56 protein-coding genes (1 of these 56 only partly in view) are annotated in these 57,671 nt (G+C 40.0%); 8 read left to right on the top strand and 48 right to left on the bottom strand.

What is annotated here, in order from left to right; translation table 11 throughout:
• On the top strand, nucleotides 1–661 hold the 3' portion of the coding sequence (locus J2S11_RS07230; protein WP_307392817.1) for an SDR family oxidoreductase. Its footprint begins 254 nt before the window's first position; only the last 661 of its 915 coding nucleotides appear in the window; its start codon lies off the left edge, out of view; its stop codon occupies nucleotides 659–661.
• A gap of 107 nt (nucleotides 662–768) precedes the next feature.
• Here the strand turns inward: J2S11_RS07230 and J2S11_RS07225 are convergent, their stop codons facing one another.
• The 30 genes from J2S11_RS07225 to J2S11_RS07080 all read right to left on the bottom strand — a co-directional run bounded on the left by J2S11_RS07225 (nucleotide 769) and on the right by J2S11_RS07080 (nucleotide 31,124).
• A complete protein-coding gene (locus J2S11_RS07225) occupies nucleotides 769–1,230 on the bottom strand; it encodes a DUF4267 domain-containing protein (protein ID WP_307392816.1) in 462 nt (153 codons plus the stop codon).
• Complete coding sequence (locus tag J2S11_RS07220; protein ID WP_307392815.1) at nucleotides 1,230–1,829, bottom strand: TetR/AcrR family transcriptional regulator; 600 nt, start codon at nucleotides 1,827–1,829, stop codon at nucleotides 1,230–1,232. The genes J2S11_RS07225 and J2S11_RS07220 overlap by 1 nt, the downstream gene beginning before the upstream one ends.
• 287 nt (nucleotides 1,830–2,116) lie before the next feature.
• Nucleotides 2,117–2,929 carry a hydroxyethylthiazole kinase gene (thiM, locus tag J2S11_RS07215; RefSeq protein ID WP_307392814.1) on the bottom strand — a complete coding sequence of 271 codons (813 nt, stop codon included), beginning with the start codon at nucleotides 2,927–2,929 and terminating at the stop codon, nucleotides 2,117–2,119.
• A gap of 250 nt (nucleotides 2,930–3,179) precedes the next feature.
• Nucleotides 3,180–3,800, bottom strand: a complete 621-nt coding sequence (gene pyrE / locus J2S11_RS07210; protein ID WP_307392812.1) for an orotate phosphoribosyltransferase — start codon at nucleotides 3,798–3,800, stop codon at nucleotides 3,180–3,182.
• Between the two features lie 127 nt (nucleotides 3,801–3,927).
• Nucleotides 3,928–4,710, bottom strand: coding sequence for an orotidine-5'-phosphate decarboxylase (gene pyrF, locus J2S11_RS07205; RefSeq protein WP_307392809.1), 783 nt, complete (start codon nucleotides 4,708–4,710; stop codon nucleotides 3,928–3,930).
• Complete coding sequence (locus tag J2S11_RS07200) at nucleotides 4,707–5,648, bottom strand: dihydroorotate dehydrogenase (protein ID WP_307392807.1); 942 nt, start codon at nucleotides 5,646–5,648, stop codon at nucleotides 4,707–4,709. The genes pyrF and J2S11_RS07200 overlap by 4 nt, the downstream gene beginning before the upstream one ends.
• The gene (locus J2S11_RS07195; protein WP_370875486.1) at nucleotides 5,645–6,361 is read right to left on the bottom strand and encodes a dihydroorotate dehydrogenase electron transfer subunit; all 717 of its coding nucleotides are present in this window, start codon (nucleotides 6,359–6,361) and stop codon (nucleotides 5,645–5,647) included. Before J2S11_RS07195 ends, J2S11_RS07200 begins: the two co-directional genes overlap by 4 nt.
• A 75-nt stretch (nucleotides 6,362–6,436) precedes the next feature.
• Nucleotides 6,437–9,649 (bottom strand): carbamoyl-phosphate synthase large subunit, encoded by a 3,213-nt coding sequence (gene carB, locus J2S11_RS07190; RefSeq protein WP_307392803.1) that lies wholly within the window; start codon nucleotides 9,647–9,649, stop codon nucleotides 6,437–6,439.
• Complete coding sequence (locus J2S11_RS07185; protein ID WP_307392801.1) at nucleotides 9,642–10,775, bottom strand: carbamoyl phosphate synthase small subunit; 1,134 nt, start codon at nucleotides 10,773–10,775, stop codon at nucleotides 9,642–9,644. The genes carB and J2S11_RS07185 overlap by 8 nt, the downstream gene beginning before the upstream one ends.
• Before the next feature lie 13 nt (nucleotides 10,776–10,788).
• Nucleotides 10,789–12,084, bottom strand: a complete 1,296-nt coding sequence (locus J2S11_RS07180; protein ID WP_370875476.1) for a dihydroorotase — start codon at nucleotides 12,082–12,084, stop codon at nucleotides 10,789–10,791.
• A gap of 46 nt (nucleotides 12,085–12,130) precedes the next feature.
• The gene (locus tag J2S11_RS07175; RefSeq protein ID WP_307392799.1) at nucleotides 12,131–13,087 is read right to left on the bottom strand and encodes an aspartate carbamoyltransferase catalytic subunit; all 957 of its coding nucleotides are present in this window, start codon (nucleotides 13,085–13,087) and stop codon (nucleotides 12,131–12,133) included.
• Between the two features lie 302 nt (nucleotides 13,088–13,389).
• Nucleotides 13,390–14,691: a solute carrier family 23 protein gene (locus J2S11_RS07170; RefSeq protein WP_307393268.1), complete on the bottom strand. Its 1,302-nt coding sequence runs from the start codon at nucleotides 14,689–14,691 to the stop codon at nucleotides 13,390–13,392.
• Nucleotides 14,692–14,764: 73 nt separating this feature from the next.
• Nucleotides 14,765–15,310: a bifunctional pyr operon transcriptional regulator/uracil phosphoribosyltransferase PyrR gene (pyrR, locus tag J2S11_RS07165; protein WP_307392798.1), complete on the bottom strand. Its 546-nt coding sequence runs from the start codon at nucleotides 15,308–15,310 to the stop codon at nucleotides 14,765–14,767.
• Nucleotides 15,311–15,725: 415 nt separating this feature from the next.
• Nucleotides 15,726–16,430, bottom strand: coding sequence for a DUF421 domain-containing protein (locus J2S11_RS07160; protein WP_307392796.1), 705 nt, complete (start codon nucleotides 16,428–16,430; stop codon nucleotides 15,726–15,728).
• A 59-nt stretch (nucleotides 16,431–16,489) separates the two neighbouring features.
• On the bottom strand, nucleotides 16,490–16,846 hold the full coding sequence (gene spoVAE, locus J2S11_RS07155) for a stage V sporulation protein AE (RefSeq protein WP_307392795.1): 357 nt from the start codon (nucleotides 16,844–16,846) through the stop codon (nucleotides 16,490–16,492).
• Between the two features lie 164 nt (nucleotides 16,847–17,010).
• A complete protein-coding gene (spoVAD, locus tag J2S11_RS07150) occupies nucleotides 17,011–18,048 on the bottom strand; it encodes a stage V sporulation protein AD (protein ID WP_307392794.1) in 1,038 nt (345 codons plus the stop codon).
• A gap of 5 nt (nucleotides 18,049–18,053) precedes the next feature.
• Entirely contained in the window at nucleotides 18,054–18,530 is a 477-nt protein-coding gene (gene spoVAC / locus J2S11_RS07145) for a stage V sporulation protein AC (protein WP_307392792.1), read from the bottom strand.
• Nucleotides 18,531–18,542: 12 nt separating this feature from the next.
• A complete protein-coding gene (locus J2S11_RS07140) occupies nucleotides 18,543–19,403 on the bottom strand; it encodes a DUF421 domain-containing protein (protein WP_307392790.1) in 861 nt (286 codons plus the stop codon).
• A gap of 19 nt (nucleotides 19,404–19,422) precedes the next feature.
• On the bottom strand, nucleotides 19,423–19,629 hold the full coding sequence (locus J2S11_RS07135; protein ID WP_307392788.1) for a DUF1657 domain-containing protein: 207 nt from the start codon (nucleotides 19,627–19,629) through the stop codon (nucleotides 19,423–19,425).
• Between the two features lie 152 nt (nucleotides 19,630–19,781).
• Entirely contained in the window at nucleotides 19,782–20,066 is a 285-nt protein-coding gene (locus J2S11_RS07130) for a DUF1657 domain-containing protein (protein ID WP_370875474.1), read from the bottom strand.
• A 123-nt stretch (nucleotides 20,067–20,189) separates the two neighbouring features.
• The gene (locus tag J2S11_RS07125) at nucleotides 20,190–22,022 is read right to left on the bottom strand and encodes an ABC transporter ATP-binding protein (RefSeq protein WP_307392786.1); all 1,833 of its coding nucleotides are present in this window, start codon (nucleotides 22,020–22,022) and stop codon (nucleotides 20,190–20,192) included.
• On the bottom strand, nucleotides 22,019–23,776 hold the full coding sequence (locus J2S11_RS07120; RefSeq protein WP_307392784.1) for an ABC transporter transmembrane domain-containing protein: 1,758 nt from the start codon (nucleotides 23,774–23,776) through the stop codon (nucleotides 22,019–22,021). Before J2S11_RS07120 ends, J2S11_RS07125 begins: the two co-directional genes overlap by 4 nt.
• A 144-nt stretch (nucleotides 23,777–23,920) precedes the next feature.
• Nucleotides 23,921–24,184 (bottom strand): hypothetical protein, encoded by a 264-nt coding sequence (locus J2S11_RS07115; RefSeq protein WP_307392782.1) that lies wholly within the window; start codon nucleotides 24,182–24,184, stop codon nucleotides 23,921–23,923.
• 217 nt (nucleotides 24,185–24,401) lie between these two features.
• On the bottom strand, nucleotides 24,402–25,559 hold the full coding sequence (locus tag J2S11_RS07110; RefSeq protein WP_307392780.1) for a Ger(x)C family spore germination protein: 1,158 nt from the start codon (nucleotides 25,557–25,559) through the stop codon (nucleotides 24,402–24,404).
• Nucleotides 25,543–26,652: a GerAB/ArcD/ProY family transporter gene (locus J2S11_RS07105; RefSeq protein WP_307392778.1), complete on the bottom strand. Its 1,110-nt coding sequence runs from the start codon at nucleotides 26,650–26,652 to the stop codon at nucleotides 25,543–25,545. Before J2S11_RS07105 ends, J2S11_RS07110 begins: the two co-directional genes overlap by 17 nt.
• Before the next feature lie 11 nt (nucleotides 26,653–26,663).
• Entirely contained in the window at nucleotides 26,664–28,157 is a 1,494-nt protein-coding gene (locus J2S11_RS07100) for a spore germination protein (protein ID WP_307392776.1), read from the bottom strand.
• A gap of 262 nt (nucleotides 28,158–28,419) precedes the next feature.
• Nucleotides 28,420–29,118 carry a hypothetical protein gene (locus tag J2S11_RS07095; protein WP_307392775.1) on the bottom strand — a complete coding sequence of 233 codons (699 nt, stop codon included), beginning with the start codon at nucleotides 29,116–29,118 and terminating at the stop codon, nucleotides 28,420–28,422.
• Nucleotides 29,115–29,864, bottom strand: a complete 750-nt coding sequence (locus J2S11_RS07090; protein WP_307392773.1) for a hypothetical protein — start codon at nucleotides 29,862–29,864, stop codon at nucleotides 29,115–29,117. The genes J2S11_RS07095 and J2S11_RS07090 overlap by 4 nt, the downstream gene beginning before the upstream one ends.
• Entirely contained in the window at nucleotides 29,842–30,744 is a 903-nt protein-coding gene (locus tag J2S11_RS07085; RefSeq protein ID WP_307392771.1) for an ABC transporter ATP-binding protein, read from the bottom strand. The genes J2S11_RS07090 and J2S11_RS07085 overlap by 23 nt, the downstream gene beginning before the upstream one ends.
• On the bottom strand, nucleotides 30,744–31,124 hold the full coding sequence (locus J2S11_RS07080) for a GntR family transcriptional regulator (protein WP_307392769.1): 381 nt from the start codon (nucleotides 31,122–31,124) through the stop codon (nucleotides 30,744–30,746). Before J2S11_RS07080 ends, J2S11_RS07085 begins: the two co-directional genes overlap by 1 nt.
• Nucleotides 31,125–31,330: 206 nt before the next feature.
• On the opposite strand from J2S11_RS07080, the gene J2S11_RS07075 reads away from it, so the two are divergent.
• A complete protein-coding gene (locus J2S11_RS07075) occupies nucleotides 31,331–31,606 on the top strand; it encodes an autorepressor SdpR family transcription factor (RefSeq protein ID WP_307393266.1) in 276 nt (91 codons plus the stop codon).
• A complete protein-coding gene (locus tag J2S11_RS07070) occupies nucleotides 31,603–32,226 on the top strand; it encodes a hypothetical protein (RefSeq protein WP_307392768.1) in 624 nt (207 codons plus the stop codon). The genes J2S11_RS07075 and J2S11_RS07070 overlap by 4 nt, the downstream gene beginning before the upstream one ends.
• A gap of 118 nt (nucleotides 32,227–32,344) precedes the next feature.
• Here the strand turns inward: J2S11_RS07070 and J2S11_RS07065 are convergent, their stop codons facing one another.
• The 11 genes from J2S11_RS07065 to J2S11_RS07015 form a co-directional block, all read right to left on the bottom strand.
• Nucleotides 32,345–33,169 carry an ABC transporter ATP-binding protein gene (locus J2S11_RS07065; RefSeq protein WP_307392766.1) on the bottom strand — a complete coding sequence of 275 codons (825 nt, stop codon included), beginning with the start codon at nucleotides 33,167–33,169 and terminating at the stop codon, nucleotides 32,345–32,347.
• 268 nt (nucleotides 33,170–33,437) lie between these two features.
• Complete coding sequence (parC, locus tag J2S11_RS07060; RefSeq protein WP_307392764.1) at nucleotides 33,438–35,750, bottom strand: DNA topoisomerase IV subunit A; 2,313 nt, start codon at nucleotides 35,748–35,750, stop codon at nucleotides 33,438–33,440.
• Nucleotides 35,751–35,935: 185 nt separating this feature from the next.
• Entirely contained in the window at nucleotides 35,936–37,888 is a 1,953-nt protein-coding gene (gene parE / locus J2S11_RS07055; RefSeq protein WP_307392761.1) for a DNA topoisomerase IV subunit B, read from the bottom strand.
• Nucleotides 37,889–38,077: 189 nt separating this feature from the next.
• Nucleotides 38,078–38,944, bottom strand: a complete 867-nt coding sequence (locus J2S11_RS07050; protein ID WP_307392759.1) for a DegV family protein — start codon at nucleotides 38,942–38,944, stop codon at nucleotides 38,078–38,080.
• A gap of 309 nt (nucleotides 38,945–39,253) precedes the next feature.
• On the bottom strand, nucleotides 39,254–40,411 hold the full coding sequence (locus J2S11_RS07045; protein ID WP_307392757.1) for an iron-containing alcohol dehydrogenase: 1,158 nt from the start codon (nucleotides 40,409–40,411) through the stop codon (nucleotides 39,254–39,256).
• A 174-nt stretch (nucleotides 40,412–40,585) separates the two neighbouring features.
• Complete coding sequence (mgtE, locus tag J2S11_RS07040) at nucleotides 40,586–41,944, bottom strand: magnesium transporter (RefSeq protein WP_307392755.1); 1,359 nt, start codon at nucleotides 41,942–41,944, stop codon at nucleotides 40,586–40,588.
• 388 nt (nucleotides 41,945–42,332) lie between these two features.
• Nucleotides 42,333–43,259 (bottom strand): S-adenosylmethionine:tRNA ribosyltransferase-isomerase, encoded by a 927-nt coding sequence (locus J2S11_RS07035; RefSeq protein ID WP_307392753.1) that lies wholly within the window; start codon nucleotides 43,257–43,259, stop codon nucleotides 42,333–42,335.
• Complete coding sequence (locus tag J2S11_RS07030; protein ID WP_307392751.1) at nucleotides 43,234–43,425, bottom strand: SDR family NAD(P)-dependent oxidoreductase; 192 nt, start codon at nucleotides 43,423–43,425, stop codon at nucleotides 43,234–43,236. The genes J2S11_RS07035 and J2S11_RS07030 overlap by 26 nt, the downstream gene beginning before the upstream one ends.
• Before the next feature lie 208 nt (nucleotides 43,426–43,633).
• Nucleotides 43,634–44,041 (bottom strand): ClpX C4-type zinc finger protein, encoded by a 408-nt coding sequence (locus J2S11_RS07025; protein ID WP_307392749.1) that lies wholly within the window; start codon nucleotides 44,039–44,041, stop codon nucleotides 43,634–43,636.
• A gap of 159 nt (nucleotides 44,042–44,200) precedes the next feature.
• The gene (locus J2S11_RS07020; protein WP_307392747.1) at nucleotides 44,201–45,286 is read right to left on the bottom strand and encodes a copper resistance D family protein; all 1,086 of its coding nucleotides are present in this window, start codon (nucleotides 45,284–45,286) and stop codon (nucleotides 44,201–44,203) included.
• A complete protein-coding gene (locus J2S11_RS07015; RefSeq protein ID WP_307392745.1) occupies nucleotides 45,286–45,897 on the bottom strand; it encodes a copper resistance CopC family protein in 612 nt (203 codons plus the stop codon). The genes J2S11_RS07020 and J2S11_RS07015 overlap by 1 nt, the downstream gene beginning before the upstream one ends.
• A gap of 279 nt (nucleotides 45,898–46,176) precedes the next feature.
• On the opposite strand from J2S11_RS07015, the gene J2S11_RS07010 reads away from it, so the two are divergent.
• Complete coding sequence (locus J2S11_RS07010) at nucleotides 46,177–46,335, top strand: hypothetical protein (protein WP_307392744.1); 159 nt, start codon at nucleotides 46,177–46,179, stop codon at nucleotides 46,333–46,335.
• 134 nt (nucleotides 46,336–46,469) lie between these two features.
• Here J2S11_RS07010 and J2S11_RS07005 read toward each other — a convergent pair whose 3' ends face one another.
• The 4 genes from J2S11_RS07005 to J2S11_RS06990 all read right to left on the bottom strand — a co-directional run bounded on the left by J2S11_RS07005 (nucleotide 46,470) and on the right by J2S11_RS06990 (nucleotide 50,116).
• A complete protein-coding gene (locus tag J2S11_RS07005) occupies nucleotides 46,470–47,357 on the bottom strand; it encodes an EamA family transporter (RefSeq protein WP_307392742.1) in 888 nt (295 codons plus the stop codon).
• Between the two features lie 52 nt (nucleotides 47,358–47,409).
• Nucleotides 47,410–47,799: a DUF5412 family protein gene (locus tag J2S11_RS07000; RefSeq protein WP_307392740.1), complete on the bottom strand. Its 390-nt coding sequence runs from the start codon at nucleotides 47,797–47,799 to the stop codon at nucleotides 47,410–47,412.
• A 215-nt stretch (nucleotides 47,800–48,014) separates the two neighbouring features.
• The gene (locus J2S11_RS06995) at nucleotides 48,015–49,487 is read right to left on the bottom strand and encodes a flotillin family protein (RefSeq protein ID WP_307392738.1); all 1,473 of its coding nucleotides are present in this window, start codon (nucleotides 49,485–49,487) and stop codon (nucleotides 48,015–48,017) included.
• Between the two features lie 116 nt (nucleotides 49,488–49,603).
• The gene (locus tag J2S11_RS06990) at nucleotides 49,604–50,116 is read right to left on the bottom strand and encodes an NfeD family protein (RefSeq protein ID WP_307392736.1); all 513 of its coding nucleotides are present in this window, start codon (nucleotides 50,114–50,116) and stop codon (nucleotides 49,604–49,606) included.
• 339 nt (nucleotides 50,117–50,455) lie between these two features.
• Here J2S11_RS06990 and ispG point away from each other — a divergent pair, with 339 nt between their 5' ends.
• The 3 genes from ispG (at nucleotide 50,456) to J2S11_RS06975 (ending at nucleotide 53,636) form a co-directional block, all read left to right on the top strand.
• Nucleotides 50,456–51,562: a flavodoxin-dependent (E)-4-hydroxy-3-methylbut-2-enyl-diphosphate synthase gene (gene ispG / locus J2S11_RS06985; RefSeq protein WP_307392734.1), complete on the top strand. Its 1,107-nt coding sequence runs from the start codon at nucleotides 50,456–50,458 to the stop codon at nucleotides 51,560–51,562.
• Nucleotides 51,563–51,778: 216 nt separating this feature from the next.
• Complete coding sequence (locus J2S11_RS06980) at nucleotides 51,779–52,174, top strand: hypothetical protein (RefSeq protein WP_307392732.1); 396 nt, start codon at nucleotides 51,779–51,781, stop codon at nucleotides 52,172–52,174.
• 109 nt (nucleotides 52,175–52,283) lie between these two features.
• On the top strand, nucleotides 52,284–53,636 hold the full coding sequence (locus J2S11_RS06975) for an MATE family efflux transporter (protein WP_307392730.1): 1,353 nt from the start codon (nucleotides 52,284–52,286) through the stop codon (nucleotides 53,634–53,636).
• Nucleotides 53,637–53,795: 159 nt separating this feature from the next.
• Here the strand turns inward: J2S11_RS06975 and J2S11_RS06970 are convergent, their stop codons facing one another.
• Genes J2S11_RS06970 through J2S11_RS06960 form a run of 3 tightly spaced genes read right to left on the bottom strand, consistent with a single transcriptional unit; the run spans nucleotide 53,796 to nucleotide 56,994 of the window.
• A complete protein-coding gene (locus tag J2S11_RS06970; RefSeq protein ID WP_307392729.1) occupies nucleotides 53,796–54,926 on the bottom strand; it encodes an NADH:flavin oxidoreductase in 1,131 nt (376 codons plus the stop codon).
• 54 nt (nucleotides 54,927–54,980) lie between these two features.
• Complete coding sequence (locus J2S11_RS06965) at nucleotides 54,981–55,364, bottom strand: hypothetical protein (RefSeq protein WP_307392727.1); 384 nt, start codon at nucleotides 55,362–55,364, stop codon at nucleotides 54,981–54,983.
• A gap of 19 nt (nucleotides 55,365–55,383) precedes the next feature.
• Complete coding sequence (locus J2S11_RS06960; RefSeq protein ID WP_307392726.1) at nucleotides 55,384–56,994, bottom strand: FAD-dependent oxidoreductase; 1,611 nt, start codon at nucleotides 56,992–56,994, stop codon at nucleotides 55,384–55,386.
• A gap of 165 nt (nucleotides 56,995–57,159) precedes the next feature.
• On the opposite strand from J2S11_RS06960, the gene J2S11_RS06955 reads away from it, so the two are divergent.
• Nucleotides 57,160–57,642 carry a MarR family winged helix-turn-helix transcriptional regulator gene (locus tag J2S11_RS06955; protein ID WP_307392724.1) on the top strand — a complete coding sequence of 161 codons (483 nt, stop codon included), beginning with the start codon at nucleotides 57,160–57,162 and terminating at the stop codon, nucleotides 57,640–57,642.
• Nucleotides 57,643–57,671: the final 29 nt, after the last annotated feature.

Raw genomic sequence — 57,671 nt, 5'->3', positions numbered from 1 at the left:
TGAGAAAATTGAAAATGAGCAAGGTCGGCTAGATGTGCTCGTTAACGATATCTGGGGAGCGGAATACTTAGCTGAATGGAACATACCTATCTGGGAGCATTCCTTAGACACTGGTTTTCGAATGCTAAGATTGGCTATCGATACTCATATTATTACTAGTCACTATGCATTGCCATTATTAATGAAAAATAAAGGTGGGCTAGTCGTAGAAATGACAGACGGTACATCCGAATATAACGCTAAAAACTATCGCCTATCTGTGTTTTATGATTTAGCAAAAACCTCCGTTACTCGTTTGGCTTGGTCACAGGCACAAGAGCTTAAAGATTACGGTTGTACAGCAGTGGCTTTAACTCCGGGCTGGATGAGATCAGAAATTATGCTTGAGGAATTCGGTGTTAAAGAAGATAATTGGAGAGATGCTACCGTTAAAGAGCCACATTTCATTATTTCAGAAACCCCTCGTTTTGTTGGACGTGCTGTTGCTGCACTAGCTACTGATCCCGATGTGGAAAAATGGAATGCCCAATCCCTTTCAAGCGGACAATTAGGTAAGCATTATCAATTTTACGACCTTGATGGATCTCAGCCAGATTGCTGGAGGTATATTACAGAGGTGCAGGACGCAGGTAAACCAGCAGACGCTACGGGATATCGATAATCTGATTTTAAAACACCACACACTTTTTAAGTGTGTGGTGAAACATGATCAAATAATTGCTATAATGCACGACAAAATCTTGCGCTGCTTCCACCCAAGGTGATATTTTATGCTGTTCCAACCGCTTTTTTCTTTAAATCCTCTACAGATGAATCCATACCTTTTTCTTTCCACAATAAAAACGATATGAATAATACGCCAAGCATTGTAATAAAATGCTGCCAGCTATCCTTTAACTCACCACCATATTGTGTAAGCACCAAGATCCCGTCAATAAATGGAATGATAGCCGATACAAGAGAAAATGCTATTAATACCTTTTTTATTCTCATAAATACAAGAACAATAATACTTATCCCTAATACTAAATCTCGTGCTGCCTTCGCTCTTACATATCCACTATCTAGAGGACTCACGATTTCTAAGCCAAATGCTCTGGAAGCAGCTAATGGTTGAATAAAACCATTAATACCCAGCGCTATTAAGCCAAATGCACACACCATAATGAGCCAAAAGGATAACGATTTTGGTCCCCATTTCTTTCTTTTATTCTCAACTTTCTCCTTCATTAACTTTCACTCTCTCTTCCACTTTTAGTCATATTTAAAACAGCTTTTAAAGCAAGCTCCTCTGCTTGCTCTCTTGTGCCATATAATCTACCAGACATAAATAAGGACGATATGCCATGCAACGTTCCCCATGAAGCGTAAACATAATGATCAACTTCTTCGTCCGTACAATGCGGCAAAAAAGAGGAGAGCACATTCTTGCTGATCTCACCTATACGCATCCCTTCCTGCCAGGTTTGTTCAACTCCAAACGGGACTCCGTCCATTCCAAACATGATCCGATAATAAGCTCCATGATCCCATGCGAAAGCACAGTACGCTCTTGTTAAAGCAATCGCTTTTTCCTCAGGATCTGAATAAGCACCTACTGCCTCTTCAAGCTTTGTAGCCAGCAATGTAAATCCTTTACGTAGTAACTCAAGCACAATGTGATCCTTGTTCTCAAAAAGCTCATACACCTTGGTCGTACTGTATTCAATTTTATGCGCAATCCCCCTAATACTTACAGCAGCCCATCCCTCCGACTGAGCAATATGTAAGGCAGCATTGAGAATTTCCTCTCTTAATCGGATTTGTTCTCTTTCAAATCTACTCTTCATAAATTCACTCCTTTTATTAATCGTCTTACTTAACTGCTTTTTTAGAAGAAGACAGAACTACATTAATATATATAAATCAATTAAATAACGATGTTTTTTTATATAATATAGTTATATAATAAAACAGCGTTATTAGTTTGTAAAGAAAAAGAATCCAATTTTTCGGTTAATCGGATTCCATGACTAAAATACTGGAATGAATTTCCTTTTTAGCGAACAAACAAAATTCATATTATAATCATCCTCGGGGTTAGTTGAAAGCGTTCATTACAATAATAGTTCCATGGCTATACGTTCTTATATTCAATATTTAATTTCTCAAGAATGTCCTTTTCAGTAAGAGCATTTAACTGGTTTAGAAATTCGATCTGAAAGCTCCCCGGCAGTGATTGCTTTGCGCCGGCAAGCTCAGCAGCTATACCGTAACTAGCTACAGCAGAAACAGAAGCAAAAACCAGGTCTTCTTCAATTGCACAAAAGGCACCAACCACTGAGCTCAACAGACAGCCAGATCCTGTTACCTTAGTAGAAAGCACATGACCGTTCCCTGTAACAATACTCTCATTCCCATTTGAAACAACATCATCTTTGCCAGTTATTACTACGGTACATCCTAGCTGTTTCGCGGCTGCATGACATAGGGCTACAGTATCCCCTGCTACTTCTCCTGCATCAACACCTTTAATTTCCCACTCTTCTCCCATTACATTAGCCACCTCAGCCGCATTCCCTCTTAAAACAGAAACCTGGACCTCACGCAGTATTTTTCTTGCAGTTTCCGTACGATATAAGGTAGCCCCTGCCCCTACTGGATCTAGTATAACAGGAACACCATGTTTGTTAGCCGATTTTCCTGCAAGGAGCATCGCCTCTACTTGAGCCTCCGTTAATGTTCCAATGTTTAACACCACAGCACCAGCGATCTTTGCCATATCTTCTACTTCTTCATGTGCTACCGCCATAACTGGTGAAGCCCCTAGAGCCAACAGACCATTTGCCGTATAATTAGTCACGACGTCATTCGTTATGTTATGGACTAATGGATTCTTTTCTCTAACCTTTCTTAACAGTGTGGATACTTCTTCTCCATTCCAATTCATTACTCATCATCCTTTTCTTCAGCATTAACATGATATTACTATCACTCTTTTATATCTTCTTTTCTTCTTTTCTTCTATTGCTTCTCTCCCTTTTTTCTTTGCATCCATAATCTAATTATCCAAAATTACATATCTTATCTAAATTATTTATACCCTATCCTAGCATAGATTATCGAAAATAACTGTGATACCAATCATAGGTCTTTTGACTGTGCCTTCCTGTGCTTTCAATGAGAAAAATCCCTCTAACTTAATCGTTAAAGGGATTCCAAGCTTTTAGCTTATTCATTTCTTCTTCAGAAAACTGTCCTAAATCATCTGCAATCGAAACTAACGTTTGATAGTTAGTTAACGTATGATACGGTACTTCGGCTCCAGCTAATTTTTCATCAGCCTGCTTAAATCCATAAGTAAAGATTGCTACAATTCCTAGTACATTTGCTCCGGCTTCACGTAGGGCTTCAACAGCAGCCACAGAGCTTTTTCCAGTGGAAATTAAGTCTTCAATGACGACAACTCTTTCACCTTGTTCAAGCTTTCCTTCGATTAGATTCTTCTTACCATGTCCTTTAGCACTTGATCGTACGTAGGTCATAGGTAGGTTCATCCGATCTGCAACCCAAGCTGCATGTGGAATACCAGCTGTTGCTGTTCCTGATACACTTTGTACATCTTTAAAGTTCTTTTCGATGATTTGAGCTAAACCCTGGGCAATCTCCTGGCGCACATGAGGATATGACATCGTTAAACGATTGTCGCAATAGATAGGTGATTCAATTCCAGATGTCCAGATAAACGGCTCATTTGGACGCAAGGCAACGGCTCCAATTTGCAATAAATGCTTTACCACTGATTCTTGTAATCTACTCATTCCTCTTCCTCCTGATAACCTATCTTTTTTATTTTATTCCATTTTCAATTATTCTCTCTTCTCATTCATGGTCTAGTTCAATTTAATTCCAAATTCTCAATGATTATCATTTTTGTCATCTAGTCATCTAGCCCAACCCTGATTCTAATTCTTTCATAATTCTCTGGTACATCTCTAAGGGAGCCTCAGCCTGTGTAATCGCTCGTCCTATAACCATATAATCAGTGCCAACCTGCTGGGCTTCTAAATGTGTCATAATTCGTACTTGATCATCCTGACTTTCTTTACTCAATCGTATACCGGGTGTCACTGTAAGAAACTCCATCCCAAGCTTGCTTTTGACAAGTTCTACTTCTCTGGGTGAACATACCACTCCCGACAAACCGCTGTTCTTGGTTAAGGATGCATAATGTAGCACACTGTCCTCAAGCTCCCCTATTATCCTTATCTCTTCATTCATCATTGCTTTACTCGTGCTGGTTAACTGGGTCACACCGATTAAAAGCGGAGTAGCATCAGTTGAGCTAGTAGAGCTAATTGAGCGAGAACTTAGTCCTTTATCAATCCCTTCTAATGCAGCTTCCATCATTCTAGAGCCGCCAGAGCAGTGTACATTAAACATATCTACACCAAGCTGAGTGATGGACTGAGCTGCTCCTTTTACCGTATTTGGAATATCATGCAGCTTTAAATCAAGGAAGACCCGATATCCCTTTTCTTTGATGTCGGTTATAAAGGCTGGACCAGCCGCATAATACAGCTGCATCCCTACTTTTAGCCACGGCTTTACTGTCTTTCTATCCATTCGGCTGATAGAATAGGAGTCCTCTAGATGATTAATGAAGCTCCACGCCAAGTCTGAGTTTTCATAATCTAATGCAATAATAACCTCAGATTTTCTTCCTTTCATCCCTTCCACCCCATTCCTGTTAATTCAGAGATATGCTGTACACCTAGCTTATCTAGCCAGCCCTCTAGCTCTGAAATAATCGTCGGGCATACATACGGATCAACAAAATTTGCCGTTCCAACTCCAACGGCAGACGCACCTGCTAAGAAAAACTCAATGACATCCTCAGCCGTCATGATCCCGCCCATCCCGATAATCGGAATATTTACCTTTTGACTAACCTCGTAAATCATACGAATAGCTACTGGTTTAATAGCAGGACCAGATAATCCTCCAGATTTATTAGCTAGTATAGGTCTTCGTGTTTTTAAATCAATTCTCATTCCTAGCAGCGTATTAATCATACTAAGACCATCTGCACCAGCTTCCTCTACTGCTTGAGCAATCTGAACCACATCCGTTACGTTAGGAGAAAGCTTGACATACAAAGGAAGAGATGAGGCTTGCTTCACCTTTCGTACAAGACTTGCCGCAATAACTGGATCTGTACCAAAGGTAATTCCGCCAAGCTTTACGTTAGGACAAGAAATATTAAGCTCTAACGCTTTAACGTTTGGAGCATGGCTGATCTGTTCCACAACCTGAATATAATCTTCCTCTGTTGTACCGGCAATATTTGCGATAATTGGTACATCATAGCGCTCCAGCCAAGGAAGCTCTTCACTTAATACCTTCTCTAGGCCTGGATTTTGTAATCCTATAGCATTCAACATACCTGCCTTTGTCTCTGCTACCCGAGGAGTAGGGTTTCCGAATCTTGGTTCTACTGTTGTTGCTTTTATCATAATGGCTCCTAGAGCATCTAGCTCGTAGAACTGAGCATATTCCTTCCCAAAGCCAAAGCAGCCTGACGCAGGAATAACTGGGTTCCTAAGTGTCAAGTGATCTCCTAGCTTAACCTCTAAGCGTGAAGTGGCAACTGAATCATTTATGCTCATAGAATAACCTCCCCTACTCGAAACACTGGACCATGCGTACAAATTTTCTTATAGCTCGTATCTGACTCTGGAGTGTGGCATACGCAAGCAAAGCAAGCTCCAATTCCACAACCCATACGCTCTTCCAGTGAAATATAGGCAGCCTCATGCTGCTCAAAGCGTTGAGACAGGGCTCGTAGCATCGGAAGTGGGCCACAAGAATAAAGAGCATTCCATTCCGTTATGTTCCAACGATCAAGGACATCAGTAACTAATCCCTGTTCACCAAACGATCCATCAATCGTTGTGATGTACGTATCTCCAAGCTTAGCGAACTCATCGGCTAGAAAAACAGCTCCAGCATGTGAAAATCCAAGAACGTGTGAAACAATAACTCCCTTACTTTTCAAACGCTTAGATAGGTAGTATAGGGGAGGAACACCAACTCCCCCTCCAACTAAAACGACATGTTCACCTGCTTTTCTCTCCTCAATAGGAAAGCCTTGTCCTAGTGGACCTAAAACATCCACCTGCTCACCAACAGCCTGTTTTGAGAAAGCCACAGTACCCGCTCCCTCAGCACGATATATAATCGTCAGCTGCTGCTTCTCATGATCCACATCACAAATACTAATGGGTCGCCGTAGCAAGTGATCAAAGCCCTGTCCTACACGTAAGTGGACAAACTGGCCAGGCTGATCTAGCTCATTAACAAGCTCACCCTCTAACTTCATCGTAAAGATATGTTCAGCAATTTCTCTATTTTCTACAATGGATAGTAAGCCTTTCTTCTTAAACACGTCCCCACCTCATTTCAATGACAAGCTACTTTTCTTTTCAAAAACTGGCATTGGAGCTGATGAAAATGTGATCGTTTCAAGGACTTTAATCATTGCTTTTGCCGTATCCAAGGAAGTAAAGACAACCACACCATTTTCTACCGCTTCACGCCTAATTCTAAATCCGTCACGAGCTGGCTGCTTGCCTTTCGTTAACGTGTTAATAATAAAGCTCACCTGTCCTGTACGTACCTGATCTAATAAATTTGGAGTTCCTTCAGAAAGTTTTTTCACCTTCGTTACCGGTATTTTAACCTCTTCAAGCCTTGAAGCTGTGCCTGAGGTAGCCACTATATTAAAGCCTAGCTGATGAAATCTTTGGATAACCTCAGTTGCTTCCTCTTTGTCCTTATCTGCCACAGTAACTAAAACAGATCCATGGGTTGGAATGTTCATTCCTGCGGCAATCAGGCCTTTATATAAAGCCTTTTCCAGCTTCACATCTCTCCCCATTACCTCTCCTGTTGATTTCATCTCAGGTCCTAGAGTAATATCTACTCTTCTCAGCTTAGCGAAGGAGAAAACAGGCACCTTTACAGAAACTACGTCTGCTTCTGGGTGATACCCACCTTGATATCCTAATTCCTGTAGAGATTGACCAAGAATCACTTTTGTAGCTAAATTAGCCATAGGTATACCTGTAATTTTACTTAAGAAAGGAACGGTACGCGAAGAACGTGGATTCACTTCAAGTACATACACCTGCTCCTTGTAAATCACAAACTGAATGTTAAGCAGGCCTTTGATTTCTAAGCCTTTGGCTAACTCTGTTGTCATCTCGATGATTTTCTCTTTAATTTCTGGGCTTATCGTTTGCGGTGGATAGACAGCAATTGAATCTCCGGAGTGTACACCAGCTCGTTCAATATGCTCCATTATCCCTGGAATAAGAACCTCATTCCCGTCACAAATCGCATCTACTTCAACCTCTTTACCTAGCAGATAACGATCTATTAGCACTGGATGCTGAGGGTTTACTCGTACAGCATTCTCCATGTATCCGAGCAGCTCTTCTTGGTTATACACAATTTCCATTGCTCTCCCACCCAATACATAAGAAGGTCGAACAAGTACAGGAAATCCTAAACCTTCAGCTGCCGTTACCGCTCCATCAACAGACGTAACTGTCTTACCAGGAGGCTGGGCAATTTGTAGCTGCCCTAATAGCTTTTCAAACTTCTCTCTATCCTCTGCAGCATCAATATGGGCTACATCCGTTCCAATAATCGGGACACCCGCTTTTTCAAGAGCAGCTGTAAGATTGATCGCTGTTTGACCACCAAATTGAACAATGACACCTTCAGGTTTTTCTTGTTCGATAATGTGTAGTACATCCTCAGCAAATAAAGGCTCAAAGTATAGTCGATCTGACGTATTGAAATCGGTCGATACGGTCTCTGGATTGTTATTGATAATAATCGCTTCGTAGCCAGCTTCTTTGATCGCCCATACGGCATGGACGGTTGCATAATCGAACTCAATCCCTTGACCGATTCGGATCGGGCCAGAGCCTAACACAATGATTTTCTTTTTCGAGGAAGGAAGCACCTCGTTTTCTTGCTCATATGTTGAATAATAGTACGGTGTTGTTGACTCAAACTCAGCTGCACACGTATCTACCATTTTATAAACAGGCTCAATTCCTGCTACCTTACGAAACGCTCTAACCTCATCCTCTGTCGTGCTCCACAGCTCAGCAATTTTTACATCCGTAAAGCCTAGACGCTTCGCTTCGTTTAACAGTTCAACATCAAAGGCTTTGCCTTCTAGCTCCTGTTCAAACTGAATCATCATTTGTAGCTTATGCAGGAAAAACAAATCAATCTTCGTCCACTTCCATACTTCCTCGATGGAATAACCACGGCGTAGAGCCTCGGCTACAGCAAAGATTCTCTCATCATCCGCATTGGTGCATTTACTTTGAAGCTTTTCGTCGTCCAAGCCACGGAGCTCAGGAAGCTCAATATGATATACACCTGTTTCTAAAGAGCGGATCGCCTTGAGTAAGGACTCCTCGAAATTACGACCGATCGCCATCACTTCTCCAGTTGCCTTCATCTGAGTACCTAGCTTACGATTCGCGGATTGGAACTTATCGAAGGGCCAGCGAGGTATTTTCGTTACAATGTAGTCTAAAGCTGGCTCGAAGCTTGCATACGTGCGCTGTGTTACTGGATTAATCATTTCATCTAAGCGATACCCAACAGCAATTTTAGCCGCCATTTTCGCAATCGGATATCCTGTTGCTTTTGAAGCCAGAGCAGAAGAACGACTTACACGTGGATTCACTTCGATGACATAATATTGAAAGCTGTCCGGGTCGAGAGCGTATTGGACATTACAGCCCCCTTCTATTTTTAGTGCACGAATAATTCTAAGAGCAGATGAGCGTAGCATTTGGTATTCTCGATCAGAAAGGGTCTGACTCGGCGCTACAACAATACTGTCACCAGTATGAACTCCAACCGGATCTATATTTTCCATGTTACAAACAACAATACAGGAATCGTTAGCGTCACGCATTACCTCATATTCAATCTCTTTGTAGCCAGCAATGCTTTTTTCAATCAAACACTGTGTAACAGGTGAATACTTCAAACCACTCGCTACGATTTCCCTTAGGCTTTCCTCATCCTTAACAATCCCTCCGCCTGTACCTCCAAGCGTATAGGCAGGTCGAATGATCACCGGGTAACCAATTTTATCTACAAAGGCAAGGGCTTCTTCAATCGAATGAATAATATCACTAGTTGGAACAGGTTCACCTAGCTCCTTCATCAGCTCTCTGAAGAGGTCTCTGTCCTCAGCTTTTTTAATCGCAGAAAGCTCTGTCCCTAGTAGCTGAACATTTTCTTCCTCTAGAATACCCGCCTCGGCAAGCTCTACAGCCATGTTTAAGCCTGTTTGTCCCCCTAGAGTCGGAAGGATACCATCTGGCTTCTCTTGACGGATAATTCTAGTTACAAACTCTAATGTAATTGGTTCAATATAAACCTTATCAGCCATATTCGTATCGGTCATAATCGTTGCTGGGTTGGAGTTAATCAGAATAACCTCATAGCCCTCTTCTTTTAAGGCCTGACACGCTTGTGTTCCCGCATAATCGAACTCGGCGGCCTGTCCAATTACAATCGGTCCTGAGCCAATAACGAGAATCTTCTTGAGTTGAGTTGATTTAGGCATACTGATTAGCTCCCTTCTTTTGTTCAGTGATATGAAGCTTGTGTTGATCCATTAGGTTTATAAAACGATCAAATAATTCATTACTGTCGTAAGGTCCTGGTGTTGCCTCCGGATGAAACTGTACAGAAAAGGCTGGATGATCTAAATGCTTAAGACCCTCGACTGTTTTATCATTAACAGCCGTATGAGTTACCTTCAAACGAGTACCAGAAAGAGCTTGTTCATTCACAGCGTAGCCGTGATTTTGTGATGTCATCATCGTCAGATCAGCTTCAATATCTAAAACAGGATGATTTGCCCCCCGGTGACCAAACTTCATTTTGACCGTATCTCCTCCACAAGCTAAAGCAAACAACTGATGACCTAAGCAAATACCGAACAATGGAATCTTTCCAAGGACACCGTTAATCATCGCTAAAGCCTCTGGGACATCCTTTGGATCTCCAGGACCGTTTGAGAGAAGAATACCATCAGGATTTAGCTTAATAATTTCCTCTGCTGTTGTATCATATGGCACGACACGAACATCACAGTGGCGATTTGTTAACTCACGTAAAATTCCAGCTTTACAGCCATAATCCACTAGCACGACTCGGTGCTTTTGTCCTGGACAATGGAACGCATTTTTGGTTGAAACACGAGATACCTGATCCTTTAGATCCTTGGTCACTTTTAATTCCTCTAAAAGCTCCAAAAGCTCAACATCTGATTTCTGTCCAGAGACGATCATTCCCTTCATGGTCCCCTGCTCTCTAATTTTTTTCGTAAGCATACGTGTATCTATATTAGAGATTCCAGGGATGCCATGTCCCTTGAGCCATTGATCTATGCTTCCTTCTGAACGCCAATTGCTAGGATAATCACTATGTTCTCTAACAATGAAGCCAAATGCGTGCGGAATAATGGCTTCATAATCATCCATATTTACACCGTAGTTTCCGATCAAAGGATATGTCATGGTAATAAGCTGTCCACAGTAGGATGGGTCAGTTAAAACCTCTTGATATCCTGTCATTCCGGTGTTAAAAACAACCTCACCTATAGCAGTTTGATCCGAACCAAAGCTTTTCCCTTGAAAAATTGTACCGTCATCGAGGATAAGATATGCCTTTTCTGCCTTGTTCATCTGTGCCACTCCCTTATTTTTCATTCCCTGCACTGAAGCCCTGCTCTTCAGACCAAACTAACTCACCAGCTACAATCGTTTGTACTGGCCAACCTGAGGTTCTCCATCCAGCAAACGGTGTATTTTTTCCTTTTGAAGCAAACTGATTAGGATCAATATCTTGTACTTTATGGAGGTCTACAATTGTAATATCTGCTGGTCCTCCTTCAGTTAAACGTCCCTTATCTAACCCAAAGCGGTCAGCAGGAATAACCGTCATCCAATCCACCAGCTGCTTCAACGTGAAGATTCCCTTTTGCACAAAGTGCGTATACAACAACGGGAACGCCGTCTCAAGACCTACAATCCCAAACGGTGCAAGCTCCATGCTTTTAGCCTTTTCCTCCTCTGTATGTGGGGCATGATCTGTGGCGATAAAATCAATTGTCCCGTCAAGCAAGCCCTCTAACAGTGCCTCACGATCGGCTGCCCCTCTTAATGGTGGATTCATTTTGAAGTTTGTGTTTAAACCAGGGATATCATCCTCACATAAGAGAAGATGGTGTGGACTAACCTCTGCGGTTACCTTGATCCCGTTCTTTTTGCCTTCCCTTACCAAACGAACGGATTCCTTCGTACTAATGTGACAGACATGATAGTGTACACCCGTTTGCTCAGCTAGCAGAATATCTCTCCCTATATGAATCGCTTCACACTCTGAAGGAATACCGCGAAGGTTATATTTCTCTGAAAATGATCCTTCATGCACACAGCCACCTTGAATGAGCGTATCGTCCTCACAGTGAGCAACCACTGGAAGTCCAAGCTCCTGAGCCTTTATCATAGCTTGCTTCATCATCCAGCTAGATTGAACGCCTACTCCATCATCAGAGACCGCCAGAACGCCTTCATGCTGCATGCTTTCAAAATCATTCAGCTCTTCTCCAAGCTGTCTTTTTGTAATCGCTCCAATTGGAAGCACATGTGCGTAACCACTTTTTTTTGTTTGCTCATGAATATAGCGAATTTGCTCAGGTGTGTCTAATACTGGCTTCGTATTTGGCATACACGCTATCGTAGTAAAGCCACCTTTTACAGCCGCCATTGAACCCGTTTCAATCGTTTCCTTCGCTTCAAAGCCTGGCTCCCTTAGATGAACATGTAAATCTACAAAGCCTGGGAAAATCCACTTCCCTTCACATTCTACGGTCTCATGTCCCTCAGCCTGAAGGTTTTTACCTAGCTTCTTAATCCGTCCATTTTCAATAAGAATATCTCTAGTCACCTGATTGCCTACATGATCATACATCGTTCCGTTTTTAAGTAGCATGTTTATTCATCTCCCTATAACGTAGTAAATATCATTTCCTATCCTATTAGTTAGCCATCTTGATTTTACTATTTGTTCCCTGTTCATCTACCGTACTACAAAGCACTCTTTCCATCACAGCCATTCTTATAGCAACACCATTAGTTACTTGCTTAAAAATTCTAGACTTTGGACTTTCAATCAAGCTAGAAGCAATTTCTACATCTCGATTAAAAGGAGCAGGATGCATAATGATGGCTTCCTTTTTCATAAATTTTGAGCGTTGCTCCGTTAGACCATATTTCTGGTGATACTCAGTCTGAGAGATCCCTACAGCCTGCTCCCTATGTCTTTCAAGCTGTATACGTAGCATCATCACAACGTCAGCTTCAACGATAGCGTCATCCATCGGCAGCCATGTGCAGCCACCTAAAATTTCCTGATCCACTGGTTTATATTCCTCTGGACCTGATAAAATCAAACTGGCTCCAAGCTTAGTCAAGCCATAATAATTTGATCGCAGTACTCGGCTATGCTGTAAATCCCCAATTATCGCTACCTTAAGACCTTGTAATGAGCCAAATTCCTGCTTCATTGTTAGCATGTCAAGAAGGGCTTGGGTGGGGTGCTCCTCATTTCCTATCCCTGCATTAACAAGGTTCAAGTTAAGCCCACTCTCAAGCTGCTTAAGAATTCCATTTTGACTATGTCGTATGACCGCCGCTTTAACGCCCATAGACTCAAGAGTTTTTAATGTATCGTATAAGGACTCTCCTTTTTGTGCACTCGATACAGATTCTTGGAAGTTCAAGACATTCAGACCTAAGCGCTTCTGAGCAACCTCAAAGGAAAAGCGTGTTCTTGTACTGTTCTCAAAAAACAAATTAGTTACAAACGTTCCTTTGTGGACAACTACATTCAAGTGACTCTCTTGATCTGAATGCGTAAACTGCTCTGCTCTTTTTAATATGGATAGAAGATCCTCTGCCCCTAAGTCCTTTAAACCTAACAAGTGTTTGTTCATGTTCTGTCTCCTTCCCACTCAATCTGGTTATGTCTTTCTATTAAAACAGCCTGTTAGAAAAACTTGGCTTATCGCCAAGTCCTGGCGAAAGCCTTAGTTTTTCTTATACTATCTACCTCTGAACATATAAATTCTGATAGGTACAAAAAAAGCATCTTACTTTTGAGTAGTAAGATGCTTAACAAGTTACACGGTATGAGAAACAAGAATACAGGCTGATAGCTGCACTCTATAGATTTCCGTGTAAAGCACCTTACCAGTCTCTCAGGACTGTCTGTTAAAGGTGAATCAATGTATGAAGTTTATTCATCTGTGAACATCTCTTTAGTTCCATAAGCCGATTCTTTACCTGGCAGAACTAAATTTAAGAACATACCCACGATTGTAGCTAGTGCCATACCAGCAACCTGAAAATTTTCACCTACTTGGATAAGGGCCCCACCAATTCCGATAACCAAAATAACCGAAGATATCACTAGGTTACGTTTATCGCCGAAGTGAACCTGACTTTCAATAAGCATTCTTAACCCGGCTGAAGCGATAACACCAAATAACAGGATAGCAACTCCACCCATTACACTTGTAGGAATTGAGCCAATAAATTCACTGACCATTGGACTAAAACCAAACAAAATAGCTAGACAAGCTGCACCACCGACAACAAAAACACTAAAGATTCTTGTGATCGTTAAAACACCAATATTCTCACCGTATGTTGTATTAGGCGGTCCACCAACAAATGATGCTATAATGGTCGCTACACCATCCCCAAGGATAGAGCGATGTAAGCCTGGCTTTTTCAGCAGGTTACGATTCATGACCTTACTTAGCACCATTTGGTCTCCAATATGCTCAGCAAGAGTTACAAACGCAACAGGTGCAATAATGAAGGCAGCGAGCCACGATATTTGCGGTGTGTATGTTAGAAATGGAATGTACACTTGGTCGGGCATCCCAAAGAGGGAAGCATTTTGAAGCCCTGAAAAATCTATGATTCCAATGAAAGCTGAGTAAACGTATCCTCCAACAACACCAATTAGAATAGGTATTAGGCCGAAAAAGCCTTTGAAGAATATTGTTGCGATTATCGTAATGGCCAATGTTACAAGAGCAGCTGAAAATAAAGTTAAATCATATTCACCAGTTGCTGGATCATTCATAGCCATACCAATTGCTGTACTAGCTAATCCTAGACCAATGACGATAATAACTGGTCCTACTACGATAGGTGGCAACAATTTCCGAAGCCAGCCTACCCCAAATGACTTAACTAGAAGAGCTACTATTCCGTATACCAAACCTGCTACAAAGCTTCCAAACATTACAGCTTCAGGTCCGTCTACAAGCATAACTGTTTGTATGGGAGCAATAAAAGCGAAAGAGGAGCCTAGGTAGCCTGGGATTTGTCCTTTTGTAATTAATAAGTAAGCAATTGTCCCTAAACCACTAGACATTAAGGCAACTGATGGGTCTAAGCCCACTAATATAGGAACTAATATCGTCGCCCCAAACATAGCGAACAAATGCTGTAAGCTTAATATCAGCCAACTCTGTGGCTTGGGAATATCTTTAACGTCTAAAACTACCTTTTCCTGCTGATCCATATCCAATAACTTCCTCTCCTGCTCTAATCTCTTTAAGAATAAGCTCTATTTATTATTTCATTAACTTCTACTATTATTTATCTGCTTTGATCTGTACATGATCTTGTTCATCCGTCTCGAATAGCTGCACAGCAATTATTTCTTCTTTAGAGGTAGGAACATTTTTTCCTACAAAATCAGGACGAATTGGTAGCTCTCGATGTCCTCGGTCAACCAATACAGCAAGCTGAATGGATTGAGGTCGGCCATGATCAATTAGTGCATCAAGACCTGCTCTTACCGTACGTCCTGTATATAGCACATCATCAACTAAGATCACTGTTTTTCCTGTAATATCAACGGGTAGCTGAGTGCCTTTAATCACAGGATCCTGACTTTCATGCTTAAAGGTTAGATCATCACGATATAATGTAATATCAAGCTCACCAACTGGCACATCAAAGCTTTCAATCTCTTTAATACGTTCAGCTAGGCGCTGGGCAAGATAAATTCCTCTAGTTTTAATTCCCACCAGTACACAATTTGAAATTCCCTTGTTTCGCTCAATAATTTCATGAGCAATCCTTGTCAAAGCTCTACGTATGGCATCCTGATCTAAAATAAGCCTAGATTTGTCCAATGTACAATCCCCTCTCTTAGTATAGTGTCTAACTTCATAAAAAAAGCTTCTTGTCCTTTGGACAAGAAGCTGGATATACCATTAGAAGATAAGTTGAGTGAAAAGTCTTCATTTCATCGAAATCTTCTCTCTATAAGACATACCTATAGAAAATACAATTCTAGAATGAAGCTTGTACAACTTATATTCGCTACCTTGTCAGCCTCTCTGGACTAAATTAAAGATAACTAGCTATTCAGTTAGATAAGTTACAATCAGAAAACTACGTCTTTTCATACCTAATTCATAAGTCTATAAAAGTATGACATTTTTATTGGTTATAGTCAATTATTTATAATTAAATTTTATAATTAAATTTCTAAATGATTTCTAGTAATTAGATTTATTCCTGTAATGAAACTTACTCTCCTCATTTCTAACTCTTTTGGCTAATATATACACCACCAGCATGATCAACGGTCATTAGAAATACTTCATCTACCCGCTTCACACCCCTGTTATTTAATTGCTGCATAAGCCAACCCTGGTTTCCAAACTTCTTTAAATTATGTGAAATGATATGTCCGTCTAATATCAAAACACTTGGATATCCTTTTTTAGGCTTTTTAATTTGCATATCTTGTGGTGTTAGGGCATTACTATGGGTATTTTTAATCACACTGATTTGTCCATTTGACTCAAGCACTGCATAGTCAACTTCATTTAAATCTGCAGCATTCCTTAGGCGTAAATCCATCATTAAAGACTCCACAGTTATTTTTGTCTTCCTCAGTTCTTTCTCCAGTATCTTACCATTCTCAATTAGAATTAAGGGCTCATCCTCCACGATTCTTCGAAAACGAGGAGTTTTAAGTGACAAATAAGATAAGGAAAGATGGAAAAAGCTTATTAATCCCGCAGCCGCTAATGGACCTGCAATAGGTTTATCTCCTGATGTTAGAGGTTCACCTAAAATATCTCCAATAATCACACCAAATAAGAAGTCAAGAGGATGCAGAGTTCCGATGGATCGCTGACCTAAAATTTTTATAATTAGAAACATATACACATAGACCAAAAGTGCACGTACCAAAAAACCGTAAATCGGTAAGTCTTCAGCTCCATACCAAATGGCTCCCATAGCTCCTTCTCCTTCCTATTCTAGTGAAGATGCAATGATTAAGTAAGTTGCCTTTCACATCAACCTTTGGGCCTGAAAACAAGAGCGGCTAAAAAAGAAAAGATAATGGCAGAGGAAATTCCTGCACTAGTAACCTCAAATATCCCTGTGATGATACCAATTAAACCATTCGCTTTAGCTTCAGCCATTGCTCCATGAACTAGAGAGTTACCAAAACTGGTAATGGGAACAGTGGCTCCTGCTCCAGCAAAATCGATCAGACGTTCATAAAAGCCTAATCCATCAAGGATGGCTCCTGAAACGACAAGCGCACTCATCGTATGAGCTGGCGTAAGCTTAAAAACATCCAGCATGACCTGCCCAATAACACATATAATTCCTCCAACAACAAAAGCCCAAAAAAAGCTTGCTAGCATATTGTTCACTCCTTACTGTATGCTCCGTTCGTTCCAATAGACTAATCCAGCTCATACTCAAATTCAAAAATCGCACCTAACCAGTTCCATGCCCTTCCTTGAATTTGCTTGAAAATCCACACAAAAAAATAGATGATCACGCTTACCACGTCCTTAAAGCTTTGTTACTCCGCTTCTAATACCACTCCGTGACAAATACACGGTATAGATTCCTTTTGCTGATAGCTTAATGGTGAGAGGAGTGCTCCTGTAGCAGCAATGAATACCTTTTTTAGCTCCCCTGCTTTCATTTTGTTTAGAATATGTCCGTAGGTTACTGTAGCTGAGCACGCGCATCCACTGCCTCCTGCTAAGACAGTTGGGTTGTCTCCGAAGATCATTTTTCCGCAGTCCTTAAATTTCTCATCTGAGACTTTAATGCCGTGCTTTTTTAGTAGGTCTCGAGCAATCTGGTGACCAACATGCCCTAAATCACCGGTGGCAATTAGATCATAATCCTCAAAGCTACGCTGAAAGTCTCGAAAATGAGCTGTAATCGTATCCACAGCAGCTGGAGCCATAGCTCCTCCCATATTAAAAGGGTCACTAATACCCATATCTATAATCCGTCCAATGGTTGCCCCAGTCACTCTAATACTACGAGTTCCTTCTACCTTGCTCTCTGTTTTGATGTGATCCTCTGCCTGCACAATTGCTGCCGCTCCACCCGTTACCGTCCATTGAGCTGTTGGAGGCTTCTGCCCGCCGTACTCCGTAGGGTAACGAAACTGTTTTTCTGCCGAGGAATTATGGCTGGACGTCCCACACATCACTGTATGAGCATTATTGGCATCCACCATTTGGGCAGCAAGAGCTAAGCCTTCCATTGACGTAGAGCAGGCTCCAAATATCCCTAGAAAGGGAATACCTAATGTTCTAGCAGCAAAATTACTGGAAACAAGCTGAGCTAATAGATCCCCACCTAGAAAAAATTGAACCTGTTCTTTTTCTAGACCAGCCTTCTCAATGGCCAGCTCTGTTGCTTCCTCTAATAGACGTTTTTCTGCCTTTTCCCAGCTCTCCTGACCGATCCAGGTATCACCATGTATCCGGTCAAAATCTAGAGCTAGGGGTCCCTTCCCCTCAAAGGGTCCAACAATAGTGGCAGAGGAGGTCAAAATCGGCCTAGATACGAAATTCCAGCTCTGATGTCCCTGTAGCATTTTTATTAGCCCCCCAGCTTCGCAATTAATTCCTTAATCAATGCAACAAAAAAGGCAGCAACCGTTCCATAAACAATAACTGGTCCAGCAAGCTTGAACATATTAGTCCCCACTCCAAGAACAAACCCCTCACTTTTATGCTCGATAGCAGCCGAAGACATCGCATTGGCAAAGCCTGTTACAGGAACAGCCGTACCTGCCCCAGCCCATTGCGCTAGATGATCATAGACACCAAATCCTGTGAGTAGGATGCCCAGAAAAATCATTGTTGCAACAGTGGGGTTTCCTGCTGTTTTCTCTGTGAAATCAAAGAAGCTCATATAAAAATACGTAAATCCTTGTCCAATAGCACAGATGCTGCCCCCAACTAAAAAGGCAAGAATGCAATTTCTCGCTAAAGGACGCTTAGGCTCTATATCCTTGATAAAAGCTTGGTACTCCTGCTGTGTTGGGGTTAGCTTCTTCTTCTTTTTATCGGACATAATCTCACTCCTCTATGTATCAAGATAGGGTTCCAATCTATTCAATACCTCATGTATCTGCTGAGCATGTTGCTCATACTTTGACTTCCATTCGGGATTTTGTGTCTCAAAGGAAAATTGTCTAAACTGTGCCTCTAGCTTTTTTAATGTAGCCAAGAGCAAAGCTTTGGCAGAGGGCTGTGGAATCTGGATGACATCATCAAAGGTATCGATATAAAGCTCACCCATTGAATCTACCTGAGCCAAAAAAATATTTTCTTCGGCTACCCCGATCTGCTGAAGCTGTTCTAGCAACCAATCTCTGTTCAAACCAATCGTCGTGAGGGGTTCATCTAGAATATTCCCATCTAACATGACGGTCTGTGGCTCCTGATACTCATTTACTTTAACTCTCAAATCATTTGGCGTTACAGGCTGCTTATCTCTTTTGAGCAGAGTAGTAATATCTCCATTCGCTTCAAGCACAGCAAACTCCACATCAGCCATACTGAAAATATCCTTGCGTCTCAATTGAGATAAAAGCTCTTCTCCTGTCATCTTAGCTACATGTAAATTTTCCTCTAGAATTTTCCCATTTTTGATAACAACAATTTCTTTACCAGCGATGTGCTGATGAGCCCATTTAGATTTTTGAATCGCATATTGAAGAGCAAGAATACCACCCGTCCATAGCAGTAATGCAATAAGTCCAAAAGCTAAGTTTTCAATCACATTAAGCGCGATTAAGGCGATCATGCTTCCTGATACAAAAACCAATATAAAATCGAGCATAGTCATAGAGGAAATTGATTTTCTTCCGAAAAGTGGAAAGGCTATTATGACTAAGAAAAATAGAAGGACGGTTCGTAAAACGATAATACCCCATTCAGACATAGAAGCTACTCCTCCCTACTTAAAAGCCCTTAAATTGCGGCTCCTCAAATTCAATTTCTTTGATCCGTTGTTCCATATCTTCAATAATCGACTGTAGATCATGTTTGCTTGTTTGAAAATGTTCTTTTGCCTGCTCATCTGGATGATACCAGCTATATTGTTCAATCTGTGACTGTGCTGTTTTTAATGAGGCAAATGCCTGTTTTACCTTAGAAGCTACGGTCATCCTAACTCACCTTCCTAATCATTTAGCGACTACCATAAAAACTCTTTTGTTTAAAACTTGCTTGAATCAACTTAATCTAGCTAAACTCCTGTCTCAATGATAAAAGGGAAGTCGTGTAACTAATCCAATTCTAGCTACACGACAAAAAACTACTACTGTTTTTTAGATCCCTGTGTTTGATTCTGCATACTGGCTTGCATTTGATTCTGTGCCTGACTGGACGACTGATTTTGGCTTTGATTAAACTGTGGCTCTTCTTGTAGAACCTGTTGGTATCTTCCCTCAAGCTGCGAAACAATAGTTTTTTGCTGTTGGGCAAGCTGTTCAAACATTTGCTTAGCCTGCTGATTTTCTGTTTCCAATGAAAATTGGGTCAAGCTAGCTTCAACACTTTGAGCACTAGCAATACATTGTTGGATTTGTGTTTGTACGGTCATCATCATTCTCCCTTCTGGATAACGTTATAGTTGCCTATAAAAAATAGTTTTATGCAAAAAAATAAGACACAGCTTCTTTGCTGTGCCTCCTATATTTATTCTATAAGCTTTTTAATAAAGTGATTAATGGATCTCCTGCTGCACTACTTCTTTTACTTCCTTGTGTGCCCCTTGCTGGAGAAGATACATTTTATGATAAAGCCCTTCCTGTCCTAAAAGCTCTTGATGAGTCCCTCTCTCCACAATTTCTCCCTGATGTAAAACAAGAATTAAATCTGCATCCTGAATTGTAGATAGACGGTGAGCGATAGCTATTGTTGTTCTTCCTTTTCTCATCTTATCAAGAGCTAGCTGAATCGCTTCCTCCGTTTCTGTATCTACATTAGCGGTGGCCTCATCCAGCACCAAGATTTTAGGCTGCAGTGCCATTGTTCTGGCAAAGGATAGAAGCTGTCGTTGTCCACTAGAGAATGTAGCTCCTCTCTCCCCGACAGGCTCATTATATTTCTGCGGAAGCTTCTGAATAAACGTGTCTGCTTGAACAAACCTCGCTGCTTCTTCAAGCTGCTCATCCGTAATCTCCATATTATGAAGACGAATATTATGCTTGATATCTCCTACAAATAAAAAGGCATCCTGTAAAACTAAACCAACATTCTTTCTTATTTCTTCATTCGTATAGGTTTGTAGTGGCTTACCATCTATCGTAATATGACCTTGTTCTACTGAATAAAAATGCATCAGTAGATTTGTAATTGAGCTCTTCCCACTTCCTGTATGCCCTACAAGAGCAACCGTTTGGCCTGGCTCAGCGGTAAATGAAATATTCTTCAACACATCCGTTTTCCCATCATATGAAAACGTCACATTGTCAAATACAATTCGTCCATCCGTTATTTTAGGTTGATCTTTACCCTGCTTTGAAGGAGCTAAGCGGTCGTCATCCAATAAACCAAATACACGTTCAGCGGACACCATTGCTTGCTGGTATTGAGCTAGCCTTTGCATCATCGTGTTTACAGGCTCGAAAAAACGACCTAGATAATTGACAAAGGCGTACAGGACACCAATTTGGAAGGCTGTTTCCGAATTTGCTTCCAAAGAGAGAATTCCAAAGTACCATAATACAATCATAAGGGTGATTAGATAAACAAAATCAACAGCTGGGCGGAGTAGTAAGCCATTTAGCTTAATCGTGCCCATTCTCGCTTCGTTATGCTCTTCATTAATCTGATCAAAGCTCTTATGCAGCCTTTTCTCCTGGCTGAACACCTGAATAATATTCATACCCTGCAGGGATTCACTTAATTTAGCGTTTAATTGGCTAAGCTTAGCTCTTGAAATATGGTAGACCTTTGCTGAAAGAGCACGATACGCCCACATAATCATAAAAATAACCGGTAAAATAACTAAGCAGAACAAAGCCAGTTGAACATCCAAGAAGAACATAGCTACAAATATTCCAATGAGGAATAATATATTTTGTAAAAAAACAGCTAAAACACTTATATATAAGTCCTTAATCGCTTCTGTATCATTCGTAATCCTAGAAACTAAGCTCCCACCAGGTGTCTGATCAAAAAAAGTTAGTCCCAAATGCTGTACCTGTCCAAATACATCAATTCTAAGCTGCTGAATAATGTTGAGCGCAATTTTCTGAAACTGAAAAGCCTGTACGTAGCTAAGCCCAACATTGACAATCAATGACATAGCATAAACGGCAAATAGAACACCAATTATTGTCCATTGCCATGCAATACCTTGTTCGATAAAAGGAGTTAAATGGTTATCAATAAATACCTTTAATAGAAATGGACCGGCGATATCAGCACCTGTTGCAATCATTAGGATTATAAAGGCTATAAGTAAGCTTTTTTTGTGAGGCCATGCATAACGCATTAATCGCCTGAAAATATGCTTTTTGGCTAAGCGCTCTGTCGTATACGGTTGACTCATGCTGTACCTCCCCCTTGCGCAACTAGGCTTTCAAGCTGCTGATGCCTGTACATCATCGCATACCATTGATCTGCTTCTAGAAGCTCTTCATGTGTACCTCGCTCCGCAATCCTGCCATCCTCCAAAACAATAATCAGGTCAGCATGCTCAATAGCACTTAAGCGATGAGCAGAAATAATCGTTGTTTTGTTTGCACGGTTTGCTCTTAATTCATTAACGATTGTTTCCTCTGTCTTAGCATCTACAGCTGATAAGGAGTCATCTAGAATCAGAATTTCAGGATTAAGGAGAATGGCCCTGGCAATAGATATTCTTTGCTTTTGTCCTCCTGACAGAGTAACTCCACGTTCTCCAACAACCGTATTATAGCCCTCTGGAAAACGTTCAATATCTTCATCAATACAGGCAATTTGGGCTGCCCGTTTAATTTCAGCCATGGTAGCCTCTGCTTTACCAAACGCAATATTTTCAGCTAATGTAGCCGAGAAAAGAAAATGTTCTTGGGGAACATAACCAATTGCTGAACGCAAAGCTGAACGCTTAAAATCATAAATGGACGTTCCACCAATTGTCATATCTCCATCCTTACAATCAAATTCTCTGAGCAACAAGCGTAATAGCGTTGTTTTTCCTGAACCAGTCTTACCTACTATTCCTAGCGTCTCTCCTTGCTCAAGACGAAACTGGATGTCACGAAGAACAGCCTGATCAGATTCTGGAAAGCTATAGGATTGTATGCTATAAGCCAAGTTTCCACTCGGTGTAGTTACGATAGCGTTTTCTTTATCAGTAATATCCTCCTTGACACTAAGCAAGCTTCTGATCCGATCATAGGAGGCCCTGCCTCTCTCCACAATGTTAAATAGAAAGCCGAAGGCTAGCATTGGCCAAATCAGCATACCTAAATACATCGTAAATGTAACCAGTTCACCAAGCGTAATCGTTTCCCGTACAACAAACCATGAGCCAAAGCTAATCGCCAGAATATACGATAGTCCTACAATAAAAGAAATCGTTGGATCAAACAATGAGTCGACCTTAGCTACAGCTACATTTTTTTGTACAACATCAGCCGATTGCTTACGAAAGGACTCCTTCTCATCTGCTTCCTGTCCAAATGCCTTAATAACTCTTACACCAGATACATTCTCCTGCACTTTATCGTTAAGGTCGGAAAAGGCACTTTGAGCATGAAAAAATCGCTCATGAAGCAGCTTACCGTAATACCCAGTAGCCCAGGCCATAAGAGGCATTGGTAGCAAGACGATTAATGTAAGTGGAAAGTTAATCGCTAAGGCCATCATAATAACGACCATTCCACCCATGGTTAAAGAATCAACAAGTGTTAATACTCCCTCACCAGCAGTAGCTTCAACGGCTTGCACATCGTTTGTGGAGTGAGCCATTAAATCTCCTACTCTTCTTTTTTGATAAAATTGAGGAGACATTTTGTTGAAATGGACATACAATTGATTACGTAATTGCTTTCCTAACCGAATAGAAGGTCCAAAAATCATGATTCTCCACACATATCTTAGAATATACGTCAGTATTCCAACTACTAGTAGGAAAATCAACCACTGAATTAATACTGACCTCGATAAGCTACCCTCTAAAATTCTGTCCACGATCACTCCTACCACATATGGAGGAATTAACGTAAGCAGGGAAACAAGAAAAAGCATCACAATTCCTGTTAAATAATATTTTTTTTCCTGCTTAAAAAACCAAAATAAGTCCTTAAATACATTCATAGCCTATCCCCCTGTTCCAACCGGCTGTTTACCTTTTTCTTGCATGAATAAAGCCACGGATAGTCGTCTATCCATGGCTACTTATGGTATGAATACAAAAATTATATCCTTTTTAAGTGCGAAAAGTAAAGATGAAATTCACTATTAAAAGGGGAGAGGAAGCATGTCGTTATTTGCTTCAGTATCCGCTTCATATTCAACCCCATTTAAGATGTATTTTTTCCATTCGCTATGAAATTCCGTCTTCTTTTTTCTAATCCGTAAAATAAGATTGTTATAAAATGTGACCTTAAATGAGCGGTTGATAGAAGACTCCTTTGAGATATAGAGCTGGAGGGCACGAATAATAATTTCCGCTTCCTGACCATCCAATTCAACTAACATTTTATGGTACGGGATCTTGCTCATTGCTTTGCCTCCTGACGCTTACAGCCAGTACAAATTGTCCTTGAACCTTACCTGAAATTTATATATGTATAATCCACAATCTTGCTATAAATTGTGAAAGACGCTCCAATTAGGAAGCGCCGAAGATTTGTTTATAAAACCAATTCCTACCTACTTCATACACAATTCACGTTACAATACTTTCAAATAGCTGTCAATGAAAAAAATAATTGAACTGCTACTGCACACCAACTCTTGTACCAGATTTACTGATTCCAATATTCTTAATAACGACTTTTGCCTGAACAGATACGTCAATAGTTGGATACTGCTTCTTATAATCTAATTCCTTCCACTCCTTAGCCGTCATACTGTTTCTTACGTACATACCTATGCCAAGAGAGTCTGCTCCATTGCTCTGTAGGAGCTCTACTACCTTTTGCGCAGACTTTTCGACCTCCCTAGCCACCGCTTCTTCTAATATGTGTACATTCCCATCTACAGTAATGTCTAGCTTTCCAATGTATTCTAGCAAGGAGCCCATTACATTTAGTTCGATATTAACTTTTATCTGATCTCCTTGCCCTCTTTGCACTTTAATCTTCCGTTTACTAATCAGATTTGACAATAAAATGATTTCTTGTTCCTCTGCTCCATCATGCTGGATTGTCAGGTTTAAATCTCCCCCCTTGAAATTTTTCTTCATAAAATAAAAGTATGGGACATCAATAGGATTAATTTTCGAAACATACCGATCATCTCTGAATATTCCAATCCCGTTTATAATAAGACTCTTCTTTCCTATTTTTAAAAGAGGAACAACTGGATCAATCCCTAAATCAAACAAGTCCCGAGAAAATATATATAGATTACAATTTGGAATTTTATTTGCTTTCTCTTCCTTATCCAGCATTTGATCAATATAATGACCCACATCTGGATGCTGGCTAAATTCTGCTTGAAGGATCTCATGAGGCGATCCTTCAATAACAACAATTCGGCTTCTTTTTCCTATGGTTGGGTCACGTACAAGGGTATCTACAATATCCCACACCCCTTTACGAGCGTATTCATCAGCAAATAAAGCTGATCGGAATTGTCCTGACACAAGCTGATTATTCGTTTGACGATCAAGCCTTGTTCTAGCCTCCTTTCCACTATTCGCTACAGTTGTAAGAGTTTCATTTCCTTTCCCACCTGTTTCCTCAGCCTTTAATACTTTAAATGTGACCAATAGATTGTTTCTGTCATTTTCCCCCTTACCTTCTGCATATTCGTAGCCAGCCGAATGAATAAAACCAAGCTCCTCCAGAATTCGTACATCTGCGCATCCCGATAACAGTAAAATAACAACTAAGGTCAACAACAGAATTCTGTTTTTATATGGATTTTGCATTGCTCTTTTTCTCCTTTCTCTTTTCCCAAAATAATAATGAAAGGAGAACAATTGGTAGTCCAAAAATAACAGCCGTATGGAATAAGCTTAATTTATGTAGCATTTCATGAACCTGAATGAGAGTATCAAATTGCATAGAGTACACAAAAATACCTGCTATTAGAGCAAGTGTGAGCTTTTTTGCTTTTTTTGCTTTGCTATGCTTTCTAAATAAGCGAATAAGCATCTCCTGTGCTCCCCAGAAATAAAAGCCTATTGAAACGATAACCTCACCAATAAAGAGATTGAAAATCAAGCTTTCTACCCTTTCTACAAACGGAAGCTCAATATAACTAAGGAGCTCCAAGCCTGGTACTAGCAAATACTTTAATTGATAAAGGCTAAAGACGCCAAAGCAAACAATAGAGGCAATGACATAAGCAGAAGTAAGCAATAGATGGCCAATTAATGTAGCTTTAAAGACAGGAGTATTTTTCTGCATATAAGGAAATAAAAGCAGTACTAATTCAAAACCGAAAAAGGTAACAAAAACACGATAAAATCCCTTAATATAACCGTCTCCACCAGAAAAGAAATGTGTAGTTAAACGAATGAATTCAAATTCAGGTAAGTAAAATGCGACCACAAAAATGGTCCAAACTGTGAAGAAAAAGAAAATAGTTGCCGCCTTAACCATGTTGTAAATACCCATGGAGAAAAGAATAATCGCTAAAAAAATAAGCATTCCGTTAAAAATGGATTGAGAGGTTGTTGGAAAGGAAAGCATTTGCAATACAAAAATGTAATGTTTCCCAATAAATGTACCTATCAACGTCCACAGAACAGCAACCCCTAGATAAAAAGGATACAGCATGAATTTGGGCAGATGATTTTCTAGGATTTCAAATATGGATTTTCCTTCTCCTAGCCTGTAAACCAAGCCAATAGTATAAATTATACCGACCACAAAAATAGAGACAATAAGAATAGCAATCCAGCCATTCGTTCCAAAATCCTCGGCAAGCATATTAGACATTCTAAACATATCAACGCCGAGCTGAAGGACATAAACTGTAACGATAATATGGATGTAATTAAGCTTTTCCTTCGCCATCAGAACACGACCTATCTCTTCATTTTATTTTTGTCCTTATTGACCGTTTTTGTTTGTTCAGGTCTTCTCCTTAGAGACCAGTAGGCTCCCCGGATAAATGTATTTTTCCAGTCCTCTAGGAAAAAAGGAGCAAGTGGGATCAGATAGGAGGTTCCTAAACTTGTTAAACTGCATAAATGGAGCGTGATCAGGGTCAAACCAAACAATAATCCAAAATTTCCTAAAACACCCGCCAGAATAATAAGACCAAAGCGGATAAGCCTAATGGCACCACTCATCATGTAGCTAGGAATAGAGAAGGAAGCAATAGCAGATATAGCAACAGCAATAATAAGAATATTACTAGTTAATCCGGCTTGAACAGCTGCCTGCCCAATAACGATCCCTCCTACGATCCCGATTGTCTGACCGATTTTACTTGGAAGCCTAGCTCCGGCCTCACGCAACAGCTCCATCACCACCTCCATGATAAGAGCCTCATATATCGGAGGAAATGGAACCCTTGCTCTAGACTCAGTAAGATTTAGAAGTAACGCTTCAGGAACCATTTCGTAATGAAAAGTAGTAATGGATACATATAACGCGGTGAAGCCTACAGTAATAAAAAAAGCTAAGAACCTCATCAATCTTGTAGCTGTTGCTAACGGCCAACGCTGATAGTCGTCATCGGGAGATGAGAAAAAATCAAAGAAGGACGTCGGCGCACAAACAACGGTTGGGCTATTGTCCACAATGCAAACAATCCCTCCGTCTGCAAGTTTGGCAACTGCTACATCAGGGCGCTCCGTTGTTAGAAATTGTGGGAAAATTGAATTAGGAAATTCATCAATGAGTTGTACAAGCACCGTGTTCTCAATCATAGCGTCTACTTCTATATCCTCAATACGGTCCTTTAGCTCCTGAAGCATCTCCATATCTGCAATATCCTTAATATATAGGAGAAATACATCTGTTTTTGATAACTCCCCGACAGATAGCTTAATCACCTTAAGATGTGAAGTCTTTAGCCTTCTTCTAATTAAAGAAAGATTAGGTCCTGAAGACTCCACAAAGGCATCATGAGGACCCGTTATTACAGTTTCCTGCTCTGATTGTGTCACAGCACGAGCTACTGGACCATAAACGTCAATAAGATGAACCTGCTTACCATGAAAAATAGCAACCTGCCCCTTTAGAATCCCATCTATCACCTCACTATGAGTATGGGCCTTTGTAAATTGGGATTGCTTGAAAAGCCGCTCTATTTCAGATTGCTTGATGTTTAAAAGAGGCGTGTGTACATCTCTCTCAAATTCCTCATTTCCAATAAGATGACCAAAGTAGATAATCTCTACTTGAATCTCTGGAAATGAGCGATGGAGAATATCGACAGCATCCTCAAATTCTTCTAACGTATGAGCTAAGGAGGGCCTTTTTTCTTTCTGATTCTTCATCTCATGATCTGTGTTATGTAAGGGGATCTTTTTTTTATTAAATGAGTGATAAATTCGTTGTAGAAAGTCCATGCGCAGCACTCCAAGCCTAAATCGTCTTGATAATCTTGCAATTAGTGTTACATGATCGTGACGAATCTATGCATAGAGATCGTTATTTCAAAGTTATCTTACGAAGCATTCGGTGGTTTTGTAAGTGGCTATAACAAGACCCCTAACCAGTTAATCTAGCTAGAGGTCAAAACTGTAAGTTTGTGATTCCAAATCTTTAATACTTCTTCAGGCTTTCTATATTTTTTATTCTGCTTTCGTAACTTGGTTTAATGTCTTCTGCTCAATTAATAAATTCAACCGGAAAATACCCAAAAGAAATCTCAAGATCCAGAGGTATTTTGACATGCATTACTTTTACACCGTTTAATTGTTCACGATTAGTTGATTCAAACATTTCACCTGTAAATTGTTTAATTATAGTTTCCTTTAGTAATCCAGAGAGTTCTATTTTATACTCTGCAGGGTCCATTACTGTAAGCTGTCCGCCAACCAATTCGATATGAGGGGCTCTATGTCTTTCTGTGACATTCAATTGATTCACTTTCGCACCTGCCTGATAATATGTTACCTGGATACTTTCCTCAAGCTCTTCAACTCTTTCAACTAGAATATTCATCTCATTATAGCTTCCCTCAAGGGCATAGTTGACCTTATCAGTAGTTATAGGAAATTCCCACTCATATTGACGGACAAACGGTACGTCAATTTGCAATTTCCCACTCTGCTTAATATCCTTAATCATTTGATCTGAAAGCTTAGCTAGCTCTAATGAAGCCTGTTCTTCGTTTATACTAGCACTCTTCGTATTTGGTCCAATGAAGTAAAGAAATCCTCCAATAAATAAAATGAGGGCGTAACCACCAATAATCAGCTTCATATTCTTACTATATTGCCCCACAATCGTAATCTGGTTAGCCGCAAAAACAGCAATCCCTACAATAATAATGATGCTCAAAACAGATAAATAAACTAGAGTCATTTCCTTGCCTCCAATCTATTTGAAAGTAAAACTGAACAGATGAAAAGAACGGATACAGTACATATAATTTTACTCAAGAATATAAGAAGTGAGGTTTCTCCACCGAAGAATTGAGAAGTATAAATCATAATTGTATCCCCACTCCTAGGGTCAACTCTGACTGTAATTATTCCTAAAATCAAAACCGGCACAAACACTACTAAAGCTTTGGATAGTTGAACTAACGTTCCAATAAAGTAGCCTATAGCACAAAATAGGATCACATAAAGAATGGTTGCTACAATTCCTATGAAAAATTCGACTAGGGATACGTGTTGGATCGTCACATTTTCGCTTCCCAGAGTGTAAAAGGCAATAGACTTTAACAATACTCCAGAAAGCATAGCAGTTACTCCCCCTACACTTCCTACGGTTAGCAAAAAGGCCATATTCGCTAAATTCCTGCTAAACCTAGTGGTCACAAAGGTAAAGTCACTATTGCGATACGCTTTTGTTGTAATCGTTATAGAGATCATTACAGCCCATATCATCGTAAATAAAATCATTATATCTCCAGAGTAAAAGCCAATTGAAAGACTAATTCCTCCCGAGGACATTCCAGACATTCCTCCTCCTCCAATTGAGAAAAGAAGTCCGACAATTTGTACAATCATAAGTGCACCGAAAACACCAATATATGCTTTTAGCTTGTAAAAATATTGCCGCTTCACAACACTCAACAAACTAGTGCTTTGAAAAGACATCATCGATCCCCCCTACTGTCTTATTCGTCAGGTATATACAAAGATCATCAGCACTAACAGGCAAGAGTTCAATTCCTTGATCCTTAGCCTCTTCTAGTCGAGCTGGAAGAAATGTATTCTCAACAACGACATAGCTAACGGCTACACCTACAGATTTTCTATGGATAACTTCCTTATCCTTAATTAGCTGATCAATTAATTCAGTTTTCCCCCTAAGTCCAATCGCTAATTCCTTCATTTCCTCTACAGGTTTATGGAGCTTTAATTGACCATCCTTTATAAGTAAAATATCTTCTAAAATATCCTCCACTTCACTTAATAAATGACTAGACATAATGATCGTCCGAGGATATTCAATATAATCCTTTAGGATCGCTCTATAAAAATCCTTTCGTACAGCTGAATCCATACCAGACGTTGGTTCATCTAGAATCGTTAGAGCACAGCGAGAAGCGATACCGATGATGAGATTAAACGTGCTTTTCATTCCTTTTGAAAGCTCATTATGGTACTTTTTTGGATCTAAAGTAAAGTATTGAAATAACCCCTCTGCTAGCTCTTTGTTCCAGTTAGGATAAAAGCTTTCAGCACCTTTTAATACCTCTGCTAAGTTTAGGGCCGTGGGAAATATCATCTTATCATCTATAGAAATCATGTTTGCTGATACTTGGATATTGTTAAAGGGATTCCTACCAAAAACGGCTACACTTCCAGAGCTCGGCTTAATAAATCCTGCCATCATTTTAAGTAAAGTTGTCTTACCCGCTCCATTTCTACCTATCAATCCAGTAATCTTATTTTCTTCTATCTGCAAGGTTAGATGATGAATCGCTTTATTCCCTCTATACTTTTTTGTCAGAGCATGAATATCAATCACATTCATTATCCTTCCTCCTTCCCTTGTTTAGCCGCCTTGATCATTTGAACGAGCTCCTCCTCTTCAACATCTAAGCTATTCGCTTCTGCAACAAGCTCTTGCACCAATCTTGTCAACGTATGGGCCTTACGCTTTTTCCTGATCAATGGCCTCGCTTGCGGTGATACAAACATCCCCAAACCCCTTTTCTTATATAAAATGTTTTCCTCAGCCAACAGGTTGATTCCCTTCGCTGCCGTTGCAGGATTTATCGTAAACATCTCAGCTAGCTGATACTGAGAGTACATTTTCTCATCATCCTTGATGTTCCCCTTCAATATTTCCGTTTCTAGCCATTCTGCTATTTGAATGTATATCGGTTTTGTACTGTCCGTATTCAGGATCAAGGTCACACCCCCCTTTTAAGAACGCTTCTAAGTTAGTGCATTACTGTTGTAATGTACTATATATGATTAATGGTATTTTGTCAATTTGTCTAGGTTAATAATAAATTTTTTTATGCCTTGATTTTTGAAAAACTTCATGCTTTAATTTAATTATTAAATAATTATTTAAATATTAAATTATAGATGATTAGGAGGAATCCATGTCAATTAATGATGCATTTAAGGCGTTATCTGATCCAACAAGACGAAAAATACTTGATTTATTAAAAGATAAAGATATGACCGCAGGAGAAATTTCAGATCATTTCCAAATGACTAAACCTGCTGTTTCCCATCACTTAAATTTACTTAAGCAAGCGGATCTCGTCTGGGTTGAAAGACAGGGACAGCATATCCTGTATTCGATTAACCTTACTGTGTTTCAGGATTTAATGAAGTGGGTCATGGAATTTAATAATCCTAAAGGAGAGGGTTCAAAATGAAAAAATTAGTATTTCCTTTATTACTGGTCAGTATAGCCATTCTAGCAAGTCTCTGGCTACTCCCACAGCTCCCTAAGCAAATTGTTACCAATGTGGAGTACAACAGCACCACTATGTCTAAAAATGTTACTGTTTGGTTGATTCCAATCGTCATGTCGATCCTAATTGTTATATTAGGACTTACATCATCATGGATAAAAAATCGTGTCTCTCATGCAAGGATGAGTAAACCTATTGCTTCAATTCTTAACAATGTGCTGTTTGTCTTGTTACTCGTTCATGGTATTATTCTTGCTTATGGGATGGGCTATAATTTGAACGAAAATATGATTGGACCTTTAGTCACCGGGGCGGTTTTTATAGCCGTAGGAAACTTTTTCCCTCGACTAAAGCCTAGTTCTCTTGAGCTAAAGAGGAGCGCTTCTATTGATGAGAATGTATGGCGTAGTATTCAACGATTCATCTCCAAAGCTTTTGTTATGTGTGGTGCCTTGATGCTACTGTGTATTCTAATACCTGGACCAGCAATGCTCCCAATTTTTATCGGTATATTGTTACTTTCTATTGCTGTGATTTGTGCAGGATTTTACTATAATTTCAAAAGGGCTATAGCTAAATAATCATTTTATCGTTAAAGGTAAAAATATCATCAAAAAAGGGGGATGACGTATGTCACCACCCTTTTTACTCATTTAAATAGCTATCTTCCCAAGCTATATTAATATTTATTAGAATGCATTACACAATCTGCTCTTTTTCAGGAGGAAACATCAACTGATTGCGCCCTCGACCATATGGGATACATAATGGCGCACCAAACAGCGGACAGGAAATAATCTGACATTCCATATCAAAAACATCCTTTACTAGCTCCTGACTAACGATCGTTTCAGGCTTCCCTTGAGCATAAACCTTCTTATTCTGTAAAGCGACTACATGATGGGCGTAGCGACAGGCTAAGTTAAGATCATGAAGCACCATAACAATCGTACGTTGTTCCTTTTCGTTTAGCTCATATAGCAAATCTAATATTTCAATTTGATGAGTCACATCTAAGTAAGTTGTCGGCTCGTCTAAAAGAATCGTATCTGTTCCCTGAGCTAACGTCATCGCAATCCAAGCTCTTTGACGCTGTCCACCTGACAATGAATCCACTGTTCGATCAGCAAGCTCTGTTAAACGAGTATCCTCTAATGCCTTTCTCACCATCGCTTCATCCTGCTCTGACCATTGCTTATACCAAGTCTGATAAGGATAGCGACCTTGCTTGACCAATTGAAGAACGGTTAAACCCTCCGGAGCGATTGGACCTTGGGGAAGCATGGATAAATTCTTGGCTACTTCCTTCGTTGGTAGCTTAGCAATCTCATGACCATTTAAAATCACTGCTCCATCGTTTGGCTTTAATAGACGAGCCATCGAACGAAGTAATGTTGACTTCCCACAGCCGTTACTACCGATAAAAACCGTTATTTTCCCTTTTGGAATTTCTAAATCAAGGTGGTCGATGATAATTGACTCTCCATAACCAAGGGTTAGGGATTTCGCTTCTAACGCTTGCATGTAACTCATCTCCTAAATCATCAAATGATCGTCTTTAGCAATTCTATAATTATTCTATAGCTCTAATCGTATTCTTCAGTTCTCTATTCTTCCGTAAAACTAACCTTAACCTTGAGCTCTAACCTACTCTATAGCTTACTCCAATATACTTTTAGTTTAGGTGAAAGCCCACCTAAAGTCAATGAAACTGAGAATCATTTTCGACAATTTATTGAAATGAAATAGAAAAGCAAAGCCACTATTAATTAGCTGACTTTGCTTTCCAAAGCTATAGAATTCCCCCTGGAGCTTCCTCTTCCTTAATCGGCTTAAACTCAACTTTAACCTCTGTAACACGGTGTGGGTTCGTTTTTAGCTCTTTAATCATTTTACTTCCACGTCTTGCTCGTGTCGCTCGAACTAGCTCTCTAAGCGGAACCTTCTTATCCGCATTTTTCTGTGTATGCAGAGTTATATCTTGAATCTGATCGAATTCTGCAAAAACAATCGCATCTACGACCCTGTCATTTTCCTTTAAACTAATTCCTCGTACCCCTGCTGCTTTTTGACCCATCACACTGACTTCTTCTTCATCGAAGCGTAGCATGAAGCTTTGATGGCTCACTAGAATAATCTCTTGTTTTCCATCCGTCATGAAAACTCGAATCACCTGATCCTCATCCTTCAGCTTTGTAGCAACAATAGGCTTGGAATAGCGTTGTACCTGGTACTCAGAAAGAGAGCTACGCTTTACTACACCGTTTTGGGTTACGAACAAGAGGAATTTATCTTTCTCAGCAAAGCTCTTGATACTGTATCCCTCAATGATCCGTTCATCCTTTTCAATAGGTATAATATTGGCGATGTGCTGACCAATATCCTTCCACCTAATATCCGGTAAACTATGTACTGGAATGTAGAGGTAGTTTCCTTTGTTCGTGAACAGAAGCAGCGTATCCGTTGTATTTGAATCAAGCTGAAGAAACAGTTCATCCTCATCTTTGCGCCCTAGCTCCTCAGGAGTAGAAGCTGAATAGGAACGAAGACTAGTTCTCTTCACATAACCATCCTTCGTCACGGTAATGATTACATCCTCTGCTGGAACCATAACCTCAAGGTTGATCTTAATTTCTTCAATCTCCGCTTGGATTTCAGACCTTCTAGCATCAGCATAGGTTGCTTTGATCTCCTCTAGCTCCTTCTTAATCACTCGAATCAGCTTCGCTTCACTCCCTAAAATCGCCTCAAGCTTCTGAACGGTTTTTTCAAGCTCCTCTGCTTCACGCTGTAGCTGAGTGACGTCCGTATTCGTTAAACGATAAAGCTGAAGGTTCACAATGGCTTCAGCTTGACGCTCTGTAAAGCCAAAGGCTTCAATAATGTTATTTTTGGCATCCGCCTTATCCTTAGAAGCTCTGATCTTTGCAATCAGCTCATCTAAAATAGATAACGCCTTGATTAGCCCTTCTACAACATGCTGACGGTCCTTTGCTTTTTCAAGATCATACTCACAGCGTCTCGTTACAACCTCTTTCTGGTGAACAACATAAGCGTCAAGCAAACTTCTGAGATTCATCAGCTGTGGCGTTTTATGGGCGATAGCCACCATATTAAAGCTATACGTGACCTGTAAATCTGTATTTTTAAAAAGGTAAGCCAATACCCCTTCCGCATCGGCATCCTTCTTAAGATCAATGACGATTCTTAGTCCAGTACGATCCGTTTCATCACGAACCTCTGCAATCCCTTCTACCTTACGGTCAATGCGCAATTCGTCAATTTTACGAACGACATTCGCTTTTACCACCTCGTATGGGATTTCGGTAATGACAATTTGCTCTCTTCCACCCTTCATAACCTCAAAGGATGTTTTCGAGCGCAATACAATTTTACCTTTACCTGTTTCGTACGCTTGCTTGATCCCCTCTATTCCTTGGATGATTCCTCCAGTAGGAAAATCTGGACCCTTAAGCGCGCTCATTAACTCATCTACGGTAACGTCCGAGTTATCCATATACATCACAACGGCGTCAATAACCTCTGCCAGGTTGTGTGGTGGAATATCCGTAGCATAACCAGAGGAAATTCCCGTAGAGCCATTAACGAGTAAATTAGGATATCTAGCAGGTAATACAACTGGCTCTTCATCAGAATCGTCAAAGTTCGGAGCAAATACAACCGTACCTTTACCGATATCTCTAAGAAGCTCAGCGGCAAGTGGAGAAAGTCTAGCCTCTGTATAACGCATGGCAGCCTGAGGATCTCCATCAATGCTTCCGTTATTCCCGTGCATTTCTACCAGGACATTACGAACCTTCCAATCCTGTGACATCCGCACCATGGCGTCGTACACGGATGAATCCCCATGTGGATGGTAATTCCCGATTACGGTACCCACCGTTTTGGCCGATTTACGGAAGGGCTTATCTGCCGTATTCCCTTCTGTATACATAGCGTACAGAATACGACGCTGTACAGGCTTCAGCCCATCTCTAGCGTCAGGAAGCGCACGATCCTGAATAATATATTTTGAATAGCGACCAAAGCGATCACCTATCACTTCCTCAAAGGGTAATTCTAAGATTTTTTCAATTAGAGACAAGCTATAAATCCCCCTTTAAAACGAACACAGTCATTCTTCCACTCAAATTCCCTTATTCGTCCATTCTTTTCTTAACTTACTTATCAGCCTATATTGAATCTAATTTTCTGGCAGTATTCTATATCCATTCATAATTCTTAGAAGCAATACGTCTTTATAGAACGCATGCCCATGCCGTTTAATCCTTACGTATGCAAGACATCCTGATCCTCATCTTCAAGGGTAAAGGCAACATTACGCTCAATCCACTTTCTCCGAGGCTCTACTTTGTCGCCCATAAGGACAGATATTCGGCGTTCAGCCCGTGCTGCATCATCAATCGTCACCTTAATTAAGGAACGTGAATTAGGATCCATCGTTGTCTCCCATAGCTGATCAGCGTTCATTTCTCCAAGTCCTTTATAGCGCTGAATCGTATATCCCTTGCCCACTTTCTTCAAAGCCTGCTTTAAAGCCTGCTCATCCCAAGCATATTCTATAACTTCCTTCTTACCTGTTCCTTTACTTACCTTGTATAGAGGTGGAAGCGCGATATACACTTTATTTGCTTCTACAAGCGGACGCATATAGCGGTAAAAGAAGGTTAATAGGAGAACCTGAATATGGGCTCCATCCGTATCCGCATCCGTCATGATTATGACCTTGTCGTAGTTGCAATCCTCAAGGTTAAAGTCTGCTCCGACACCTGCTCCAATCGTATAAATAATGGTACGGATTTCTTCATTTTTCATGATATCTTCAAGCTTCGCCTTTTCCGTGTTAATGACCTTACCTCTCAGTGGAAGTATGGCCTGAAACGTTCGATCACGACCCTGCTTTGCCGAACCACCAGCCGAATCACCCTCTACAAGAAAGAGCTCATTTCTAGCCGGGTTTTTCGTTTGTGCTGGAGTTAGCTTACCGCTAAGTATAGCCTCTTTACGCTTACCTTTCTTGCCACTCCTTGCTTCCTCTCTGGCTTTCCTAGCTGCTTCTCTGGCTTGAGCCGAACGAATCGCCTTTTTTACTAGCAAGCCCGCAATATCTGGATTCTCTGCTAAGAAGATGTTCAAACGGTCAGCAACCACAGAATCCACCGCTGATCTTGCCTCTGGTGTCCCCAGCTTCCCTTTTGTCTGCCCCTCAAACTGTAGCTTTTCTTCAGGCACACGCACTGAGATAATGGCTGTTAAGCCCTCCCTCACATCTGACCCCTCTAAGTTTTTATCCTTTTCCTTTAGAAAGCCTGCTTTTCGAGCATACTCGTTAAAGCAGCGGGTCATCGCTGTTTTACAGCCAGATTCGTGAGTTCCACCATCCTTCGTCCGTACATGGTTGACAAAGGAAAGAATATTCTCTGAATAGCCATCATTATATTGAATAGCGACCTCTGCTACAATCCCTTGCTGTTCGCCGCTAAAATAAATCACATCATGAAATGATTCTTTATCCTCATTCAGATACTCAACGAAGGATTGTATACCATTTTCATAGCAGAACTTATCATGATTCTGCTCCTGTCCCTTGCGCTTATCCACAATTTCAATCGTGAGTCCTTTTAACAGGAAGGCCGCTTCTTTAGAACGTTCCGCTAATATATCGTAATTAAACGTCGTTGTACTGAAAATGCTAGCATCAGGCTTAAAGTGGACGGTCGTTCCCGTCTTATTTGTTTTGCCAATGATCTCAAGCGTTGTAACAGGCTTACCACCTTGCTCATAGCGCTGACGGAAAATCTGACCATCGCGATGAATCGTTACCTCCATCCATTCGGATAAAGCATTTACCACGGATGCACCTACTCCATGTAACCCTCCAGACGTGGAATAACCGCCTTGACCAAACTTACCCCCTGCATGTAAAACAGTGTAAATTACTTCAGGTGTTGGCTTCCCAGAGGAATGCATTCCCGTAGGAACTCCTCTACCTTTATCTTCGACAGAAAGACTTCCATCCTGAAGTAGTTTTATTGTTATGTGTTCCCCATAGCCTGCTAATGCTTCATCAACAGCATTATCGAGGATCTCATGAACCAGATGATGTAAGCCTCTACCATCCGTACTTCCTATGTACATCCCAGGTCTTTTACGGACTGCATCTAGTCCTTCAAGAACCTGAATGGATGCTTCATTATATTCATTAATGACTTTATCTGACAAAGCCAGTACCCCTTTCATTCCTACTCCACAGCTTTATGTATGAGTTCTGTTTTTGTGACATAACATTAACATTCATACCCTATCTGCCATGCATTATGCCTGTAAAATGTACATAATTAAAGGAGAATGTTTTAGAAAAGCCTTGTAACGAATCGTTTCAAGGCTTTGTCCATAGTTATTATGGTATATTTATTTTTTCATAAGTGCAATCCCTAATGTGTTTGGACCAGCATGTGTTCCGATTGTACTTCCTAGCGTATAATAAAATACCTGTTCAAAAGCGTTTACATCTAGTATTTGGGACAACTCTTGTTTAGCATCATCTAATGTGGCAAAATTATGTGCTATAAATATACTGTCTGACGTGTAGTGATCAATAGAGCCAATAGAGTCTGCTAGAAGCTGTTGACCCTTCTTTCTCCCACGAGCCTTACCCAAAGATTCTACCTTACCATCCTTGATCTCTACTAGTGGCTTAATGTTAAGCAATCCGCCAATCATCGCTTGAGCACTAGAGATTCTTCCACCCTTCTTTAAATTCTCTAGTGTATCCAATAAACCAAACATAGTACCCTTGTGTTTGTTGTCCTCAAGCCACCCGATAGCCTCATTCAAGCTTTTTCCTTCTGTAAGAAGAGTATCTAGCTTTTTAAGCAGTAATAGAATAGTGACCGATAGCTGTTGGGTATCCACAAGATGAACATGCTCTTTTTCAGCGTCCTCAAGCATATCCTTAGCGATTAGGGCACTTTGATAAGTTCCACTTACCCCTGAAGAAAGCGTCAAATTGACAACCTGCTTCCCTTCATCTATTAGCTTTTTATACATATCAAAAAACATTTGTGGGGATGGCTGGCTCGTTTTCGGTAGCTCCTCAGACTGAGCCATTTTCTCATAAAATTCCTTCTTGTTGATATTCACACCATCCAAGTATACCTCGTCCCCAATATGAATATTGAGAGGAATAAATTCCACAGGGTACTGCAGATTAAGCTTGTCCAACTGCTCACGTTCGAAATCGCTTCCACTATCTAAAACATAAACGATATTTTCCATCATACTCCTCCTTTGTTTTATTACTTTATTTTGTTCTCAACTCTCCTACTTCTACATACTAGAATAGTTTAGTAAAAATATTACAACACTTGTTCCAATATGTATGTCTCTTATGTATATATAATGATAAAATAAGGGCTTATCGTTGTTATTATAACTTACTTTTCCCTTTAGGTACAACTAACCCGTAGGATTTCAAAAAGCTAAAATTACTTTAGTATTTTCTAAAAAAAGATACTCCCAAATTGTACAATCACACCCTGTACAAAAAGAGAGCATCTTACAATAATTTAAAAGATACGAATTGAATTATAAACTCATTTCTAAAATTTGAAGAACGTCTTCCTTTTCTAGCTTTTTAAACCCACCAATAGTCCCGAAACGCGTTGCATGAGAAGCCATTTGATCTAAATGCTCATTCTTAATATCGTAATCAGCTAGACGACTAGGAGCGCCTATTTGATCAAAAAATGTTCTGGTAGCTTCAATACCAGCTAAAGCAAGCTCATCATCCGTCTTACCTGCTGGATCAACATTCCACACCTCAACAGCGAAACGCTTAAAGCGATCTGTATTTTCCTTGTACACATACTTCATCCAATTCGGGAAGAGAATCGCCAGTCCACCAGCATGAGGAATATCATAAATAGCACTCACCGCATGCTCAATCGCATGACTTGCCCAATCTGTCTCCACTCCAGGGGTAAGCTGACCGTTTAACGCCACTGTACCAGCGTACATGATTGTTGCACGAGCGTCATAATCCTCAGGGTCAGCAAGGACCTTTGGTGCGTACTCAACGATCGTTTTCAGCAGACCTTCACAAGACCGCGTTTGTACCTGAATATGCTCCGTATGAGAAAAGTACTGCTCAAAAACATGGGACATCATATCAACAATTCCATACATCGTTTGATCCTTAGGAACGGAATACGTATAGGTTGGATCTAAAATAGAAAAGCTTGGGAACGTTGTGCCAGCTCCACGCTTCTCTTTAAGCTCCCAATTTGTAACAACACTACCTCTGTTCATTTCAGAGCCAGTAGCAGCCAGGGTTAGAATAACCCCTAATGGTAACGCTGATTGTGCCACCGCTGTTTTATCATAAAAATCCCATACATCACCGTCATATGTAGCTCCAACGGCGACAGCCTTAGCTGCATCAATAACACTACCGCCACCTACAGCTAAAATAAGCTCCACCTGGTTATCCTTACATATCTGTACACCTTTTTGAACTGTACTTAACCTAGGGTTAGGCTCTACTCCTGCGAGCTCATGGATTTCGCAATCAGCCGCTTGTAGTAGCTCAATAACTTTATCATATAAGCCGAAGCCTTTTATACTGCCTCCACCATACACCAATAGGATTTTCGTCCCATACTCCTTCACCTTCGTAGGTAGTTGAGTAATCTGATCCTTTCCAAACAGAATTTCAGTTGGGTTTTGAATTTGAAAATTTATCATCGTAGGGCCTCCTCTTTTTTATACCTAATCCTATCTTAAATACTATCTTATACTGGCTATTTAAGCCACTAATACGACTATCTGAAGTATAAATAAAGAGCTATACCCTTGTTTCAAGATATAGCTCAATAAAGAAGATATTCTTGTAGACACTACTATTTCCATCCATTTGCTCTATAGCAGCTTAGACAGAAACATTGTAGCAATACTGAAGTAAATAAGTAATGACAGGATATCATTTAACGTAGTGATAAGTGGCCCTGAAGCAACGGCAGGGTCAACGTTAAAGCGGTACAGTATTATAGGTATAATTGTACCTGCTAGCGTTCCAATAATCAGGGTCATAATGAGTGAGCTACCTACAACTATACCGAGAATAGGGTCTCCTCTCCAAATATAAGCGATTAAAAAAATTAGGATTCCACATGTGATTCCAATCATTAGACCAACCTTCAGCTCTCTAAAGACTAGTCTAATGATGACCCCGCGATCAATCTCCCGGGTGATTAATCCACGTACTACAACAGCCAGAGATTGTGTACCAATATTTCCTGTCATACCAGCTATAAGTGGCATAAAAAAGGTCAAAGCTACAACCATAGATAACGTATCTTCAAAGCTACTGATAATTGAGCCCGAAACAAGACCAATAAATAATAGCAAAATGAGCCAGGGTAGTCTTCGATATGCAGCTACAAAAGCACTCGTGTCAAAATCAATGGATTTACCCGAAGCGGATAGCTTTTCGATATCCTCTGTTGCCTCGCTGATCACAACGTCAATAATATCATCGACCGTTACAATCCCAACAAGCACCTGCTCTTCCGTAACGACCGGAATCGCTAGAAAGTCGTACCTTTCAATTAACTGTGCAACCTCCTCTTGGTCAGTATGAGCTTCTACTGAGATAACCCTGCTATACATAATATCCTGGATTTTTTCATGCTCATCTGCAAGAATGATGTCGCGATAGGAAACTACACCCACAAGCTTCTTATCATGATCAATCACGTAAAGATAATTAATCGTTTCAGAAAATCCAGCGAATGACTTTAGCTTATCTACCGTCTCACGTACCGTATAATGCTGTGGGATCCAGACGAATCGATTGGTCATCAATCGTCCTGCCGTTTCTGGTGGATAATTCATCATGTTCTGGACAATCTCTGATTCCTCTTGTTTCATCCCTGAAAGTAGCTCTTCAATTCGTTCTGAAGATAGTCCATCCAAGAGCTGAGCTAGGTCATCATTATCCATAAGGTCTAAAACCTGTCCGGACTTCTCAATCCCCAGCTTTAGTAAAAGCTCGAGCTGCATAGGCTTATCGAGCTCTTGAACGAGATCAGCGATCTGTTCAGGGTGAGAAAAGAGGAGGAATCTAGTATGATGCTTCTCCGGCATATTCTCATAGATGCGTGCTATGTCATAGGGATGCAGCTCATCAAGGATTCCTTGAAAGCTTTGTTTTTTCCCATCCTTCATATATTTGATAAGCTGTAGCACAATTTGATTTTCTGACATGTTTTTAATCATAGTAGGCTCCTCCTCTCCAGCTTACTTCTATAAAGGCAATTGTAATAAGAAAAGCTTCTTTTATCGAAGCTCCCTCGAAGAAGTCGTCTAGTCCATCATTAGAGGAAGCTTTCACACAAAGTGCGCAAGTGACGCAAAGCAAAGTTGCACATCCTATGTCTTGCCGTCAGAAAGTATAAAATTTGAAGAAAATAAGGTATCACATTTTATACTATCTTAAACGTAAAGAAAAACTGTGAACACACCTGCTCTGCTCACAGCTTATCCTGCAAAAAACGGGACTCCTGTCATCTTTCCACTCTTTACATCCTATACAAAAACATTCATGAAAGCAACCACAGATTCCACATTTTAAAAGCCCTTTTTTATTTTGTCTAAAGAATGAGATTCATATCCCCAACTCATGCCATAAGTAGCCCTTCTGTATCGCTTCCTCGTAGCTACTTTGTAAGAAGTCCTGTTGAATAAAAGCTAACAGCAAATCCAAATGGCTAGCTTCTGGCTCATGCAAGTCAGTAATTAACCCATCAACCAGCTGAAGCTTAAAATCCTGTGTGATATATAAATTTGTTTGATCATGAATCTCCTGAACCTTTTTATGCTTAGCATAGACAGACTCCAATGCTCTTACAACAGTGGTTCCAACAGCAATTACTCTTCCTCCCTGCTGCTTCAACTGTGTAACAAAATCAGCCGTTTCCAGCGGAATAAAATACTCCTCAATGTGATCGGAAGGGATATGGGGCAAATGATCGTCCTCATAGTAGCTAAGACCAGTGTGTAGCTGGACAAAGCCGATTTGAATATTCTTTTTCCGTAGCTTTTGAATCAGCTCCCAGCTAAACGCTCTTCCAGCCGATGGCATTTCTACTGAACTCGGAACTGTAGCAAAGACAGTCTGATAATAATCGAGCTCCCACGGGACATGGATGTATTCATAACGAATAGGCTCTCCCTGCTTATAGAATTCATTCCATAGCTCCTGACAGCATATGGAGAATTTCATTGTTACTAAAGGATGACCCTCCTGGCGCTCAGAAATAACCGCTGTCACATGATCATTAAAACGAAACGTATCTCCTTGCTTCCATGTTTTTTCGCCAATAAGAAGAACTTTCCATGTATCTTCATTTACCCTTTTTGCTAAACGCATAATCACCTGTTCATCATTCTTGCTTTTTCCCGTTAGCTGAGCTGGAATCGTACGACTATTATTTAAAATAACCGCATCCCCCGGTCTTAATAGCTCCTCTAACTGATTAAAAACAAAATGACCTGTTTCCCCTGTCCTACGGTTTAGTGAAAGAAGCTTCACCAGATCCCTTGCCTAGTAGCTGTCGCGCGCATACAGACAAGTAAGCTCCTTGTGCAGCAAATGCTAAAGCAAGCTCTCTCCCTAGTCCCTTTGTAGCTCCAGTAATCATCACAATTTTACCTTTTAAATCCTTAAGATTCATACCTTGAATGTTAAACTTAGTCATTTTAAAAACCTCCTTAATTCACTTAATATACTTTTTATACTTTTATATTTATTAATTATAATATATCTATTTTGTTTGAAAGTTACAATTCTTTTTTAGAAAATTTTTCATTAATAAGCCTGATTATTGTGTAAAAGAGTACAAAAAAGCCTACCTTTGACTTCATCAAAAATAGACTTTTAGCTAATTATCATTTAGAAAAGGTCATTTAACTCTGGCTCTGATCTACTAATACTTCCTTTCCAAACTCTAAGCAAGAGGGACAAATTGATACTCCTGGTCCTAAAACCAATGTACCTACCTCATCTTTCTCTTTTTTACAGAAGGAGCAGGTCTCTGTGTAATCTGCAGCTTCACTTCCACCTTTAAAATCGACCTTATTAGCTGACGAATAGAGTTCATCAATCACTTTAGGTTCGATATATTCGAACTCACCTTTTAGCTTTAGAACAATAGTCGTATACGCTATAGCCATGCCTTCATAAAAACGTTGTCTATCTGTATTCTCTGTCTCCTTAATTTTCTGCTCGCATAAATTGGCCAAACGTTCTACCTCAATAATATGATCTTCAATTTTTGCCCCTCTAAATGTTTTTTTACGGAAATCCTTATCCATTATCTCTCACCTTTCTTTATACATTTGTTGCCTCTTGTATACAATTGTATACATTTTATTATATTCAATATATCATAAACAGAATTGAATTGCAAAAAAGATCAGAGGATTTCCCCTGATCCTTTTAATCATCCACTAACCTTCTCTCATATTAAAGCATTATACACCTATCATCAAAGCTAAATAAGTGGTTATAACAAACAATACGCTTGTTCCGATTGTATACCATGTTTTTGCAGATTTCTTAAATAGGATGACTGTCAGAAGCAAAAGCAGCACACTTAAAGCAAGAAGTACAATAGAAGCTAAACCAAAGCTCGGCGTCACCCTTATACTGGATTCGATGGCCCCAGAGTAAAACCACTGAAATAGGATAGACGGTTCAATAAAATCTAATGTTCTACTGATCGTGTGTGGCTGTGCCTGCTGCCCTAATGCTGCTGTAGCCGTAAAAATTAGAAGTACAATTACACTCTCTGCTCTTGTCCAAGGGATAGGACTATACTCATCACTGCTTTTTAGCTTCCCCCTAATAATAAAACCATTAATAAAGGCAAATACCAGTAAAGGAAGAATCAAAATATGCTTCAACAGTAAGGCTTGTCCGTACGGTAGCACCCATGCCGTTGTGTAATCCTGCGGCTCGAGGCTCATCCCCATCATCCAAAAGCCTGTGAGACCAACCATAAGGACACTGGCCATAGCAACAGGACTAAACCAATTTAAAAACTTAATCCAGTTCTGCTGATTTTTCGCAAACCAGCCTGCTACGAACAAAATACCAATCCAGATACAAACAAAAAGAAAATGTCCTGAATGAGCAAAAAAACCTTGCCAGCCAGCAATCGTTTTGGCATGACTAGCCCAGCCTTGTGCACCTGCAAGAAGTAACACAAGGAATAGGGCCAAATAGATAAAAGGCTTCTGCTTCTTCAAATCGACAAAGAAAAACATGAGAAAAAGCAAAGTCCCTAAAGTAGCAGTAAAGATCCACGCCTTCCCTATATCAAATGACGTTAGAACGGAATCAATAATTAACCATAGGTCATAATTTCGTGCTAGATTTATAATTATTTTAAGCACTGGTGCAAAAGAAAGAAGCACAACACCAACCACAGATAAAAGTAGAACTATTTTAGGAACAAGAATGTCAGGCTTCCTCGAATCTGGAATCAAATGAAAAATAAGCGTACCGAACAGAACAGAAAAGGCTACATAAAGTAGCCCTTCACTGATAATAACCATTATTTATTCTTCTTTCTCAAGGCAAGCAGTAATCCTACAACAACAAGGACGAAAAGACCAACGTAAATAAAATTAAATCCACTTCTGTCTGTCGTTTCATCCTCTAGGGATGTTTCTGGCTCCTGGATATCAGTCTCTACATCAATCTCAGCATCCTCATCCTCAGTCGTTGCTTCATCCTCTGTTCCTTGCTCTTCTTCCTCTGTTGCAGCTTCTTCATTGCTTTCCTCTTCTGTTGCCTGATCCTGTGCATCAACATCTACTGTAAAAGCAAAGTCACCATCAATCGGATGCCCGTCTTCCCCAATGATATCCCAATTTACAACATATTCACCGTTCTCTAATGGTGCTGTAGCTACACCTGTTAACGTATCATTCTCATGTGTAATCTCTAGTTCAACCTCTACACCGTCTGCCTGAGATAAAGTAAAGGTGCTTAATTCGCTTATACTAGTTTCAAAGTTTAAGACAATCTCACTTAACTCCTCTTGTACAACATCCCCATCCGCAGGATTAGAATCCTGTAAATACGTATGAGCATAGCCTACTTGAAAGCTTACGAAAAAGATCAAACTAACTAGGACAAATATTTTTCTAAGTTGATTCAGCATTTGACATTACCCCTAATTATAAATTTAATGGCACTCTCTTAACAGCTTGTCTTCTCGCAAGTCATGATGAGATGAGCTATTAATGATAGGCCTTCTTCGATCATACCATCAAAATGGTCATCCAATAAACCGGTTAAAAAAAATAAAGATTGCAATTTTGTGACATTACCCCTAAAATATAGACAGAATTATAGAAATTTTTGTTTTTATCTACACGCAATAAATGGGAAATAATAGAAAATAAATCCCTTTTAAAAAGGTGAAGAAGGGGATTTAAAGATGAACGATTCCTTTTACTATCTATCTAAGGTAAGGTACAAAGATGAGGTCTACCGAGTCGTATGGATTTATGACAGCGGCCTATGTGAAATCAAATCCGCAAATGAAAAAGTGATTCTCGTCAATCTACAAGATGTACAGCTAGAAGAAGAATCTTAATTGTCAGAGACGATGACCATGTCTAGGTCAATCATCTCTTTTTTTATGAATGAATATTCGCTTCTTTATAGTTTAGACCTTATCTTTACCATTTCATACGTGCATCCCTCTACATAGTTAACCAGTGATCCTAGTTAACCATCAACCGTATCTAATACACTTTTCTTTTTTAACTGTGGCAGAACGATACCGATTAAAATAATCATAATTCCTATATACTGTAGCCATCCAATCTGCTCCCTTAGAACAAGCCAAGACATCACGATAACAGTTGGTAGCTCTGCTGCTCCTAAAATTGTACCTAAGCCTGTACCGATTCGAGGCATACCAATAGCAAAAAAGAGAGTGGGAATGACCATTCCAAAAAACGCTAAAGGTAGTGCATATATCCATAACCCATAGAGTATAACACCTGAAAAAATAAATGTAGGTGGAAATACAATAAAAGTGAAAACCATTGCTCCAGATATCATAGCCAAGCTCCGACTAAGCGGAGATACATCAACAGCTACTCTTTCACTTACCAAAATAAATAGAGTAAAGGATACAGCAGCACAAAGACCAAACAATATTCCTTTGAGTGGCAGGGCGGCTACCGTAGCAGAGAAAAGTCCTGATGCTAATAACGTTCCACCGATTAAAAGAAGCACCGATGCTACCTTAATCCTCGATGGCCAGGTCCTAGTTAGTATCGCTTCTAAAGCAACTCCCATCCATGTAAATTGAAAAAGTAAAATGATAGCTACAGACGCAGGTACGTACTGTAAGCTACTATAATAAGTAATCGCAGTGAAGCTTGTTGTCGTGCCTACTAGCATGAGCTGCAGAACATGCTTCAACCTTATCCTTTTGCGTGAAAAAAATCCCACAGCTAACAGGAGCATAAGCCAGCCAAAAAAGAATTGTCCACCAACTACCTCGTTAACGGTAAATCCAGCACCGTAAGCCAGTTTAACAAATGTTGATAAAACACCATAGCTTATCGCTCCTAATAGTACAATAATCGAATATTTCATTTGCATCTAAAACACCTATTTTCCTATAATCATGAAGCTAGTTTTCCAAAAGATAAGTTTAAGGAAGATCAAACCTAAAGTCAAATGAATCCTCATCCACATTTAATTCCACTTCGTAATCATGAGCTTTTAGCAGTACGGTGTCATCTTTTAACCAGCTTGCCCTAAAGCTATTATCTTCACCGACTAAAAACAAATTTCTATCTGTAGCATTTACATGATTTGAACGAATCTGACCTACATATGTATAGTCCGCATATAGAAGGATTCCTCCACGGTAGTAGATATCTAATGTATATGCTCCATTAGGGGATTGCATTGAGCGCAATAGCTCTAATTCGTCTACTTCTATATTTTCCATCACGGGATATACCCACAGAGCGATATATATTGCAATTACAATAGCTACAGCTAACACAATTCGAAATACATTTTGCCAATTGATCATTTAATCCAAGTCCTCCTCATCCATTTAAGTCAAAAATATCAGACTTTACTGAGTAGGCTTAAAGAAATTAAAATAAGTGCAGAATTATACTTATTCTAGCGGAAATGACATAAACCCACTCATTTAGATGCTCCATAAAAAGACGCCAAACCACTCCAATTGAAAAGTAGTAGGCGCCTTCTCGCTATATCTTCATAATATTATATAAAACCTTCTTACTCTGTAACTCTTTCTTCTACATCTACTGGTCTTGAGCTAACTAGCTGCTTATCAGGGGCTTTTTTAGCCTCTTCTTTTTTGCCAATGTTTTTGACTAGCTCCGTTAGATCAATATCTGTCAAAGCACCTACAGTTTCAGGTAGCTTAGCAAGTATATCTGTCACATATCCCGTCACTCGACTTGCTCCACCACCTTCACCTTGCCCGCTATCGACGATGACAATCTTCTCTGTCTTAGCTAAAGGCTGAGCAATCGCTCCAGCAATTTCAGGGAAACGCTCGATGATCATTTCCGCTACAGCCGCTTCGCCATACTTCTTCATCGCTTCAGCAATCTTATCCTTCGCTTCCGCCTCAGCAAAACCTTTTAAGCGAATAACATCCGCTTCAGCAGTACCCTCCGCTCTCTCCTTATCTGCATTCGCTTGACCGGCCAAACGAATCGTTTCAGCATCTGCCTTCGCCTTCGCTTCAATCTGATAGCGCTCAGCCTCAGCCTTCTGCTCTAACGCATAACGCTCCGCTTCTGCCTGCTTCCTAACCTGTGCCTCAAGCTCCTTCTCACGACGAGCAATCTCCTTCTCCTCAATCTCAATTTGACGCTGACGCTCAACGAGTACAATCCCCATTTCCTCTTGTTTAACCTGCTGCAACGCTACGTTCTGCTGTAAGGCGTACGCCTGGTCAGCCTCGGCACGCTTCTGATCCTGCTCCTTCTTAAATTGAGCCTTCTTCACTTCCATCTCTTTTTCTGCCTCAGCTACATTCGTATCAGATACGTAATCGGCCTTCTGCCCTTCTTCTCTAGCTTTCGCTTTAGCGATCTGCTCATCTCGATTAGCGTTAGCTTCCGCAATTTCAGCCTCACGTTTAATATGAGCAATTCTTGGACGACCTAAGGCTTCAAGATAACCATTATTATCTCTAAGATCACGAATAGTAAAGGAAACGATTTGTAATCCCATTTTCTTCAGATCTGTTGCCGCAACATTCTGAACATCTGAAGCAAACTTATCTCTGTTTTTATAGATATCCTCTACTGTCATTGTTCCAAGTATGGCCCTTAAATGACCCTCCAATGTTTGTGTTGCAATCCTTCTAAGCTCTTCATCCGTTTTCCCTAAAAACTGCTCCGCAGCGGTAGCAATCGATTCTAAATCACCCTTCACCTTAACCTGAGCAATTCCATCGACCATAACTGGAACCCCTTGCTCCGTATACACTTCAGGAGTGTTGACATCAAGCGTATGCACACGTAAAGATAAAAACTGTGCACTCTGCACCACTGGAAAGACAAAGGATCCCCCAGCCTTTATAATTTTGATTCCATCCTTCGTAAAGCCTCCAGTCACAATCATCGCTTCATCTGCACGAACGGTGCGATACCGTGTGGCAAAAACAACCCCTAGTAAAAATAAGACAACAATAATACCAATCGGAACTAAATAAACCCAATCTAATCCAAACAAATTAACATAACCCCTTTCTTTACTGTAAGTTTTTTATCATCTTACTACTCGTTACTACTCAAATGCTCAGTAATTATTCATGACAAGAGTCATTATTCGTTACTCACTAGTCCAGACTAATCATTCAATTTCTTAACAACAAAAGTTCCACTAATCACATCTACAATTTCAACAAGCTCTCCCTGCCTAATCGTTGTACCCTCATAGGAAAGGGCTGGTGCGGTAAGCCGAGAGCCTCCTTGCTCATAAATAACCTCCCCTCTTCCTTGCTCAAGAATAATCGTGGTGACCTCTCCCGTTCTTCCAATCATGTCTCGATTAGAAAAAGCAGATGACTTTTGTGCTTTATATAAAGGCAGAACAACAACGAAAAACATAATAGCTGCTCCAACCAAAGCCAAAAAGATTGAAATAAGTAAGGTTAACGTTGTGGGCAAGGCATACACATAAGACAGAAAGACACCCGTTCCACCGAATACAGTGACAAACGCTGCAATTGTGGTGGGTGATAAATACGGAAGGCTACCCCCTTCAATGTCAAACTCGATATCAAAGATATTACCGAAAATAATTGAGACAATAGCATATAAGAAACCTACAAAAAAGCATATGAGATAAACCGTTTCCATCAGTCTTCACCTCCTTGTTTTATAGACAAAATCCTTAAATTAGGAATATGACAAAATTAGAGTTCTTATCTTTATTTTCGACATACTTACAATTGATTCCTGTTTCCTTATCTAAACATACGTACTAAATTAGGGAGAGTTTCATGCCTATTTTGACTTTTAAAGCGATTCACTCATTTCCCTTTTAAAAAGGTTCTACTAAACGTAAACTAGCGCATTCGGATAGAATTTATTGAGGAAATAAGGTATAATGGCTAAGGACAATATTGGTAAGAAAATAAGGGTCACATGATTATAGAGATAGCAGCCTTACATTTTTACTTATAAAGGAGCGATAATATGTTTCATCGTACTGAAACAAGACCTGTAACAGTTGGTGGTTTGACGATTGGTGGCAATGATCAAATCGTCATTCAAAGCATGACGACAACGAAAACACATGATGTGGAAGCTACTGTTGCAGAAATTAAGCGACTAGAGGAAGCAGGCTGTCAGATTGTACGTGTTGCATGTCCTGATATGCGTGCTGCTGAAGCTATTCCTGAAATTAAAAAGAGAATCAACATTCCTCTTGTAGCCGATATTCATTTTGATTACAAGCTAGCTCTCAAAGCCATTGAGGGTGGCATAGATAAAATTAGAATTAATCCTGGAAACATCGGACGCCGCGAAAAGGTTGAGGCGGTCGTTAGAGCGTGTAAAGAAAAAGGAATACCGATTCGTATTGGAGTAAATGCGGGATCCCTGGAAAAAAGAATCATTGATAAATACGGCTATCCAACAGCAGACGGCATGGTGGAAAGTGCCCTACATCATATAAAAATTCTAGAAGACCTAGACTTCCATGACATTATCGTTTCAATGAAGGCCTCTGATGTAAATTTAGCAATTGAAGCTTATAAAAAAGCTTCTGAAGCGTTTAACTACCCTCTTCATCTAGGAATTACTGAGTCTGGTACACTGTTTGCTGGTACAGTGAAGAGTGCTGCCGGTCTAGGAGCCATTTTATCTATGGGGATTGGGAACACCTTACGTATTTCCTTAAGTGCAGACCCTGTAGAGGAGGTTAAAGTAGCTCGTGAACTGCTGAAAAGCTTTGGCTTAGCTGCCAATGCAGCAACCTTAATTTCCTGCCCAACCTGCGGACGTATTGAAATTGATCTTATCTCCATTGCTAACGAAGTAGAGGAATACATCTCTACTGTAAAAGCTCCAATCAAAGTGGCCGTATTAGGCTGTGCTGTAAACGGACCTGGAGAAGCAAGAGAAGCGGACATCGGAATTGCTGGAGCACGTGGAGAAGGCCTACTGTTCCGTCACGGAGAAATTGTGCGTAAAGTTCCTGAGGATGAACTGTTGAACGAATTGAAGAAGGAAATCGATAAGCTTGCTGAAGAGCATTATGCCAAAGAGGCTGCCGCAAAACAAGAAGCAGCACAGTCATAAAAGTCTCCTATCAAGTCAAAAATAGATTTTAACAAATCTAGTCTACACAGTCTAAATAACGATTAACATAAAAGACTTACACAGGGAATCGGTACTTAAAAGCCGGTTCCTTCCTTATTGTAAAAAAGAAACTCATAATTTTTACATTGTAGCGCGAATTATATAACTAAAATGTAGAAGGACGTTCAATAAAAGTCCAGAGAGGAGTTCAATACTATGTTGTTTGCTAAAAAGAGAGGCTATCATTGCCTAGTTCTATTTATCCAAGGTGAAAAGCCACATCCTTATCTTATTATTTCTCCATCGGAGGTGGCTGCGGACGTTCTTTCAACGATGAAAAAGCTAGAAAGTTCTCCTCTAAATTCAGAAGACTACCTAGGAAGTTTAGCACCTTTTGCCATTGTTCAAGAAATACAGGGGTTAAGTAAGATTCAAATCCATAACGATTCTCTTTCTTGGAGTGAACCGATTCTTTATACTGACTATGCTAAAAAGGTTGGGGATCGACTTCAAGGCTTCATGAGTGAGGATGAAAACGTTAATGAAGATCTCATCTACTTTATTGGAGAATTTACAATGATGCAGGATAATGGATTTCTTGCACCATTCTAAGGATATTCTTATCGTATTCGGCAAGCAATCTTATCCTATTCTTTGAACATTCTTGCCGCAATCTATGCATATTCTTGAACCATTTAACAACATGTGAAAGAGGTCAGCCATGGAACAGACTTACTCTATTAAGAAAAAAATGAAGCAGTTAGCTATTATATTATTCCCTATCTTAGTCACCCAAGTGGGACTCTATGCAATGAACTTTTTTGATACGGTTATGTCTGGTCATGCTAGCTCCTTTGATTTAGCAGGTGTAGCAATAGGATCAAGCCTTTGGGTTCCAGTATTCACAGGCTTAAGCGGCGTTCTTCTCGCCATTACACCTATCGTCTCTCAATTGCTTGGAGCTAATAAAGAAAACGAAACTCCTGCTACCGTGATTCAAGGAACCTATGTATCCATATTCTTTTCCATAGTCATTATCATCGTTGGTGCGCTAGCCGTCGATCCTATTTTGAGAATGATGAGCCTTGAACCAGATGTAGCTAGAATTGCTAAAGGCTATCTCTTCGGACTCTCATTTGGTATCATTCCATTATTTGTTTATACAGTACTTCGCTGCTTTATCGATGCTTTAGGTCATACAAGAGTAACAATGATCATTACTCTGCTAGCTCTACCTATAAATGTTTTTTTCAACTATGTCTTGATATTTGGTAAATTTGGTTTCCCTCAATTAGGTGGAATTGGTGCTGGATATGCTACAGCTATCACTTACTGGTTTATCGCCTTTATCACGATCTATATCATAGATAGGAAGAATCCATTTAGTGTTTATCGCATTTTTCGTACCTTGTATCCTGTGTCCTTCAAAGCTTGGAAAGCAATTCTCATCATTGGAGTTCCCATTGGCCTAGCTATTTTTCTTGAAACCAGCATATTTGCTGCTGTAACACTCTTTATGAGTACGTTCGATACGACAACAATCGCTTCGCATCAAGCAGCATTAAACTTTGCTTCTGCTCTATACATGGTTCCGTTAAGTATATCTATGGCCTTAACCATTCTAATAGGCTTTGAAGTGGGAGCAAAGCGATACAAGGACGCTAAGCAATATGGATACATTGGTATTGGTTTTTCCATCATGATGTCCTTACTTTGCGGATTTCTTTTGTTTTTGTTCAAGGAGCAAATCGCTGGTTTGTATACAACCGATCAGGCAGTTCTGTACCTGACACAGCAATTCTTAATCTATGCTGTCTTCTTTCAGCTCTCTGACGGGATCGCTTCCCCTATTCAAGGAGCGTTACGAGGGTATAAGGATGTTAATTCAACGTTTTATATCGCCATTGTTTCCTATTGGATTATTGGTCTGCCTTTAGGTTATCTATTAGCTACATTTACAACGTTAGGTGCTTTTGGTTACTGGCTCGGTTTAATTGCTGGCTTAGCCGCTGGCGCCATCGCTCTAACACTAAGACTCATGGCTGTTCAAAAAAGGTATACTAGCTTATCATAGGATAAATTTATTTGAATAGAGGGAGTAAATGGCGATTTAGTATATATTTAAGTAATAGAAAATAACTCGAGATGCGACTATAGATAAGAGACTCGAGTTATTTCTATTTCTATCTGAACATAGAAAGTCGTCCAGTTATGTTCTATCTTTTTACTCTAACTAAATCAATGTGTTCAATACTTCCCTTGAAAAGGGCACAATCTCACTAATACGATTGTCTCGTATTTTGACAGTCCACGAAGGATCGGCCAACAGAGCACGCCCCACTGCAACTAGGTCGAATTCTCCTTGTTCTAGTCTCATAATTAGAATTTGGATATCGGTGTTATTTGTCTCTTTTCCTTGGAATAATGAACTAATAAGGTCTTGATCTAGACCTACTGAGCCAACTGTAATGGTTGGTTTTCCCGATAGTTTTTTGACCCATCCTGCTAGATTAAGAGAAGAGTGCTCAAATTCAGCTTCCCAAAATCGACGAGAAGAGCAATGAAAGATATCGACACCCGCTTTTACTAAAGGTGTTAAAAAATCTTCTAACTGGTCAGGAGTTTCTACTAATTTTGCTGTATAATCTCCTTGCTTCCATTGGGACAAACGAAACGAAATAGGAAAGTCGGTTCCTACTGCACGTCGACAAGCCTCAATCACTTCTACTGCAAAACGAGTACGACGAATGAGGTTGCCCCCATACTCATCTGTACGCTGATTCGTCTTTTTCCAGAAGAATTGATCAATTAAATAACCATGTCCTCCATGTATTTCAATTCCATCAAACCCTAGCCGCTTTGCGTTGGAAGCAGCTTGTGCATAAGCTTCAATCACGGTATGAATCTCTGATTTTGTCATCGGTTCCGTTTCTTTCACACCAGATACGGTAAGCCCTGAAGGTCCAATCGGCGGCACATGTGGATTCGGATGGTCTCCTACATTACGTTGCATGCCAACATGCCATAGTTGCAGAACGATTCGACCACCTGCCCCGTGAACTTCATCGACTACCTTTGCCCAGCCGTTAAGCGCTCCTTCATCATGGATATTAGGAACATTAGGATCGTTTCCAGCAGCTGGATGATTGATGAAAGTACCTTCTGTCACGATTAATCCGACACCATTTTCAGCTCGACGCCGATAATAATCTGCTACATTCTGTCCGGGAATACCTCCTGGAGAAAAACTACGAGTCATCGGAGCCATTACGATTCGATTTGGTAGCGTTACATTACCTAACCTGAAAGGTTGAAATAATGACTCCACAGAAACAGCGGGTTGAATTTCTTTATTATTTTCCACAATAACAGTCCTCCTAAAATCGAGAATTTTTTTAGTCAAAAGTAAAGAAATGATTTAATTTTTTGCTCCCAAAAACGGTTTATATTTCTCCAGATAAGCAAAAAGAAGATAGGCATTTAGGCAAATGATAATCAATGCCGGAAAAATAGAAGCTATATCCAAAAATAAATGAAACAGAAACATATTTACGGAAATCGGCATAAACAGAACCAAAGCAAGTGGAACGAAGCGATTGATCAGTAAGCATGCTCCTACTAACAATTTCATTAAAAGTACGACCACCATGATATAACCGGTCTTGATCAGGGCATCCATAAAGTTAGTTGCTGGTTCAGCATAATGTGGCTCTGGCGCGAGATTTAGCGATCCAATAATTCCAAATGCCAATAACATCAATCCAAATAAAATACGAATAACTGTGGTAGATTTCTTCTTCATCCTATTCACTCCTTGTGTATTAGCTATTGTTGGCTTTTCTATGAAATAAAATCTGTTGAAATACTTCTGCTAAAATTTCTGCTTTATATGCCATCTGTCCGTTTGTACGCCATGCGACAAAACCATCGGGTCTTATTAGCACAGCACCTTCACTACGTATCCCGTATGCTTCACTCCAATTATTGTCTATATCCACTAAATCTCCATAAGCACTTATTTGGTATGCTTGTATTGTAATTTCTAAACATAAGGAAACATTTGATGCTGCATCTAGCCATTCTTTCCCTTTATCTCCTGTAAACAAAACGAAGGTTTTTCCTAATAAATCAATTGTTGAGATACGTTTCCCTCGATAGCTGCACCAAACATGTGGAGCTCTTTTACCAGGTACACCATCTAATCGCAGTTCATCTAATCGAATCTCTATATCTTCCTCTGAGACAATGGCATCTGATTGGTATAAATAACCGATAGCAGGGATAAGGGGATGCACACGACCCTCTCCATCTGCAAGATTCAGAACAGATTGATTCGTAGCAAATTGAGCTACTGGTTTGCGTTCCTGTTCATAAGTGGTCAACAAATCAGTATTTGCTTCATCGCGTAAAACAGCAGCTAATTTCCAAACTAAGTTATGAGCATCTTGTATTCCTGTATTTGCCCCATATGCTCCCTTTGGTGGCATGACATGAGCTGCGTCTCCTGCTAAGAAAACACGTCCAACTTGATAATGATCAGCAATTCGTGAGGCAGCTTCCCATGGAAGAATGCTTAGTATTGTAACGTCTAAATTTGGTAAACCGATTGCCTTACGTATGAGGTCAATGCAACGATCCTGTGAAAAATCATCTGTTGATTCTCCTTTTTCAGGATGGTAAGCAACATGAAAACACCATCGATCTTTGTTATTAACAGATAGTAACGAACCTGGTGATTCAGGATTCGTAATGTTACATACAATAAATTCATGACCTTCTACCATTTTCCGCAGATCTGCTTGAAAATAAATGTTGATATGATGCCCAAAAGAGCCTCCCTCTGTAAACTCAATACCTAAAGCTTGACGCACTTGACTTTTGGCTCCATCAGCGGCAATCATGTATTTGGCATAAATGGTTTCTACTTGTCCCGTTTTCCGATCTCTTATCATCGCTTGAATACCAGTTTTTGTTTGTTCAAAAGAAATAAGCTCTGTATAAAATCGGATGTCTCCACCTAGTTGTTGTGCTTTCTCAAGCAAAACAGGTTCTGATTGATCTTGAGAACATGCACAAGCTGTAATAGGACTGATGCTTTTTACTTGTTCTCCGATTAATGCTTCTAATTTATGACCATTAGGAGCTATTCGTTTGAGTCCTTTTAAATCTGTCTCCGCTAGTACCTTCACTTCAATAGCACCATTGCTTTTTTCTAGTACCTCTCCAGCAGTTCGAATCTCTTTTTCAATTCCGAGCTCTCGGAAAATTTCCATGGTACGAACGTTCATACCATTTGCACGCGGATGAATAGAGGTACAAGCATGTCGTTCTATAAGCAAATAAGGAATATTTTGGTTTGCTAGACAAAGTGCTGCAGATAAGCCTACCAAACCACCACCTACAATGAAAACGGGGGATTGTTTTTTAGACATCGTTGTTGAACTCCTTTTCAAGATTTGTACTTTTCAAAGATGAGAAGAAAGCATAAAATGTATTTAGGAACATAATCACAGTGAGTATAGCGATAGTGATTATACTCACTAATTGATTATAAAGTGAGTATACTCACTAAATAGCAGGATGTCAAGGAGGATTTTATGGATAAATCAAAAGTTCCTTTTCCAACAGAACCACCAACACCAGAGTTTCTGTTAGAAATATTGTTCAAAACTACTCACTCTATTCATTCTCAGTTTGAGGCTCATTTGTCTGCACAGGATGTGCCTACCTATTTGACTGGGCCAAGGATGCGATTTTTGAAATGTATTGCAGAAGCAGGAAAGATCAGAATGAGCGACTTGGCGACAAAATTAGGAATCAAAAAGCGTACCGTAACTCAATTTGTTGACGCCTTAGAAAAAGAAAATGTTATCGTACGTATACCTGATCCTAATGACCGTCGTGCCACATTGATACAGATTACAGATACTGCTGAACCTCTTATAAAAAGAACCGGGAATGCAATGATCGAAGCAGCTACAGAGGTATTGGCTTCCTTTCCTTCAGAAAGTCGTAGCCAATTGCTTTATCTTTTGTATCAACTTGCGGATGTTAAGGAATCGAACGATGATATGAACTGATTTCTACGAGGAATGAACGGAGTTCCAAC

It is taken from the genome of Bacillus horti, assembly GCF_030813115.1.
GTDB classification, from domain to species: Bacteria; Bacillota; Bacilli; order Caldalkalibacillales; family JCM-10596; genus Bacillus_CH; species Bacillus_CH horti.
Note: the sequence above shows the minus strand (reverse complement) of the source record. Positions and strands in the feature narration are given on the sequence as shown.

Bases quoted from the DNA above. Each gene is read 5' to 3' on its own strand.
- J2S11_RS07225 (WP_307392816.1), bottom strand. From the start codon at position 1,230: ATGAAGGAGAAAGTTGAGAATAAAAGAAAGAAATGGGGACCAAAATCG.
- J2S11_RS07220 (WP_307392815.1), bottom strand. From the start codon at position 1,829: ATGAAGAGTAGATTTGAAAGAGAACAAATCCGATTAAGAGAGGAAATT.
- thiM (WP_307392814.1), bottom strand. From the start codon at position 2,929: ATGAATTGGAATGGAGAAGAAGTATCCACACTGTTAAGAAAGGTTAGA.
- pyrE (WP_307392812.1), bottom strand. From the start codon at position 3,800: ATGAGTAGATTACAAGAATCAGTGGTAAAGCATTTATTGCAAATTGGA.
- pyrF (WP_307392809.1), bottom strand. From the start codon at position 4,710: ATGAAAGGAAGAAAATCTGAGGTTATTATTGCATTAGATTATGAAAAC.
- J2S11_RS07200 (WP_307392807.1), bottom strand. From the start codon at position 5,648: ATGAGCATAAATGATTCAGTTGCCACTTCACGCTTAGAGGTTAAGCTA.
- J2S11_RS07195 (WP_370875486.1), bottom strand. From the start codon at position 6,361: ATGAAGTTAGAGGGTGAGCTTGTTAATGAGCTAGATCAGCCTGGCCAG.
- carB (WP_307392803.1), bottom strand. From the start codon at position 9,649: ATGCCTAAATCAACTCAACTCAAGAAGATTCTCGTTATTGGCTCAGGA.
- J2S11_RS07185 (WP_307392801.1), bottom strand. From the start codon at position 10,775: ATGAACAAGGCAGAAAAGGCATATCTTATCCTCGATGACGGTACAATT.
- J2S11_RS07180 (WP_370875476.1), bottom strand. From the start codon at position 12,084: ATGCTACTTAAAAACGGAACGATGTATGATCATGTAGGCAATCAGGTG.
- J2S11_RS07175 (WP_307392799.1), bottom strand. From the start codon at position 13,087: ATGAACAAACACTTGTTAGGTTTAAAGGACTTAGGGGCAGAGGATCTT.
- J2S11_RS07170 (WP_307393268.1), bottom strand. From the start codon at position 14,691: ATGGATCAGCAGGAAAAGGTAGTTTTAGACGTTAAAGATATTCCCAAG.
- J2S11_RS07160 (WP_307392796.1), bottom strand. From the start codon at position 16,430: ATGGGAGCCATTTGGTATGGAGCTGAAGACTTACCGATTTACGGTTTT.
- spoVAE (WP_307392795.1), bottom strand. From the start codon at position 16,846: ATGCTAGCAAGCTTTTTTTGGGCTTTTGTTGTTGGAGGAATTATATGT.
- spoVAD (WP_307392794.1), bottom strand. From the start codon at position 18,048: ATGCTACAGGGACATCAGAGCTGGAATTTCGTATCTAGGCCGATTTTG.
- spoVAC (WP_307392792.1), bottom strand. From the start codon at position 18,530: ATGTCCGATAAAAAGAAGAAGAAGCTAACCCCAACACAGCAGGAGTAC.
- J2S11_RS07140 (WP_307392790.1), bottom strand. From the start codon at position 19,403: ATGTCTGAATGGGGTATTATCGTTTTACGAACCGTCCTTCTATTTTTC.
- J2S11_RS07135 (WP_307392788.1), bottom strand. From the start codon at position 19,629: ATGACCGTAGCTTCTAAGGTAAAACAGGCATTTGCCTCATTAAAAACA.
- J2S11_RS07130 (WP_370875474.1), bottom strand. From the start codon at position 20,066: ATGACCGTACAAACACAAATCCAACAATGTATTGCTAGTGCTCAAAGT.
- J2S11_RS07125 (WP_307392786.1), bottom strand. From the start codon at position 22,022: ATGAGTCAACCGTATACGACAGAGCGCTTAGCCAAAAAGCATATTTTC.
- J2S11_RS07120 (WP_307392784.1), bottom strand. From the start codon at position 23,776: ATGAATGTATTTAAGGACTTATTTTGGTTTTTTAAGCAGGAAAAAAAA.
- J2S11_RS07115 (WP_307392782.1), bottom strand. From the start codon at position 24,184: ATGAGCAAGATCCCGTACCATAAAATGTTAGTTGAATTGGATGGTCAG.
- J2S11_RS07110 (WP_307392780.1), bottom strand. From the start codon at position 25,559: ATGCAAAATCCATATAAAAACAGAATTCTGTTGTTGACCTTAGTTGTT.
- J2S11_RS07105 (WP_307392778.1), bottom strand. From the start codon at position 26,652: ATGGCGAAGGAAAAGCTTAATTACATCCATATTATCGTTACAGTTTAT.
- J2S11_RS07100 (WP_307392776.1), bottom strand. From the start codon at position 28,157: ATGGACTTTCTACAACGAATTTATCACTCATTTAATAAAAAAAAGATC.
- J2S11_RS07095 (WP_307392775.1), bottom strand. From the start codon at position 29,118: ATGACTCTAGTTTATTTATCTGTTTTGAGCATCATTATTATTGTAGGG.
- J2S11_RS07090 (WP_307392773.1), bottom strand. From the start codon at position 29,864: ATGATGTCTTTTCAAAGCACTAGTTTGTTGAGTGTTGTGAAGCGGCAA.
- J2S11_RS07085 (WP_307392771.1), bottom strand. From the start codon at position 30,744: ATGAATGTGATTGATATTCATGCTCTGACAAAAAAGTATAGAGGGAAT.
- J2S11_RS07070 (WP_307392768.1), top strand. From the start codon at position 31,603: ATGAAAAAATTAGTATTTCCTTTATTACTGGTCAGTATAGCCATTCTA.
- J2S11_RS07065 (WP_307392766.1), bottom strand. From the start codon at position 33,169: ATGCAAGCGTTAGAAGCGAAATCCCTAACCCTTGGTTATGGAGAGTCA.
- J2S11_RS07050 (WP_307392759.1), bottom strand. From the start codon at position 38,944: ATGGAAAATATCGTTTATGTTTTAGATAGTGGAAGCGATTTCGAACGT.
- J2S11_RS07045 (WP_307392757.1), bottom strand. From the start codon at position 40,411: ATGATAAATTTTCAAATTCAAAACCCAACTGAAATTCTGTTTGGAAAG.
- mgtE (WP_307392755.1), bottom strand. From the start codon at position 41,944: ATGATTAAAAACATGTCAGAAAATCAAATTGTGCTACAGCTTATCAAA.
- J2S11_RS07030 (WP_307392751.1), bottom strand. From the start codon at position 43,425: ATGACTAAGTTTAACATTCAAGGTATGAATCTTAAGGATTTAAAAGGT.
- J2S11_RS07025 (WP_307392749.1), bottom strand. From the start codon at position 44,041: ATGGATAAGGATTTCCGTAAAAAAACATTTAGAGGGGCAAAAATTGAA.
- J2S11_RS07020 (WP_307392747.1), bottom strand. From the start codon at position 45,286: ATGGTTATTATCAGTGAAGGGCTACTTTATGTAGCCTTTTCTGTTCTG.
- J2S11_RS07015 (WP_307392745.1), bottom strand. From the start codon at position 45,897: ATGCTGAATCAACTTAGAAAAATATTTGTCCTAGTTAGTTTGATCTTT.
- J2S11_RS07010 (WP_307392744.1), top strand. From the start codon at position 46,177: ATGAACGATTCCTTTTACTATCTATCTAAGGTAAGGTACAAAGATGAG.
- J2S11_RS07005 (WP_307392742.1), bottom strand. From the start codon at position 47,357: ATGCAAATGAAATATTCGATTATTGTACTATTAGGAGCGATAAGCTAT.
- J2S11_RS07000 (WP_307392740.1), bottom strand. From the start codon at position 47,799: ATGATCAATTGGCAAAATGTATTTCGAATTGTGTTAGCTGTAGCTATT.
- J2S11_RS06990 (WP_307392736.1), bottom strand. From the start codon at position 50,116: ATGGAAACGGTTTATCTCATATGCTTTTTTGTAGGTTTCTTATATGCT.
- ispG (WP_307392734.1), top strand. From the start codon at position 50,456: ATGTTTCATCGTACTGAAACAAGACCTGTAACAGTTGGTGGTTTGACG.
- J2S11_RS06980 (WP_307392732.1), top strand. From the start codon at position 51,779: ATGTTGTTTGCTAAAAAGAGAGGCTATCATTGCCTAGTTCTATTTATC.
- J2S11_RS06975 (WP_307392730.1), top strand. From the start codon at position 52,284: ATGGAACAGACTTACTCTATTAAGAAAAAAATGAAGCAGTTAGCTATT.
- J2S11_RS06965 (WP_307392727.1), bottom strand. From the start codon at position 55,364: ATGAAGAAGAAATCTACCACAGTTATTCGTATTTTATTTGGATTGATG.
- J2S11_RS06960 (WP_307392726.1), bottom strand. From the start codon at position 56,994: ATGTCTAAAAAACAATCCCCCGTTTTCATTGTAGGTGGTGGTTTGGTA.
- J2S11_RS06955 (WP_307392724.1), top strand. From the start codon at position 57,160: ATGGATAAATCAAAAGTTCCTTTTCCAACAGAACCACCAACACCAGAG.